The organism is Chromatiales bacterium 21-64-14, from assembly GCA_002255365.1.
Classification (GTDB): domain Bacteria; phylum Pseudomonadota; class Gammaproteobacteria; order 21-64-14; family 21-64-14; genus 21-64-14.
The window spans coordinates 1-46,713 of sequence record NCBI01000021.1 but is presented as its reverse complement, the minus strand read 5'-3'; the positions used below and the strand labels follow the sequence as shown (position 1 = coordinate 46,713).

43 protein-coding genes are annotated in these 46,713 nt (G+C 65.2%); 18 read left to right on the top strand and 25 right to left on the bottom strand.

Features of this window, described 5'->3' with window-relative positions; translation table 11 throughout:
• Positions 1-100: 100 nt before the first annotated feature.
• Positions 101-775, bottom strand: coding sequence for a hypothetical protein (locus B7Z66_10585; protein OYV76040.1), 675 nt, complete (start codon positions 773-775; stop codon positions 101-103).
• 116 nt (positions 776-891) lie between these two features.
• Here B7Z66_10585 and B7Z66_10580 point away from each other — a divergent pair, with 116 nt between their 5' ends.
• The 5 genes from B7Z66_10580 (at position 892) to B7Z66_10560 (ending at position 5,834) form a co-directional block, all read left to right on the top strand.
• Positions 892-2,130, top strand: coding sequence for a bifunctional 4'-phosphopantothenoylcysteine decarboxylase/phosphopantothenoylcysteine synthetase (locus tag B7Z66_10580; GenBank protein OYV76039.1), 1,239 nt, complete (start codon positions 892-894; stop codon positions 2,128-2,130).
• Positions 2,081-2,539 (top strand): deoxyuridine 5'-triphosphate nucleotidohydrolase, encoded by a 459-nt coding sequence (locus B7Z66_10575; GenBank protein ID OYV76038.1) that lies wholly within the window; start codon positions 2,081-2,083, stop codon positions 2,537-2,539. The genes B7Z66_10580 and B7Z66_10575 overlap by 50 nt, the downstream gene beginning before the upstream one ends.
• Positions 2,481-4,007, top strand: coding sequence for a phosphomannomutase/phosphoglucomutase (locus tag B7Z66_10570; protein OYV76037.1), 1,527 nt, complete (start codon positions 2,481-2,483; stop codon positions 4,005-4,007). The genes B7Z66_10575 and B7Z66_10570 overlap by 59 nt, the downstream gene beginning before the upstream one ends.
• Positions 4,008-4,124: 117 nt before the next feature.
• Positions 4,125-5,021, top strand: coding sequence for an acetylglutamate kinase (locus B7Z66_10565; protein ID OYV76036.1), 897 nt, complete (start codon positions 4,125-4,127; stop codon positions 5,019-5,021).
• 57 nt (positions 5,022-5,078) lie between these two features.
• Complete coding sequence (locus B7Z66_10560) at positions 5,079-5,834, top strand: permease (GenBank protein ID OYV76035.1); 756 nt, start codon at positions 5,079-5,081, stop codon at positions 5,832-5,834.
• A gap of 25 nt (positions 5,835-5,859) precedes the next feature.
• Here B7Z66_10560 and B7Z66_10555 read toward each other — a convergent pair whose 3' ends face one another.
• Complete coding sequence (locus B7Z66_10555) at positions 5,860-6,519, bottom strand: orotate phosphoribosyltransferase (GenBank protein ID OYV76034.1); 660 nt, start codon at positions 6,517-6,519, stop codon at positions 5,860-5,862.
• A gap of 195 nt (positions 6,520-6,714) precedes the next feature.
• Between B7Z66_10555 and B7Z66_10550 the strand changes: the two genes are divergently transcribed.
• Complete coding sequence (locus B7Z66_10550; GenBank protein ID OYV76033.1) at positions 6,715-7,488, top strand: exodeoxyribonuclease III; 774 nt, start codon at positions 6,715-6,717, stop codon at positions 7,486-7,488.
• An 85-nt stretch (positions 7,489-7,573) separates the two neighbouring features.
• Here B7Z66_10550 and B7Z66_10545 read toward each other — a convergent pair whose 3' ends face one another.
• From B7Z66_10545 to B7Z66_10525, 5 genes are all read right to left on the bottom strand, one after another.
• On the bottom strand, positions 7,574-9,571 hold the full coding sequence (locus B7Z66_10545) for a hypothetical protein (protein OYV76032.1): 1,998 nt from the start codon (positions 9,569-9,571) through the stop codon (positions 7,574-7,576).
• Between the two features lie 150 nt (positions 9,572-9,721).
• Positions 9,722-10,027, bottom strand: a complete 306-nt coding sequence (locus B7Z66_10540) for a YggU family protein (GenBank protein OYV76031.1) — start codon at positions 10,025-10,027, stop codon at positions 9,722-9,724.
• A gap of 266 nt (positions 10,028-10,293) precedes the next feature.
• The gene (locus B7Z66_10535) at positions 10,294-10,878 is read right to left on the bottom strand and encodes a hypothetical protein (GenBank protein ID OYV76030.1); all 585 of its coding nucleotides are present in this window, start codon (positions 10,876-10,878) and stop codon (positions 10,294-10,296) included.
• Positions 10,878-11,708, bottom strand: coding sequence for a pyrroline-5-carboxylate reductase (locus B7Z66_10530; protein ID OYV76029.1), 831 nt, complete (start codon positions 11,706-11,708; stop codon positions 10,878-10,880). The genes B7Z66_10535 and B7Z66_10530 overlap by 1 nt, the downstream gene beginning before the upstream one ends.
• Positions 11,709-11,806: 98 nt before the next feature.
• On the bottom strand, positions 11,807-12,499 hold the full coding sequence (locus B7Z66_10525; GenBank protein ID OYV76043.1) for a YggS family pyridoxal phosphate enzyme: 693 nt from the start codon (positions 12,497-12,499) through the stop codon (positions 11,807-11,809).
• A gap of 110 nt (positions 12,500-12,609) precedes the next feature.
• Between B7Z66_10525 and B7Z66_10520 the strand changes: the two genes are divergently transcribed.
• Both B7Z66_10520 and B7Z66_10515 read left to right on the top strand, forming a co-directional pair.
• Positions 12,610-13,647 carry a twitching motility protein PilT gene (locus B7Z66_10520; GenBank protein OYV76028.1) on the top strand — a complete coding sequence of 346 codons (1,038 nt, stop codon included), beginning with the start codon at positions 12,610-12,612 and terminating at the stop codon, positions 13,645-13,647.
• A 103-nt stretch (positions 13,648-13,750) separates the two neighbouring features.
• Positions 13,751-14,869, top strand: a complete 1,119-nt coding sequence (locus B7Z66_10515; GenBank protein OYV76027.1) for a type IV pili twitching motility protein PilT — start codon at positions 13,751-13,753, stop codon at positions 14,867-14,869.
• A 27-nt stretch (positions 14,870-14,896) separates the two neighbouring features.
• On the opposite strand, the gene B7Z66_10510 is transcribed toward B7Z66_10515, so the two are convergent.
• The 10 genes from B7Z66_10510 to B7Z66_10465 all read right to left on the bottom strand — a co-directional run bounded on the left by B7Z66_10510 (position 14,897) and on the right by B7Z66_10465 (position 22,672).
• The gene (locus B7Z66_10510) at positions 14,897-15,784 is read right to left on the bottom strand and encodes a dihydroorotate dehydrogenase electron transfer subunit (GenBank protein ID OYV76026.1); all 888 of its coding nucleotides are present in this window, start codon (positions 15,782-15,784) and stop codon (positions 14,897-14,899) included.
• Positions 15,781-17,118: a dihydroorotase gene (locus B7Z66_10505; GenBank protein ID OYV76025.1), complete on the bottom strand. Its 1,338-nt coding sequence runs from the start codon at positions 17,116-17,118 to the stop codon at positions 15,781-15,783. Before B7Z66_10505 ends, B7Z66_10510 begins: the two co-directional genes overlap by 4 nt.
• A gap of 80 nt (positions 17,119-17,198) precedes the next feature.
• A complete protein-coding gene (locus B7Z66_10500) occupies positions 17,199-18,191 on the bottom strand; it encodes an aspartate carbamoyltransferase (protein ID OYV76024.1) in 993 nt (330 codons plus the stop codon).
• Positions 18,188-18,706, bottom strand: coding sequence for a bifunctional pyr operon transcriptional regulator/uracil phosphoribosyltransferase (locus tag B7Z66_10495; GenBank protein ID OYV76023.1), 519 nt, complete (start codon positions 18,704-18,706; stop codon positions 18,188-18,190). The genes B7Z66_10500 and B7Z66_10495 overlap by 4 nt, the downstream gene beginning before the upstream one ends.
• Positions 18,684-19,172 (bottom strand): Holliday junction resolvase RuvX, encoded by a 489-nt coding sequence (locus tag B7Z66_10490; GenBank protein ID OYV76022.1) that lies wholly within the window; start codon positions 19,170-19,172, stop codon positions 18,684-18,686. The genes B7Z66_10495 and B7Z66_10490 overlap by 23 nt, the downstream gene beginning before the upstream one ends.
• A complete protein-coding gene (locus B7Z66_10485; protein OYV76021.1) occupies positions 19,169-19,732 on the bottom strand; it encodes a hypothetical protein in 564 nt (187 codons plus the stop codon). Before B7Z66_10485 ends, B7Z66_10490 begins: the two co-directional genes overlap by 4 nt.
• 55 nt (positions 19,733-19,787) lie before the next feature.
• Positions 19,788-20,669, bottom strand: coding sequence for a hypothetical protein (locus tag B7Z66_10480; GenBank protein ID OYV76020.1), 882 nt, complete (start codon positions 20,667-20,669; stop codon positions 19,788-19,790).
• Between the two features lie 196 nt (positions 20,670-20,865).
• Positions 20,866-21,165, bottom strand: coding sequence for a hypothetical protein (locus B7Z66_10475; protein ID OYV76019.1), 300 nt, complete (start codon positions 21,163-21,165; stop codon positions 20,866-20,868).
• Entirely contained in the window at positions 21,101-21,706 is a 606-nt protein-coding gene (locus B7Z66_10470; protein OYV76018.1) for a hypothetical protein, read from the bottom strand. The genes B7Z66_10475 and B7Z66_10470 overlap by 65 nt, the downstream gene beginning before the upstream one ends.
• 18 nt (positions 21,707-21,724) lie before the next feature.
• Complete coding sequence (locus B7Z66_10465; protein ID OYV76017.1) at positions 21,725-22,672, bottom strand: glutathione synthase; 948 nt, start codon at positions 22,670-22,672, stop codon at positions 21,725-21,727.
• Between the two features lie 474 nt (positions 22,673-23,146).
• On the opposite strand from B7Z66_10465, the gene B7Z66_10460 reads away from it, so the two are divergent.
• The 8 genes from B7Z66_10460 (at position 23,147) to B7Z66_10425 (ending at position 35,347) form a co-directional block, all read left to right on the top strand.
• Positions 23,147-23,584, top strand: a complete 438-nt coding sequence (locus tag B7Z66_10460; GenBank protein OYV76016.1) for a pilus assembly protein PilG — start codon at positions 23,147-23,149, stop codon at positions 23,582-23,584.
• Between the two features lie 131 nt (positions 23,585-23,715).
• Positions 23,716-24,081: a two-component system response regulator gene (locus B7Z66_10455; protein ID OYV76015.1), complete on the top strand. Its 366-nt coding sequence runs from the start codon at positions 23,716-23,718 to the stop codon at positions 24,079-24,081.
• Between the two features lie 22 nt (positions 24,082-24,103).
• Complete coding sequence (locus B7Z66_10450; protein ID OYV76014.1) at positions 24,104-24,649, top strand: hypothetical protein; 546 nt, start codon at positions 24,104-24,106, stop codon at positions 24,647-24,649.
• Between the two features lie 115 nt (positions 24,650-24,764).
• Positions 24,765-26,795, top strand: a complete 2,031-nt coding sequence (locus B7Z66_10445) for a hypothetical protein (protein OYV76013.1) — start codon at positions 24,765-24,767, stop codon at positions 26,793-26,795.
• Between the two features lie 79 nt (positions 26,796-26,874).
• Positions 26,875-27,708 carry a hypothetical protein gene (locus B7Z66_10440; protein ID OYV76012.1) on the top strand — a complete coding sequence of 278 codons (834 nt, stop codon included), beginning with the start codon at positions 26,875-26,877 and terminating at the stop codon, positions 27,706-27,708.
• A gap of 2 nt (positions 27,709-27,710) precedes the next feature.
• Positions 27,711-33,362, top strand: coding sequence for a hypothetical protein (locus B7Z66_10435; GenBank protein ID OYV76011.1), 5,652 nt, complete (start codon positions 27,711-27,713; stop codon positions 33,360-33,362).
• Entirely contained in the window at positions 33,343-34,818 is a 1,476-nt protein-coding gene (locus B7Z66_10430; protein ID OYV76010.1) for a hypothetical protein, read from the top strand. Before B7Z66_10435 ends, B7Z66_10430 begins: the two co-directional genes overlap by 20 nt.
• 55 nt (positions 34,819-34,873) lie before the next feature.
• Positions 34,874-35,347, top strand: a complete 474-nt coding sequence (locus B7Z66_10425; GenBank protein OYV76009.1) for a hypothetical protein — start codon at positions 34,874-34,876, stop codon at positions 35,345-35,347.
• Between the two features lie 99 nt (positions 35,348-35,446).
• Here the strand turns inward: B7Z66_10425 and B7Z66_10420 are convergent, their stop codons facing one another.
• From B7Z66_10420 to B7Z66_10385, 8 genes are all read right to left on the bottom strand, one after another.
• Positions 35,447-36,178: a 16S rRNA (uracil(1498)-N(3))-methyltransferase gene (locus B7Z66_10420; protein OYV76008.1), complete on the bottom strand. Its 732-nt coding sequence runs from the start codon at positions 36,176-36,178 to the stop codon at positions 35,447-35,449.
• A gap of 60 nt (positions 36,179-36,238) precedes the next feature.
• Positions 36,239-36,739, bottom strand: coding sequence for a lipid hydroperoxide peroxidase (locus tag B7Z66_10415; GenBank protein OYV76042.1), 501 nt, complete (start codon positions 36,737-36,739; stop codon positions 36,239-36,241).
• Positions 36,740-36,813: 74 nt separating this feature from the next.
• Positions 36,814-38,211, bottom strand: a complete 1,398-nt coding sequence (locus B7Z66_10410) for a glycine dehydrogenase (aminomethyl-transferring) (protein ID OYV76007.1) — start codon at positions 38,209-38,211, stop codon at positions 36,814-36,816.
• Between the two features lie 91 nt (positions 38,212-38,302).
• Positions 38,303-38,698, bottom strand: coding sequence for a glycine cleavage system protein H (locus B7Z66_10405; protein ID OYV76006.1), 396 nt, complete (start codon positions 38,696-38,698; stop codon positions 38,303-38,305).
• 48 nt (positions 38,699-38,746) lie between these two features.
• Positions 38,747-39,844 (bottom strand): glycine cleavage system protein T, encoded by a 1,098-nt coding sequence (locus tag B7Z66_10400; protein ID OYV76005.1) that lies wholly within the window; start codon positions 39,842-39,844, stop codon positions 38,747-38,749.
• Positions 39,845-40,021: 177 nt separating this feature from the next.
• Entirely contained in the window at positions 40,022-40,630 is a 609-nt protein-coding gene (locus B7Z66_10395) for an SAM-dependent methyltransferase (GenBank protein ID OYV76004.1), read from the bottom strand.
• Positions 40,631-40,773: 143 nt separating this feature from the next.
• The gene (locus B7Z66_10390) at positions 40,774-41,223 is read right to left on the bottom strand and encodes a ligand-binding protein SH3 (GenBank protein OYV76003.1); all 450 of its coding nucleotides are present in this window, start codon (positions 41,221-41,223) and stop codon (positions 40,774-40,776) included.
• A gap of 194 nt (positions 41,224-41,417) precedes the next feature.
• Positions 41,418-42,764: a serine endoprotease DegQ gene (locus B7Z66_10385; GenBank protein OYV76041.1), complete on the bottom strand. Its 1,347-nt coding sequence runs from the start codon at positions 42,762-42,764 to the stop codon at positions 41,418-41,420.
• Between the two features lie 607 nt (positions 42,765-43,371).
• Between B7Z66_10385 and B7Z66_10380 the strand changes: the two genes are divergently transcribed.
• Positions 43,372-45,525 (top strand): ribonucleoside-diphosphate reductase, adenosylcobalamin-dependent, encoded by a 2,154-nt coding sequence (locus tag B7Z66_10380; GenBank protein ID OYV76002.1) that lies wholly within the window; start codon positions 43,372-43,374, stop codon positions 45,523-45,525.
• Positions 45,526-45,631: 106 nt separating this feature from the next.
• Positions 45,632-46,336, top strand: a complete 705-nt coding sequence (locus tag B7Z66_10375) for an NrdJb (GenBank protein OYV76001.1) — start codon at positions 45,632-45,634, stop codon at positions 46,334-46,336.
• Positions 46,337-46,713: the final 377 nt, after the last annotated feature.

Here is a 46,713-nt window from a genome sequence, read left to right as displayed (position 1 = left end):
CTTTATAGCAGAGCCGCCGGCGGGATTCAAGGTGGTGATGCTGGATTGTTTGTGGCCAGGGTTCTTCATATGAGTATTAAGTTGTTGTTTTTAAAAAATATCAAATCAATCCCCGCTCGGCGAAGGATACCGCCTCCCGGTCCCCGATCACCAGGTGGTCCAGCACCTGGATGTCTACCAGGGCGAGGGCGTCCCGGAGCCGGCGGGTGAGGGCCTCGTCGGCGCGGCTGGGTTCGGCCACCCCGGAGGGGTGGTTGTGGGCCAGGATCAAGGCCGCGGCGTTGACCTCCAAGGCGCGGCGCACCACCTCACGGGGATGGACGCTGGCGGCGTCCAGGGTCCCAAAGAACAGCTCTTCGTAGCGGATCACCCGGTGTCGGGTATCCAAAAACAGGCACGCAAACACCTCCCGGCGGTGGCTACGCATCCGTGCCTGCAAGTAGCGGCGCGCATCCTGGGGGTTGCCGAGGGCCCCATCCCGGATCAATCCCGCCTCCAGATACCGGCGTCCGAGTTCCAAGGCGGCCTGGAGTTGAACGTATTTGGCGTTGCCCAGACCGAGGGGACGGCAGAAATCCTCCCGCGGGGCGTCCAGCAGGGTGCGCAGTCCCTCGAAATCCGCGAGCAGTTCCCGGGCTACATCCACAGCGGTGGAGCCCGGACGGCCGGTACGCAGGAAAATCGCCAGCAGTTCCGCGTCGGAGAGGGCCTCGGCCCCCCTCTGCAGCAATTTTTCCCGGGGCCGTTCCAGTTCCGGCCAGTCCCGTATCGACATCGGCGTGACCTCCCTGTCCGCCCGTGGTGCGCAGACAGTGTAATGCAGTTCGCACCAGGGAGGCGATAAGCCGTACGCCCGGGCTCAGGCGGGGGTTTCTGGTAGACTCTGGCGTTATGACAGCGGTGCTATCGAATCGGCGGATCGTGCTGGGTGTGAGTGGTGGTATCGCGGCCTACAAGAGCTGCGAGCTGGTGCGGCGTCTGCGGCTGGCGGGTGCCCAGGTGCGGGTGGTGATGACCGCCGCGGCGAGTGCCTTCGTGACCCCCCTTACGTTCCAGGCCCTGTCCGGCCAGCCGGTGCATCAGGATCTGCTGGATCCGGGGGCCGAGGCGGCCATGGGCCATATCGAGCTGGCGCGCTGGGCGGACGCGGTGCTGGTGGCGCCGGCCACGGCCGACACCCTGGCGCGGTTCGCGCAGGGGCGCGCCGACGACCTGCTGGCGACGCTGTGTCTGGCCACGACCGCGCCCTTGGCGTTGGCTCCGGCCATGAATCACCGGATGTGGGCCCACCCCGCGACGCAGGCCAACCGGGCGGTCCTGGAGTCCCGTGGGGTCCGGCTCTGGGGCCCGGCGGCGGGGGATCTGGCCTGTGGCGAGGTGGGCGACGGGCGCATGCTGGAGCCCGACTTGCTTGTCGAGCGGCTGGTGGGCCTGTTCGCGCCCGGGACCCTGCAGGGTCTCACGGTCCTGGTGACGGCGGGTCCGACCCGCGAGCCGCTGGACCCGGTGCGGTTCCTCAGCAACCGCAGCTCCGGCAAGATGGGGTACGCGGTGGCGCGTGCCGCCGCGGAGGCCGGGGCGCGGGTGATCCTGGTAAGTGGGCCGGTGGCCTGCGCGACCCCGGACCGGGTGGAACGTATCGATGTGGAGAGCGCCGCCGAGATGCAGGCGGCGGTCCTGGAGCGCGTGGCCGCGGCGCATCTATATATCAGTGCTGCGGCGGTGGCGGACTATACGCCGGTAGCGCCGGCGTCCGGGAAGCTCAAAAAGGGCCGTGGCACCGTGACGTTGCCATTGGCACCGGCGCCGGACATCCTGCGCCAAGTGGCGGCTTTGGCCGGGGCGCCATTTACCGTAGGATTCGCCGCCGAGACCGAACGGTTGGTCGAGAATGCCCGCGCCAAGCGCATGTCCAAGGGACTGGACATGGTGGCTGCCAACTGGGTGGGTGGTGGGCGTGGTTTCGACGCCGAAGACAACGCCCTGGAAGTGGTCTGGGAAGGGGGTGGCGCGTCTCTGCCCGCCGCGCCCAAGGAACGTCTGGCCCGTCAGCTCATTGCCCTGATCGCGGAACGGTATCATGCAAAAAAAAGTACAACTGAAGGTGCTCGATCCCAGGATCGGGCGTGACATCCCGGCGCCGGACTATGCCACGCCCGGTGCCGCTGGCCTGGATCTGCGCGCCTGTCTGTCAGAGCCCGTTACGCTGGAGCCCGGCGCGACCTGTTTGATCCCCACCGGGTTCGCTATTCACATGGGGGATCCGACCCTGGCCGCGGTGCTGTTGCCGCGCTCCGGCCTCGGCCACAAGCACGGCATCGTGCTCGGCAACCTGGTGGGGCTGATCGATTCCGACTACCAGGGCCAGGTATTCGTCTCGTGCTGGAACCGGGGCACCACGGCCTTCACCATCGAGGTGGGCGAGCGCATCGCCCAGATGGTGTTCGTGCCGGTGGTCCAGGCCGCCTTCGAGCGGGTGGATGAATTCGCCGCCAGCGTTCGGGGTGAGGGCGGCTTCGGCCACTCCGGCAGGATTTGATGCGTGCGCCGGATACCGATGCGCCGCCGCCGTGCGGTCCGCACAGCCTAATGACAATCGCCACTCTGGGGAATCGCCCGTGATCCGCAATGCCGCCGTTCCACCCGCCTCGATCTTCCGTGCCTATGACATCCGCGGCATCGTCGGTCAGACCCTGACCCCGGAGGGCGTGTACGCCATCGGCCAAGCCATCGGTAGCGTGGCGCACGCGCGCGGTCAGACGCGGGTCATGGTGGGCCGCGACGGCCGGCTCTCGGGCCCTGAACTGGCGGCGGCCCTGGGAGCTGGGTTGGCAGCGGCGGGCCTGGAGGTGGTCGACGTGGGCATGGTCCCCACGCCGGTGCTCTATTTCGCCACCCACCACCTCGGTACCGGCACCGGCGTGATGCTGACCGGCAGTCACAATCCGCCGGACTACAACGGGCTCAAGATCATGGTGGCCGGGGACACCCTGTCCGAGGACGGCATCCAGGAACTGCGCCGGCGCATCGAGACCGGTGCCCTGCGCAGCGCCGCCGGCAGCCGCCGCAGCGCGGACGTGCTGCCGGCCTATCTTCAGCGCATCGTCGGTGACGTGACGCTCGCGCGCCCCCTGCGGGTGGTGGTGGACTGCGGCAACGGGGTCGCGGGCGTCGCGGCGCCGCAATTGCTGCGCGCCCTCGGGTGCGAGGTGACCGAGTTGTTCTGCGAGGTGGACGGGCATTTCCCCAATCACCACCCCGACCCCAGCGTGCCCGAGAATCTCAAGGATCTGGCCGCGGCCTTGGCCGGTGACGGTGCGGATCTGGGCCTCGCCTTCGACGGCGACGGGGACCGGCTCGGGGTGCTGTCGCCGGACGGGCGGGTGGTGTGGCCGGACCGGCTCCTCATGTTGCTGGCCGCCGACGTGCTGGCGCGCAACCCGGGCGGGCGCATCATCTACGACGTGAAGTGCACGCGCTATCTGACGCCCATGATCGAGGGCGCCGGCGGCGTCGCCGAGATGTGGAAGACCGGCCACTCGCTGATCAAGGCGCGCATGCGGGAGAGCGGGGCGCTGCTGGCGGGGGAGATGAGCGGGCACATCTTTTTCAAGGAACGTTGGTACGGTTTCGACGACGCCTTGTACGCGGCGGCCCGGTTGCTGGAGATCCTGGCGGCGGATCCGCGCAGCCCCGCCGAGGTGTTCGACGCGCTTCCCGACAGCGTGAACACGCCCGAACTTCGGGTGGAGATGGAGGAGGGGGCGCACTTCGCTTTCATGGAGCGCTTGGCCCGGGAGGGCCATTTCGTGGGGGCGACCCTGCACACCATCGACGGGGTGCGGGCGGACTTTACCGACGGATGGGGTCTGGTGCGCGCCTCCAACACGACGCCGTGTCTGGTGCTGCGTTTCGAGGCCGACGATGTGCCCGCGCTGCGGCGTATCCAGGAGACGTTCCGTCGTCAGATGCTGGCGGTGGAGCCGGGCTTGACGCTTCCGTTCTGATACCCGGGCGGCATCACGGTCTCGGCCCGAGGCTCCCGGTGCCCGCCGGTGCTGGTTGATTTTTGGCGCTGGACGGCATGAAATGAGGGCCCGATCGTGCCAGGACCGACCCCTCCAATGACCCTCAGCTCTGAATCCGCAATGAACGTCGCCCGGGTGCTCACCGAGGCGCTGCCTTACATCCAGCGGTTCACTGGCCGGACCGTGGTGATCAAGTACGGTGGCAACGCCATGGTGGACGACACCCTGAAAAATGGTTTCGCACGCGATATCGTGCTGATGAAGCTGGTGGGGGTGAATCCGGTGGTGGTGCACGGAGGCGGGCCGCAGATCGGCGCGCTGCTCACCCGGCTTGGCAAGGAGAGCCGCTTCGTGGAGGGCATGCGGGTCACTGACCGCGAGACCATGGACGTGGTGGAGATGGTGCTGGGCGGTCTAGTGAATAAGGAGATCGTGAACCTGATCAACCGCCACGGTGGCGGTGCGGTGGGCCTGTCCGGAAAGGACGGCGGTATGATCCGCGCGCGCAAACTCACCGTTACCCGGAACCACCCGGAGCTGGAGGCCCCCGAGATCATCGACCTCGGTCACGTGGGCGACGTGGAGCAGATCCATCCTGAAGTGGTGCAGATGCTGGTGCGCGGCAACTTCATCCCGGTGATCGCGCCGATCGGCGTCGGCGCGGACGGGTGCTCCTACAATATCAACGCCGATTTGGTCGCGGGCCGGGTTGCGGCGGTGTTGGGCGCCGAGAAACTGATCCTGCTCACCAATACCCAGGGCGTATTGGACCGGGACGGGGCGCTGCTCACTGGCCTGCGGGCGGAGCAGGTGGCTGCGCTGATCGCCGACGGTACGATTCACGGCGGGATGTTGCCCAAGATCCGCTGTGCGCTGGAGGCGGTGGCAGCGGGCGTGAGTGCCGCCCACATCATCGATGGGCGCATGGAGCATGCGGTGTTGCTGGAGTTGTTTACCGATCAGGGCGTGGGGACCCTGATCCGGCACGGCTGAGCGGGCGCGGGCCGCCTCCCCACGGCGGGTCGCCCATTACACGGGACCGCAACCCCCTTGAGCCTGCCCGATCAACTCCTGTTGTTCGTTATTGCGCTGCTGGCGAACACGTTCTCCGCATTCTCTGGCGGGGGTGCCGGGCTGATTCAGTTTCCGGCATTGATTTTTCTTGGGCTGCCGTTCGCGGTGGCGCTGGCGACCCATAAGGCGGCAAGCGTCGCCTTGGGCGTCGGCGCGACCCTGCGTCACGCCCGTGAACATGCCCTGGAACGGGCCTTTACCATCTTCATCCTTGCCGTGGGCCTGCCCGGCGTGGTGCTCGGGGCGAGCGTGGTGCTCCAGGTGCCGGGGCGTGCGGGGGAGATTGCCCTCGGGTTCATGAACATCGGCCTGGGGCTGTACTCCTGGTGGAATCCCGGCCTGGGTCAGTTCCATGCGCCGGCCCACCGTGACCGGCGTGGCTTCCTCGCCGGTGGCGTCGTGCTGTTCCTGATCGGATTCCTGAACGGTTCGCTGAGTTCGGGCACCGGACTGTTCGTGACCCTGTGGCTGGTGCGCTGGTTCGGTCTGGATTACCGCCGCGCGGTAGCCTATACCCTGGTGCTGGTGGGCCTGTTCTGGAATGGCGCGGGGGCCCTGACCCTCGGCATCCTGGGGCAGATCCGCTGGTCGTGGTTGCCAGCCTTGTTGCTGGGGTCCTTGATCGGCGGTTATCTCGGTGCGCACCTGGCGATCGCCAAGGGCAATCGCTGGATCAAGCGCGGCTTTGAACTGGTCACGATAGTGATCGGCATGAAGTTGGTGCTGGGTTGACGGGCACCCGCATGACCCGGGGCGTCTATTGTGGGTGACGCGCCGCGCTGCCGTACTCTTTCTGATACGCACGGATCGCATTCAGTGCGCCAGCGTCGCCGCCTTCTACTTCCAGATATGCCACCAAGTCCTGCAGGGTGACGATACTGGTGACCGGGATTGCGTAGCCGCGCGCGACTTCCTGGGTGGCGGATACCGCACCCCGGCCACGCTCCTGGCGGTCCAGTGCGATGACCACCCCGGCGGGTGCGGCGCCGGCGGCGCGGATGAGGGCCACCGACTCGTCCACCGAGAGTCCGGAAGTGATCACGTCGTCCACGATCAGCACCCGGCCGGCGAGCGCCGCGCCCACCACATGACCGCCTTCCCCGTGGTCCTTGGCCTCCTTGCGGTTGAATGCGTAGGGCAGGTCGCGCTGGTGATGGTCTGCCAGCGCGACGGCAGCGGCGGTGACCAGCGGGATGCCTTTATAGGCCGGACCGAACAGCATGTCGGCGTGAATCCCGGAGTGTACGATCGCCGCGGCGTAGCAGCGGCCCAGCCGGGCGATGCCCTGGCCCGTGTTGAAGAGTCCGGCGTTGAAGAAATAGGGGCTGGTCCGGCCTGATTTCAGCGTGAACTGCCCGAAACGCAGGGCATCGGTGTCCAGGGCGAAGCGGATGAATTCCTGCTGATAAGGTTCCATGATTCCCGGTCACGTCGTGTCAGTGGGTGGTGCTTTGGAGCGCTGGAGCTGAAACGCGGGAGCGCATCCAGCTCGGGCCCCACTCCCGCGGCTCGCATCGCCGCGGGCGCCTCCCGTATCATACCGTTTTGGGGCACCGGGCGGGAATGCAAAGGCCGCGCCGGCGCGTGTTGTCGTCACGGCCGGGGATCGGGTATGCGCGTGGTTACAGTCAACGTCAACGGAATCCGCTCGGCGGCCCGCAAGGGGTTTTTCGGCTGGCTGGCGCGCCAACGCGCCGATGTGATCTGTCTACAGGAAACCAAGGCCCAGGAGCATCAGTTGGAGGACGCGGTGTTCCGGCCCCGCGGCTATCACGTCTATTTTCACGACGCCCGTAAGAAGGGTTACAGCGGCGTGGCGGTGTACTGCCGGCGTGCGCCGGACCAGGTGATCACCGGCCTGGGTTGGCCGGATATCGACGCGGAAGGGCGTTACCTGCAGGTGGACTTCGGCCAGCTCAGCGTTGCCTCGGTGTATGTGCCCTCCGGGTCCTCGGGGCCGGAGCGCCAGGCAATCAAGTTCGACTTTATGGAGCGTTTCGCGGGGTTTCTCCGCGACCTGCGCCGCAAGCGCCGCCAGTACATCCTGTGCGGGGACTGGAACATTGCCCACCGCCAGATCGATCTCAAGAACTGGCGCGGCAATCAGAAAAACTCCGGATTTCTGCCTGAGGAGCGCGCCTGGATGGACGAGTTGTTCGGCGCGCGCGGGTTCGTGGATGCGTTCCGGGTCGTAGATCAACGGGAGGAGCAGTACACCTGGTGGTCGAACCGCGGCCGTGCGTGGGAGAAGAACGTGGGGTGGCGCATCGATTACCAAGTGGTCACCCCAGGCTTGCAGGGAGCGGTAACGGCGGCGCGGATCCATACTGCGCAGCGCTACTCGGATCACGCGCCCCTGATCATCGACTACGACGTTGATTTCTGACGTTGGGTCCCGCGCGTTGTTCTCGGCCTCCGCCGTGCGCGGAAGACCTCCGAGCGCGCCCGGCTCCTGGACCGCGATCCGTGGCTCAGCCGGCCAGCGCGCCGCGCGCGGTCTCCTTCGTAGGGATGCCGGCCGGTGGCGCAGCGGCGGCGGGCAGGGGTCGATGCAGGGAGTTCTGAATCCAATCGAGCTCGCTGAGCTGTTCCTCCAGGCCCAAGATCTGCGCCTCCTGCCCGGCGATGCGTTCATCGAGCGATTGCCGCGAGCGTTGGATTTTCTGCAGATTGGCGCGGCGCTGGTCGAGCATGGTCTTGTGGTCGTGCAGGCGCCGGACCAGCGGCCCCAGCACATCCTTGAGCCACCGGTCCGCCTCGTCATGGACTTCGATGAACAAGCCACGGGCACGGCTTGCGAGCGTGTCGAAGAACTTCCGGATAACAAAGCTCTGCTCGGTCATGCTGGTGATGACACTGTTCCGGAATTCCTCCGCCTCATGATGCAGGGCGGTGAATTCCGCGACGCGCTGCTCCATAGGTAGCGGCTGCGGCCGCGCGAGCTCGGCATCCAGCCGTTGCTGGAAGTCGGCGTACACGCGTTTTACCAACCGCTCGGCGGTGTAGACCTCGGGTGCAACCTGGCCCATGATCCGTGCGATCCCCTCGAAGAAAACCTTCATTCCGCGTTTCAGCCCCGGGGTGGTCCAACTCCCTTCCATATCTATGCGCGCTTGGTCGATCAGCGTATCGATCAGGCTCAGGTCCAGGATTTCCATCACGCTACGGGCGCGGTTTCCAAGCTCGCGGCGCGCTTCGTTGAAGGATTGTACATGCTTGAGATAAAGCGCCTGTGCCTGGCGGTTTTTGCGCATCAGGTGGAGTACCACGTCGCTGCTCTTGCCACGCAGGCCGCGCAGTTCCCGTGTCTCGTTCCGCACATCGTTCATGCGTGCGCGCAGCACACTGCGGCTCTCCTCGAGCAGCTCATCCATCCGGCGTGCGAGGGACTCCTGTAGTATCTCGTGCCGGATCGGAAGGATCTGGGTGCACACATGGGCCTCCAGTTCGGCCAGTTGAGCGTTGCGCAACAGCCGCGGATCGTGCCGGATCTTGGCCACCAGCGCCTTCTGGGCAGAGACCGGAAAGACGCTGCGGCTGCCCAGTCCTAACTCGCGGGCGACCGTACGGCGCTGGTTCTCGATGGCAGCGGTGACTTCGGTGGGGTCCCGCAGCTCGTCCCATAGCGTGTCGATCTTGTTCAGCGCCACCACCAGACAGCCATCCTTGCGGTAACGGTAACCTCGAACATGATGATTCCAAAGCTCCAGGTCGCTCCGGGTCACGCCGGTATCGGCGGCCAGAACGAACACCATGGCATGGGCCTTGGGCAGCAGGTTGAGGGTAAGCTCGGGTTCGTTGCCGAGGGCGTTGAGGCCGGGGGTGTCGAGCACCACCAGTCCTTGTTTCAGCAACGGGTGCGGAAAGCTGACGCGGGCATGACGCCAGACGGGGATTTCCACGTGGGTCACCGGGACACCCTGGGCCTGGAGGTCGGTATGCAGGCTAGCGTCATACAGCCCGAGCCGTTTCGCCTCTGGCACCGGCACCCGCCGTACGCGGCGGATCTCACGCAGCGCGTTGACCATCTGGTCCGGCGAGTCCATATCCAGGGGGGTGGTATTCCAGGCGAGGGGATCCTGGATGTATTCACTGATGGTGGTGTCGCGCAGGCGCGTCTCGATGGGCAGCAGCTTGAGATACGGGGCCACTGCCTCCGCGTCATGAAACAGCTCGGTGGGGCACATGGTGGTGCGGCCCGCCTCGGTGGGCAAGAGCCGGCGCCGGTAGTCGGAAAAGAACAGCGCGTTGATCAGCTCGGTCTTGCCCCTGGAGAATTCGCCGACGAAGGCGATCACGAGCCGGTCGGAATCCAGCGCTTCCAGGCATTCTATTATGCGCAGGTCCGCGTCCGGTGGGCTCAGGCGGCAGCCGTCGAGCCACTGCTGATATTGTCCCAGCGCCTTTCCCAGAACCTGTTTCCAGCGGTTGTAGGCGCCGAGTTGCGTCTGCAGGAGGTCTGCCGTCATCGTGGTGGTCCCCGCCCCAGATCCGGCGCCCGTGCGGGCGCGCTGACACACCGACACCCACCGCGGCGCGGATTACGGCCGCGCGCAGCGGGTGCCGACCCCTTTCCATACCGAGTATAGGGAAGCGCTGGCCGGGTACCGTGCGCCCGTTCACATACGGCGCGGGAGCGGGAGCGGTGCGGGGAGGTGGTGCGGAGACCGGATCCGGACCCGTTTGCGGCGGCCTTTGGTCCCACCGATCAGGATCACTTGGCTCCGGGCCACTTGGAACAGGTCGGCCAGATACCGCAGCAGCGTCTCGTTGGCGCGCCCGTCCACCGGCGGCGCGGTGAGCCGGATGCGCAGATGGCCGGCGTGGACGCCGACGATTTTATCCCGGGACGCGCGGGGCTGGATCTGGAGTTGGAGGATCAGGTCCTCTCCGTCCCAGCGGTACCATGGAAGTTCGGATGTCATTGGTGACGGGTCGTCCGGTGCGCGGCACGAAAATCCGTCTTCGGGATCGCAAGCTTGGTTGATTCGATCAAGACGAACACCAGCGCGGGCACGGTCCGCGATCGATTGGCGGGGTTACCCATAGACCTGCACGGTGCCCGCGCTGAGCATGGCGATCCGGCGATGTGGATCGGGCGCGCGTTCCGCAGCCAGACCCGCACCAGGCGCTGAGTCGGTACCTGCGTGGAGCCCCATGGTGTGCGCCCACGACGATCCGGGGACCGCCGCTATGCGTGGCCCGCCAGTCCCCAGCCCAGGTCGCGTAACGGTGCGACCAGCAGGATAGAAATCAGCTGCAGGCCGACCAGGATCACCAATGGCGAGAGGTCCAGCCCGCCGATGGGGGGTAGCAGGCGTCGTGCCGGGCCCAGCAACGGTTTGTTCAAGCTGTATAACAGTGCGGCCAGCGGATGATAGGTGCCCGGGTTTACCCAGCTGAGCACTACCTGGACCAGAATGGAGATCAAGTACACGTGGAGGGTGAGGTCCAGAATACTCGCGAGACTGAGCACCGGCAGTGCCACTGGGTTCATGCGCACACCCTGCACGAGGCCCACCAGCAGAAACTCCAGGGCGCCCAAGGCCAGCAGCAAGACCACCGAGGCCAGATCCACACGGCCCAGGGGCGGGATCACCCGGCGCAGCGGGACCACGATCGGGCTGGTGACGCGGACCAGAAACTGGGATACCGGGTTGTAGAAATCGGCCCGCGCCCAGGCCAGCAGGAAGCGTAACAGGACTGCCAGGAGGCCGAAGCCGAACAGGGTCCTAATGAGGAATACGGCGGCGTTGGCCGCGTAGGGGCCGCCCATCACGGCTCGTCCCCGAACTGCTGCGCCAATGCGCGGGAACGGTCTCGGGCGGCCCGCAAGGCGTGCCGGAAGTGTTCCCGCAGGCCGGCCTGGTCCAGCACCGCCAGGGCCGCTTCGGTGGTGCCGCCGGGGGAGGTGACCCGCTGGCGCAGGGTTGCCACGTCGTCGCCGGATCCGAGCGCGACCTTTGCCGCGCCGAAGGCGGTTTCCAGGGTCAGCATCCGCGCGGTCTCCGGGCTCAGTCCCAATTCCACCCCAGCGGCTTCCATCGCCTCCATCACCATAAAGAAGTAGGCGGGTCCGCTCCCCGAAAGGGCGGTCACCGCGTCCATCAGCGACTCGTCGTCCACCCACAGGGTGATCCCGACGGCGCGCAGAATCGACTCGGCAAGGTCCCGCCGCGGCGCAGAGACCGCGGCGTTGGCGTACAGGACGGTGGCACCACTCTGGACCAGGGCGGGGGTGTTGGGCATGGCGCGTACCACGGCGGTGCCACCGCCCAGCCAGCGATCCAGGTCCGCGCTGCGGATTCCGGCGGCGATGGAGAGCGCCAGGGGTTGGTGCTTCTGCATCAGGCCCGCCAAGTCGGCGGCAGCCGTTCGCAGCGCCTGGGGCTTGACCGCGAACACCAGCACGTCGGTGCCCTCCGCGGCCTCGGCGTTGTCCTCATAGGCGCGCACCCCGTAGCGCGCGGACAGTCGTTCCCGCTGCGCGGGGTCGGGATCCGCCACCCGGATCCGGCCCGAGTCCAGGCTGTCGCCGATCAGGCCGCCGATCAAGCTGGCGGCCATGTTGCCGCCGCCAATGAAGGTGATGTGAGGGTTTTGCATGGTCCGTGGGTCTTCCTGGCGCTGGGCAAGTCTAGCGCAAACCGCCAACCCAACCCAATTAATAGACACGCTGGTGAGCCCGCCACCCCCCGGGCCGGTCAGCGCCGCGGGCCGAACAGCCCGGTGCCGACCCGCACCACGGTGGCGCCTTCCGCCACGGCCGCCTCCAGGTCATCGGTCATCCCCATGGACAGGGTATCCAGTCCCATGCCGGCCCGGTTGAGGGACTCGAACGCGCGGCGTAACGCGCGGAATGCCCGGCGCTGCTGCGCGGGGTCGGGATCCGGAGCGGGGATAGCCATCAGGCCGCGCAGCCGCAGTCGCGGCAGCCCGTAGACCTCGGCGGCCACCGCCTCCAGCGCGTCCAGGTCCAGGCCGGATTTGGTGGGTTCGCGGCTCACGTTCACCTGGAGACAGATCGCCAGCGGCGGCCCTGCCGCGGGGCGCTGCTCGTTCAGGCGCCGGGCGATCTTGAGCCGGTCCACGCTATGCACCCATTGGAAGTGGGTGGCGATGTCGCGCGTCTTGTTGGACTGGATGGGACCGATGAATGCCCATTCCAGTGGGAGGTCGGTAAGCGCGGCGCATTTTCCCAGGGCCTCCTGGACGTAGCTCTCGCCGAAACGGGTCAGCCCCGCCGCAAAGGCCGCCCGGATCGCCTCCGGGCCATGCCCCTTGCTGACCGCCAGCAGGGCCACGGAGCCGGGCGGACGCCCGTAGCGTATCTCAGCGCGCCGGATGCGCGCTTGGACATTTCCTACACGGCTGCTTATGGTATCGGCGTCAGGGATGGCCACGGCGCCCTCCGCTGCGGCTCAAGGTGAGTGCCCGGGCGGACGATAACCCGGGCTGCAGACTAAGATCGTAGTGGCACCGCCGAGATGCCCGCCAGGGGAGACCCATGGATATCGCCGAACTACTTGCCTTTTCCGTCAAGAACAACGCCTCCGACCTGCATCTGTCCGCCGGGCTCCCGCCCATGATCCGCGTGGATGGGGACATCCGGCGGATCAATGTCCCGGCTGTGGACCACAAGACCGTCCACAGTTTGGTCTACGACATCATGAACGACAAGCAGCGCAAGGACTACGAGGAATTTCTAGAGACAGATTTCTCGTTTGAGCTTCCCGGCCTAGCCCGTTTCCGCGTGAACGCCTTCAATCACAACCGCGGGGCCGGTTCCGTATTTCGTACCATTCCGACGAAGATCCTGACCCTGGAGGACCTGGGTTGTCCGCCGGTGTTCAAGGAACTCACCGAACAGCCGCGTGGCTTGATCCTGGTCACCGGCCCCACCGGGTCCGGCAAGTCCACGACGCTGGCAGCGATGATCAACCATATCAACGACAATCACTTTGCCCATATCCTGACTATCGAGGATCCCATCGAGTTCGTGCATGAGAGCAAGAAGTGTCTGGTGAACCAACGTGAGGTGCACCGTGACACACTGGGCTTCAGTGAGGCGCTGCGTTCCGCCCTGCGCGAGGATCCTGACATCATCCTGGTGGGTGAGATGCGGGATTTGGAGACTATCCGGATGGCGCTCACCGCGGCGGAGACCGGGCACTTGGTGTTCGGCACCTTGCATACCAGTTCCGCCGCTAAGACCATCGACCGTATCATTGACGTGTTTCCGGCTGGCGAGAAGTCCATGGTGCGATCCATGCTCTCGGAGTCACTGCGCTCGGTGATTTCTCAAACCCTGCTCAAGAAGAACGGTGGGGGGCGCACCGCGGCCTGGGAGATCATGGTCGGCACGCCCGCGATACGCAACCTGATCCGCGAGGACAAGGTCGCGCAGATGTACTCGGCGATTCAGACCGGTCAGGCTCAGGGCATGCAGACCCTGGATCAGCATCTCCAGGATCTGGTCCGCCGGGGCATGATCAGCCGGCTGGACGCACGTACCCGCGCGGTGAACAAGGACTTCTTCCGCTGAGGGCGTTGCATGGCATGACGCGGGTCGATTCCACTGGCGCGGGCGATTGGCGATCCACGCTGCCGGTGGGCGAGGTCCGCCATCCGATCACGGGAGGCCGAACATGGATTTCACATCGCTGCTAAAAATGATGGTCCACAAAAAGGCGTCGGACCTGTTCATCACGGCCGGTATGCCGCCGAGCCTTAAGATAAACGGACGAATCGCCCCGGTGTCCCAGACCACGCTCACCGCCGATCAGGCGCTGGAGGTGGTGCTGAGCGTCATGAGCGCGCGCCAGCGCGAGGAGTTCGAGCAGAGTCGTGAGTGTAACTTCGCGATCAGTGCTTCAGGGGTGGGACGCTTCCGGGTGAGCGCGTTCCAGCAGCGCAATCACGCGGGCATGGTGTTGCGCCGGATCGAGACCCAGATCCCGACCTTGGAGCAGTTGAAGTTGCCGCCGATCATCAAGAACCTCGCGATGACCAAGCGCGGCCTGGTGATGTTCGTGGGCGCGACGGGCACTGGAAAATCCACGTCCCTGGCCTCCATGATCGGCTACCGGAACCAGAACAGCAGCGGACACATCATTACCATCGAAGACCCGATCGAGTTTGTCCACAGTCATTCCGGTTGCATCGTGACCCAGCGCGAGGTTGGGATCGACACGGAATCATTCGAGGTGGCGCTCAGGAATACCTTGCGTCAGGCGCCGGATGTGATCCTGATCGGAGAGGTCCGGACTCGGGATACCATGGACTATGCGATCGCATTCGCGGAAACCGGGCATCTGTGTCTCGCCACTTTGCATGCCAACAACGCGAACCAGGCACTGGATCGGATCATCAACTTCTTCCCCGAAGACCGGCGCAACCAGTTGCTGATGGATCTTTCGTTGAACCTGAAGTCGATCATCGCCCAGCAACTGATCCCGTCGCCGGATGGCAAGGGGCGTCGTGTGGCGGTGGAAATCCTGATCAACACGCCGCTCGCCGCGGATATGATCCGTAAGGGCGAGGTCCACAAACTCAAGGATCTGATGAAGAAGTCTAATCAACAGGGCATGAAGACCTTCGATCAGGCGCTGTTCGAACTGCATTCAGCCGGCGAGATCACCTACGAGGACGCGGTACAGCATGCGGATTCGGCCAACGAGGTGCGCCTGATGATCAAGCTCGGCAAGGTCAGCCCCGACAAATACGGGGCCGCCATGGATGGAATCTCACTGGTAGAGGACGAGTAAGGCGGGATTGCGCTGGGCCGCCGCGGGCTACTGAGGAAATACGGCGCGCGCGTCAAACACCGGGCCGTCCACACATACCCGCTTCATGGCGGGGCCCGTCTCGGTCTGTACGCGGACCACGCAGCCCGCGCAGCCGCCCACCGCGCACGCCATGTATTCCTCCAGCGAAACCTGACAGGGCACATCGAAGGCCGCGCCGAGCCGCGCCGCTTCTTCCAGCATCCCGTGGGGTCCACAGGCGAACAGTTCCACTTCGCGGAGTTCCGCGGGTGTCCGGTCCTGGAGCCAGACCCGGGCCAGCTCCGTGACGTACCCATCGAAGCAACCGGGGTAGCCCTGGCGGCTGGCGAGTCGGCTGGGGACGCCCCAGTCCTCCAGCAGCGGTAGGGCGGCGATCACGCCGTCCGGTATGGAAGGTACCAGGATCCGTGACGGGCGCGTGGTGAACGGGAACGGGACCTCGGAGCCCATCAATACCAGGGGGTAATAGGGTTCGGGGTCGCGGTGCAGGCATTCGGCGAGAAACACCATGGGAGGGATCCCCACGCCGCCACCCAGCAGTAGGGCGCGGGGCCGATCGCGGTGCGCCTGGAAGCACTGGCCGATTGGCCCCAGCAGGCTGATACGTTCGCCGGGCCGGCGCTCGGCCAGCAGTCCCGTGCCGGTGCCCACTACCTTGTAGAGGAATTCGACCCAGCCGGCCTGCGGGTCCGCGCGCAGGAGCGACAGCGGGCGGCGCATGGGCAGGCGCGGATCGCAACGCAGGTGGGCGAAGCTGCCGGGGCCGGCGTGGGCTGCGCACTTGGGCGCTTTCAGACGCAGGATATATTGCTGTGCGGCGAACGCCTCGTGGGCAAGGACCTCCGCATCCTCCAGGAAGATCGTCGCGCGCCGGGTGCGCACGGAACCGGTCATGGACGCCGGGCCTCGGCCACCGCCTCGAGCTCCGCCTCGGCTTCGAACACCACACGTCCGGCTACCAGTGTGTGCGTGACTTGTCCTGTAAATTCCCAGCCCAGGAACGGCGTATTGAGGCCGTGGCTCGCCATGGCGCGCGGACCCAGCCGCCATGGCCGCTCCGGATCCAGGATGCACAGGTCGGCGGCGCGCCCGGTGCCCAGCGTGCCGTAGGGCAGGCCGAGGATCTGCGCGGGGCCCACCGTGACCCGCGCGATAGCGGTCGGGAGATCGAGCCCCCCTTCGTGTACCTGCCGCAGGGTAAGGGGCAGGAGGGTCTCCAGCGCGGAGATGCCCGGCGCGGTGGCGGGAAACGGGGCGAGCTTGGCATCCGGTTCGTGGGGCTGGTGATCGGAACAGATCGCGGCGATGGTCCCGCGTGCCACACCTGCCCGCAGGCCGTCGCGATCGCGCACCGTGCGCAACGGGGGGCGCACGTGGTACTGGCTGTTGAATTCCGCCAGATCAGTCTCGGTCAGAAACAACTGGTGGGCGCAGACGTCGGCGCTGATCGGCAGGCCGTCGTGGCGGGCACGGGCGACCATCTGCACGGCCCGAGCGGTGGAGAGCCGGCAGAAGTGGGCCCGTACCCCGGTTTGTTCGATCAACGCGAGTGCGGAGGCTACAGCGGCGGTTTCCGCCGCCTCCGGGATTCCGGGTAGGCCGAGCCGCGTGGCCACCGCCCCCTCGTGCGCGCAACCCCCATCGTGCAGATATGGGTCCTCCGGGTGCAGGAAGACGGTGAGGTCGAAGGTCGCGGCATATTCAAGGGCGCGGCGCAGGACCAGGGTGGAGGCCAGCGGTTGCCAGCCATTGCTGACCCCGACGCAGCCCGCCGCCTTCAGGGCCGCCATCTCGCTGAGCTGATTCCCCTCCAGACCGCGGGTCAAGGCCCCCAGGGTGAAGACCCGGGCGCGACCGGGCAGCTCCGCGCGCTGGCGGATCAGCTCCACCACGGCGGGGGTATCGATGACCGGTTGGGTATCCGGCGGGCAGCACAGGGTGGTGATCCCAGCGCGTACCGCGGCGGCGGTCTCACTGGCGATGGTGGCCTTGTGTTCCTGCCCCGGCTCCCGGAGCCGGGCGCACAAATCCACCAATCCAGGGAAGACCCAGCTGCCATTGGCGTCGATCTCCCGGTCGGCGTGGAAACCGGCGGGTGGATGATCGAGCGCCGCAATGCGCCCGTCCCGCAGGTAGAGGTCATGTACGCCATCGACGCCGCTGGCGGGATCGATGACTCGCCCGCCACGCACCACGATCGCGGGCACGACCCGTCCCGTGTTGCTCATCGCTGCCCCCCAGCATCGCGTCGGCGGATCACGGGGTGCCGGCGGGATTCGCGCGTTCCCATCGTCGTTGCCTCGTCCTGTCACTCGACCTCGGATTCCCGGACCTCGGCGGGCGGGACCTTCTGGCTCATGGTGAGCGACATCACCGCCATGCGCACCGCGATGCCGTAGTGGACCTGCTCGAGGATGACCGACTGGGCCCCGTCGGCGACCTTGGAATCCATCTCCACGCCGCGGTTGATCGGTCCCGGGTGCATCACGATGGCGTCCGGGGCGGCCAGTTCCAACCTCTCCTCGGTCAGGCCGTAGAGCCTGAAGTACTCGTGTTCGCTGGGCAGTAGCGCGCCGCGCATGCGTTCGCGTTGCAGCCGCAGCATGATGATGACGTCCACGTCACGGATGGCGGCGGCCATGTCGTGAAACACATGTACGCCCAGGGTCTCGGCCCGCGCCGGCAACAGGGTGCGCGGCGCCACCACCCGTACCTCGCCGACACCCAGCAGGTTCAGGGCGCGGATCTGGGAACGCGCCACCCGGGAGTGCAGGATATCGCCCACGATGGCGACCCGCAGTCTCCCGAACTCGCCTTTGTGCCGGCGGATGGTGAGCATGTCGAGCAGCGCCTGGGTCGGGTGTGCATGCCATCCGTCGCCGGCGTTGATCACGCTCACATGGGGCGCAGCGTGGCGTGCGAAGAAATGCGCGGTGCCACTGTCGGTGTGACGCACCACGAACATGTCGCAGTTCATCGCCTCCAGGTTGCGCAGGGTGTCCAGCAGGGTCTCGCCCTTTACCGTGGAGGAGGCGTTCACGTTGATATTGAGCACGTCCGCGGACAGGCGCTTGGCGGCCAGTTCGAACGTGGTCCGGGTCCGGGTGCTGGCTTCGAAGAACAGGTTGACGATGGTCTTGCCGCGCAGTAGGGGAACCTTCTTTACGCTCTGTTCCACAACCCCTAGGAAGGACTCCGCAGTATCCAGAATCTCTACCAGTAGGCCGCGGTGCAAGCCGTCCACGGTGAGAAAATGGCGCAGCCGTCCGTGTTCGTCCACCTGCAGATCGACGTGGTTCATGGGGCCTTGCTGACCACGCTGAGGGTAAGGGGTACAGGGCCGTTCAGCTTGACGTGTTCGCGCCGTTGCAGGTCCAGGTGACGCCCGACCACCTGGGCCTCGATGGGTAGCTCGCGGCCGCTGCGCTCCACCAGCGCCGTCAGCAGGATCGACGCGGGCCGCCCGTAGTCGAAGATCTCGTTCAGCGCGGCGCGTATCGTGCGCCCCGTGTGCAATACATCGTCCACCAGGATGATATGGCGGTCGTCCACGTTGAAAGGTAGCTCCGATGGGCGTACCTGCGGATTCATCCCGATACGGGTGAAATCGTCCCGATAGAAGGAGATGTCCAGGACCCCGAGCGGCTCCTGCAGCGCCAGCAGCCGGTGCAGCCGTTGCGCCACCCATACCCCGCCGGTGTGGATGCCGATCATGGCGGGGTCCGTGATGTGCCGTTTTTCAAGCCGGGCACCGAGTTCATCGGCCATGGTCTGGACTACGAATTCCAGCTGCTCAGCTGTTGGGAGCTCGGTCATCGGATAGGCCCCGTTGGTTGAACCAGGTCTCGAGAATCAGACACGCCGCTACCGGGTCGATGTATTCCTTGACGCCGCGCCCGCGTATCCCGCGGGCCGCGAGCCGCCGCTGCGCCTCGTCGCTGCTCAGGCGCTCGTCCACTTGGTGCACCGCAAGCCGGTAGCGTCCCTCCAGGCGCCGGGCGAACCGGCGCGCGCCGGCGGTGATCGGCTGTTCGGCGCCGTCCATGTGCAGGGGGACGCCCACCACCAGGGCGTCTGGCTCCCATGTGTGGATCAGTTGTGTGATGATCGCCCAGTCCGGCTCCCCGTCCCGCGCGGTGACGTTGCGCAGGGGCTGAGTGCCGGCGGTGATCTCCTGTCCCACCGCTACCCCGATCCGGGTGAGGCCGTAATCGAAACCGAGGAGGGTGCGCTGGGTCGTCGCGGGGCGTTGGGTCCGCTGCCGCGGTGGACCGGAGTTCATCCGTGCCCCGCCTGGCCGGAGATCAGGGTGAGGTCTACCCCGAGACGGGCGGCGGCGGCCGACCAGCGCGCGCCGTGGGGCAGTTCGAACAGAATTTCCGGATCGGCCGGGCCGCTGAGCCATGCGTTCTCCGCGATTTCACGCTCGAGCTGTCCGGATGCCCAGCCTGCGTAGCCGAGGGCTACCAACATCCGTTGCGGGCCCCTCCCGCGGGCAATGGCCCCCAGAATGTCCCGCGACGAGGTCACCGAGATTCCGTCGGTGACCTCCATGGTGGACTCCCAGCGTTCGGTGCCGGGATGCACGATAAATCCGCGATCGGTCTGGACCGGACCTCCCAGGTACACCGGCAGTTCCGCCACCGCCGCGTCGTCGGCCTCCAGATCCATATGGGCAAGGATCTCCCGCAGCCGCAAGTCCAGCGGTCGGTTGATCACGATACCTAGCGCGCCTTCCCGGCTGTGCTCGCAGATATAGGTGACGGTCTGCGAGAAGTTCGGGTCCGTGAGCTGCGGCATGGCGATCAAGAAGTGGTTTGTGAGATCCGCAGTCTCGACCATGGGCATAGTATCCGGCAGCCGCCCTACCCCCGCAAGGCCCCGATGGCTGGTGACCTCAACGGGTGGAGAACTGATTCCCGGCCCGGAATTCCCAGGTGCGGGTGATGTGCAGGATGTCAGTATCCTTGCGGATATCGGGGGGGAACGGGGCGAAGGGCGCGCACAGCTTTACGATGCGGATGGCCGCTTGGTCCAGGATCGGGTGTCCGGAGGAGCGCAGCAGCGTGATCTTCTCGACACTGCCGTCGGGGCGCAGGGCCACGTCCAGCAAGAGGTTGCCGGTCAGCGCTTGGCGTGCCGCCTGGTCCGGGAAGTTCAGGTTACCCATGCGCTCGACCTTGGCAACCCAACCCTCCATGTAGCTGGCATACTTGTATTCCTGGGTGCGGGCGGAAATGAATTTCTGGCGCGGGCGCCGCGCATAGGCCTCCAGCGACTGGTCGACCTGTGCCGTCAGGCTGGCGATCTGGAGGCTGCGGCTGACCAATTCGTGTGCGTCCACCGCTTCCGCAGTAGGCTGTGGGCGCCGGCGTGGCGCGCTATCGACCTGGCGTTCGGATTCGGGGGCGGTCAGGACCTGCCGTTGGCGGGGTGCCGGGGGTGCGCCGGGTGATGGCGCAGCATTTGCCGGTGCCAGCCCCGGCAGGGGAACGGGCGAGGTGCCTGCCAGGGGGTTTTGCGGGCGCACGCGGGCGGTCACATTACCGCCGCCGTCCTGGTTCGCCTGGGCGAGGTAGTCCGGGTGGTCCGGTGCCTTGGGCGAGCGGCTCTGGACCAGGGTGATGTCCAACCGTGGGAGCGGTTCATGCGCCTGGGACAGGATCCCATGGAAGCCGATTCCGAGGATCACCAGGGCGTGCACGGTAACCGACACGAACAGGGTAAGGCCCAGGCGGTCGCCTGAGGTAACCTGGGGCGGCAGGGTCATATTCTGCATACACGTGTCCGTGTCGATGCCTCAGCGCCCGCAGTATAACCGTCGGGCGGGTGCCGGTCCGTGTGCGGCGTCGGGTTTTCCATCGCTACACTGGCCTCCGGAGCTAGCGGCGGTCTGCCGGCGCGCTGCAGCCGTCCCGGTGGGTTTCGCGCGGTGGTCCACGGCATGCGTCGGGTGGACCCAGCCTGGGTGGGAATCACCACGGTGCGCTCAGCATCACCTTCCCGGGTGGGAGGGTGAAATGTACCTTATGGGCCATCGCAGGGGTCATATGTACGGTTCCGTCCGCCGCTACCAGCAGCACGTCACGGATGCCCAGTCGTTTCAGGTGCTGCATCGCCTGTTCGAGGCCGTGCCCCTTGGCAATTGCGCCGAAGTCCAACGCGACCGCTGGGTTGCGGCTTCGTACCCGGTTGCCGGGTACTTCGATGTCATCCATCCCGGGATGTTCCGCCACCAGGGCGTGGATCGCCTGGGGCCGGGGGCGGTTGGCCATGGGCCCACTGGTCGCTGTGGAAGCCCCAGAGCGCGATCAGGTGCCCAATGGCCGGGTTGAACCGGCCGTCGCTCTCCCGATAGATCTGCTGCAAGCGGGTGATCAGCGCGAGGATGCCGGGTGGCGGGGTGGCCCACCGGCCCGCGGTCAGAGCCTGGTTGATTTGTACCAGTGGCCCCGGGTTCCATGCGTGCCAAGCCCGGTACATGGCCTGGAACTGGGCGCGGAGCGCCGCCAGTGCCGGTTGTCCCCGCGCCTGCGAGACCCCGTCCAGGGTGACGTCGACCCGAGTGCTGAACACCAGGATGGTGTCCCGGATGGGCGCTGGCGGGCCCGCGGCGGAGGTGGGCAGGCCCAAGTCCAAGCCCAAACCCACGCCTAGGCTTGCTCCCCAGGGGATGGATGGAAACCAGCGTTTGCGCCGTGGGGTGATACCGCGGTCGCCCGGATCCTGCTGGCGGGGGATGGGGGTCCGCGCGGCGTTCAGCGGTTCAACTTCCCGCGGATCCGGCCCGCCGGTGGTCCGTAGGCCAGGACGGATGCCACGAACCCGGCCGGGTCATGGGAGCCGTTCCTGGATCCGGTCCAGCAGCTGGCCGGCGATGTCCAGCCCATAGAGCGCATCCAATTCCCGAATGCAGGTGGGACTGGTGACGTTGATCTCGGTGAGGTAATCCCCAATCACGTCCAGGCCGACGAACATCAGCCCTTTCTCCCGCAGGGCCGGACCGACTTCCGCGCAGATCCAACGGTCGCGCTGGGTCAGCGCGACCCCTTCCCCGTGTCCACCGGCGGCCAGATTCCCGCGGAATTCGCCGGGTGCCGGGATCCGGGCCAGGGCGTAGGGTACCGGTTCGCCATCTACCAGGAGGATGCGTTTGTCGCCCTGCTTGATCTCCGGGACGTAGCGTTGCGCCACCACGGAGCGCCGGCCCGAGTCCACCATGGTTTCCAGAATCACCCCGGTATTGGGGTCTCCGCGTTGTACCCGGAACACGGATGTGCCCCCCATGGCGTTCAACGGCTTGAGGACGATCTCCCCCATCTGTTCCAGGAATTCCCGCACCCGCCCTGGATCGCGGGTCACCAGCGTGGGGGGGCAGCACTGGGGAAACCACGCAGTGTAGAGTTTTTCATTGACGTCGCGCAGGCCTTGGGGGCGGTTGACCACCAGACACCCTTCGCTTTGGGCCCGCTCCAAAACGTAGGTGGTATAGAGGTATTCCATGTCCAGAGGGGGATCCTTGCGCATCAGGATCACCTGCAATTCCCCCAGCGGCACCGTGCGTTCCGCACCCAGCGCGTGCCAGTGACGGGGGTCATCGAACACCTGGAGCGCGCGGGTCCGACCGTAACTGCGTCCGTCACGCACGAAGAGATCGGGCGGTTCCAGGTAATGAAGCGCCCAGCCGCGGGCCTGGGCGGCGAGCAGCATGGCGAAGGTACTGTCCTTGTGGACCTTGATGGACCCGATGGGGTCCATCACTACCCCCAACTGGATACTCATGGGCCGCACGGACCCCTGGGGATGGGGTCGTGCCGGTCTTCTGACGCTAGATCGTGGTGTGGGTGTCCCGGAGTTTTAATGGAAGACCGCGAGCCGCGGCCGCAGGCCGGTTCAAGGCCCCCCCGGTTGGCGCCGATACGCAACAGGTACGGCCCGCCGTCCGTGGGTCGGGCGCGGGGATGGGGAGTTGCGCGGGGCCGGATGAGGGCGGTGGTGCCCCGGGCGGCGGCGATCAAGTTTCGTGATTCCATGCCGATAGGGACGGGTGGCTGCACAGGTTTATGGTACCGCACTTCTGAGGGCGAGGCGACTGGCGCCGGGAGCGCACGGGTAGGCCGGGGTGGAGTTCGGTCGTAACCGTACGAGTGTTCCCGACCACCGGCCCGCGGCGGATGCCACCAACGGTGCCGTTCCGACTTACGGGACGGAGATGCCGACGGACACGTCAACCGGAACTGGAGATAGATCGGAAGCATGGGCACGCTCACACAGGAGAACGGTGTGGTGGAAGGCGAATTGACGTCCGACGCTCTGGCAGGATTTAAGGTCATGGTGATTGACGACAGTAAGACAATCCGCCGGACCGCGGAGACCCTGCTCAAGAAGGAAGGATGCGACGTGGTGACGGCCACCGACGGTTTCGAGGCGCTTGCCAAGATTGCCGATCAGCGGCCGGACATCATTTTCGTGGATATCATGATGCCCAGGCTGGACGGCTACCAGACTTGCGCACTGATCAAGCACAACCAGATCTTCAGGAAAACGCCGGTCATCATGCTGTCGAGCAAGGACGGACTGTTCGATCGCGCCCGGGGCCGTATTGTCGGTTCTGAGCAATATCTGACCAAGCCGTTTACCAGGGACGAACTGTTGCAGGCGATCCGCAACTACGTAACTCGGGAATTGGTATGACGGATTGCAGCGGACACAACAACAGGGCGTTCCGGCGGTGACAGTGATCGCTACCAGGAATCGCATGTCGGATGGAGGCGGGTTCGGTATTCGGACGACGGTTCGTTAGGACTTCAACAGGAGATTCTTCGATGGCACACGTTCTGATTGTGGATGACTCGCCGACCGAGGTGCATGTACTCAAGACCATGCTCGAGAAGAACGGCTTTCAGGCCTCCTTCGCGACCGACGGCGAGGACGGGGTTGCGAAGGCGCAGGCTGAGAAGCCGGACGTCATTCTGATGGATATCGTCATGCCGGGCTTAAACGGTTTTCAGGCCACCCGGCAGCTCAGCAAGGACCCCGGCACTGCCGCGATCCCGGTGATCATCGTGAGCACCAAGGATCAGGAGACTGACAAGATGTGGGGTCTGCGCCAGGGCGCCAAGGAATACATCACCAAACCGGTAACCGAGCAGGAACTGTTGAGCAAGATCAAGACCGTATTGGGTGCCTAGATAAATGCAGCAGGGAACGCTCATGCAAGACCAGTGCAAAGGGGATCCGTTCGCCCTGCTGGTGGATATTGAACGGCGCAGCCGCGCCAACGCCGCAGGGCTTCCGCGTCAGACCGAAGTCAAGGGCGTTTGGGTGGGGATCGGTTTCCGGCTGGGTGCCATCCATCTGTTGGCGCCCCTGGGCGAGGTCTCGGAGATCCTGACCTATCCGGATCTCGCGCGCGTGCCTATGGCCAAGCCATGGGTTCGGGGAATTGCCAACGTACGCGGCAACCTTCTGCCGATCATGGATCTGCAGGGTTACCTGGGTGGCCCACTCATGCCTTTGGGGCGCAGCAGCCGGGTGCTGGTGGTGCAGTACCAGGGGGTATTCGCGGGCCTCCTGGTGGATGAGGTGTTAGGGCTCAAACATTTTCTGAAGGAAGAGCAGAGTAGCGCGCTTCCCGAGGTGGAGGCCGCGTTGCGGCCGTATCTGAGTTACGCGTTCCGCAAAGAAGAAGAGCATTGGGTGGTGTTCAGTATGTACAGCCTGGCCGAGACGCCCCAGTTCCTGCAGGTGGCGGTCTGAGTCCGCCCGCGATCGGGGCTGGACCGGCGGTACGGCTTTGGATCTGCTACGGGAATTGCATTTCGTGGAGCCCGGCCGTCGGTACCGGGGGAGCGGGAGCTAAAGGAGAGCGATGATGAAGGCACGAAACAGCGACTATCTCGCGCGACTGGGCGGGAACAGGTCCCTGGTATATCTGATCGCCATGGTGGTCATTCTGTTCGTCGCCATGGTGGCGTCTATCTTGTATACGAGCCGCGAAGGCACCTTCGACAAGATGGCGACGGATCTGATCGACCAGCAGCGGATGTTGGCCCAGAGCGTCGCGGTCGACTCCTTGGAAGCGGCCAGCGGCAAGGCCACTGCCATGCAGCAGCTGGAGACCGACCGGGCTCGGTTCGAGCGCAACCTCCGTCATCTACAGAATGGGGACCCGGCCACTGGCATGCCAAGTGCGCCCGCCAGCGTGTCTGCGGCCCTGAGCGGTATGGATACCAACTGGACAGTGATCCGCGGTCGTGTGAGCGAGATCCTGAAAGGTGGACCCACGGTAACCTCTGTCAATCGGTCTCTGGGGGACGTGAACACGGTCATCCCCAAGATCTACGCCGTTTATCAGCAGGTGCTCGACCGGCTGATGCAGCACGCATCGGCCTCCGATCTGCTGGTGACCGTCACGCGCCAGGGCACTCTGCTTGAGCGCATCCAGAACAATCTCGGCAAGATGTTTCAGGGTGGCGAGCTGGCGGCGCTGTCGGCGGACCAGTTCGGACGTGATATCACCCGGTTCGCCCGTGTGCAGCAGGCGCTGATTCACGGTGACCGCACCCTCAATATCCGCGCGGTCAGCGATCCGGTCGTACAGGGCGAACTGGCCGAGGCCAGCAAGCTCTTCGGCGCTCTCAGCGACAGCCTGAACGGTGTGCTGGCGCGGACCTCCGAGCTGTTCCGGATCCGGGAAGCTGCGTCCGATGTCGCACACCAGTCCACACGTCTGGCCGACGCTAGTGACAAGCTCGCCGCTGCCTACGCGGAGGCGCCGAAGAAGCGACTGATCTCCAGCGAGCTCCCGTTTACCCTCGGCGGCGTCGCCCTGATCATGTTGGGTATTCTCGGTTGGGAACTGAAGAAGGCCGCAACCCGTCAGTACGAAGCGGCAGCGGACCAGAACGAGCGCAACCAGCAGGCGATCCTGCGGCTCCTGGACGAGCTCAGTACCCTTGCTGATGGTGATCTCACGGTCCATGCGACGGTCACCGAGGATATGACGGGCGCGATCGCGGATTCGATCAACTACGCTGTAGACGCGATGCGCACCCTGGTCAGCACCATCAACGAGACTACTGTGCAGGTTTCCTCCGCAGCCCAGGAGACCCAGGCCACCGCCATGCATCTGGCCGAGGCCAGCGACCGGCAGGCCCAGCAGATCACTGCGGCAAGCTCGGCGGTCAACGAGATGACTGCGTCCATTGAGCATGTATCGCGTAACGCGACCGAGTCAGCGGAGGTTGCAAAGCAGTCCGTGCGCATTGCTCACAACGGCGCGGACGCCGTACGACGCACCATTCAGGGTATGGATACCATCCGTGAGCAGATCCAGGAGACCTCCAAGCGTATCAAGCGTCTGGGTGAGAGCTCCCAGGAGATTGGCGACATCGTCGAGCTGATCAACGACATCGCCGATCAGACTAACATCCTTGCGTTGAACGCCGCGATCCAGGCGGCCATGGCTGGAGAAGCGGGCCGAGGTTTCGCGGTGGTGGCTGACGAAGTCCAGCGGCTCGCGGAACGCTCGAGCAACGCGACGAAACAGATCGAGGCACTCGTAAAGACGATTCAGACCGATACCAACGAGGCGGTGATCTCCATGGAGGAAAGTACCGCGGGGGTGGTTGGCGGTGCAAAACTCGCTGAGGAGGCAGGTGAGGCCTTGGCGGAGATCGAGAACGTGTCGGACCAGCTTGCGGATCTTATTCAGAATATCTCGGACGCGTCACGCCAGCAGGCTCAGGCGTCGGCCAATATCTCGGACACGATGAACTCGATTCTGGATATCACGACCCAGACTGCGACCGGGACGAACGAGACCGCAACGTCCATTGGCAACCTCGCAGATTTGGCCAACGAGCTGCGCAAGTCGGTTGCTGGATTCAATCTCCCGGATTGAACACAGGTGCCGGTCTGTGATAGCTGCGAGCGAAAACGTGCAGTATAACGGGAAGTCCTGGGGCAGCCTGCTGCCTCCGATGAGCGACCCGCAGTTCCAGCAGTGGGCCGGACTGCTGGAACAAAGGACCGGCATCGTCGTTCCGCGGGAGCGGAAATCGTTCCTGACGACCAGCATTGCATTGCGCATGCGGGAGGTCGGATACGCGGATTTCGAGGAATATTTCGCGTTTCTGCAGTCCGGCCAGCACGGTGCGGTCGAGTGGGCCGTGCTTCTGGATCGGCTGACGGTACACGAAACGCGATTTTTCCGGCATCCGCCGAGCTTCAACTTGATACGAACCGGCTTTTTGCCTCAGATGCCGCAAACTGGAACGCTACCACTTTCCTACAGTGCCTGGAGTATCGGATGCGCCACCGGTGAGGAGCCCTACAGCCTCGCGATGCTCATCGACGATCATCTCCAGTCGTTCGGGCGCGAATATTACTTTGGTGTGACAGCCACCGATATCAGCTACCCGGCACTCGCTGCCGGGCGGCATGGCGTTTATGGCCGCGCGCGGCTCAAGGACCTGCCGTCGACACTGCGCACACGCTATTTCATCCGGCTGGACGACGAGCTGTCCCAGGTTTGCGAGGCGTTGCGGCGCCGGGTCTGCTTCGCCCATATCAACGTTCTGGATGTCGGGCGGACACCCTTGCAGAAGATGGATCTGATCGTGTGCCAGAATGTGCTGATCTACCTGGAGCGGACGCGGCGGATGGAGCTCGTGGAAAGACTGGTCCATCAACTCCGACCCGGAGGTGGGCTGGTACTCGCACCCGGAGATCTGTTGGCGTGGCGCCACCCACTGATGGAACGAGTGAGCTACCCGGATACGCTGGCGTATCGCCGGCGCGCGGATATTGAATAAGGATGACGGGCATGATCCTGGGGAGTGAAGGAACCGACCACAGCGCCCTGAACTGGGTCAAGAAGGAACTCGACGAGACGCTCAAGCAGGCGCGCCTCGCGCTGGAAGCGTTCGTAGAAAATGCCAGCGACTCCTCGCAACTCCAGTTTTGTGCCACCTATCTCCACCAGGCGCGCGGAACCCTGCAGATGGTGGAACTCGACGGCGCGGCCTTGCTCGCCGAGGAACTGGAATATCTATCCCGCGCCCTTATTGACGGCGGTGTAGAACGCAAGCAGGATGCCTATGAGGTCCTGATGCGTGGCATTGTCCAGCTTCCGGATTACCTGGGCCATGTGCAGTCCGGGCATCGTGACATTCCAATCGTTCTCCTGCCGTTGCTCAATGATCTCCGCGCGCTGCGCGGTGAGCCGCTCCTATCGGAGAACGCGCTGTTCGCGCCCGACTTGTCGGTGCCCGTTCCCGCGGCGTTGGAACGGGAGAGCTTTGCCCGCGAGTCGGGAGAGCTGCGCGGATTGTTGCGCAAATTGCGTCACAACCTTCAGGTTGGGCTGTTGGGCTGGTATCGGGACCGCGATGTGACGGCGAGTCTCGACCAGATTGCCACAGTCATCGAGCGCCTGGATCAGCTTACGCAACTGGAACCGGTCAGGCGCCTGTGGTGGGTCGCCTCGGGCTTGGTGGAGGCGTTGCGGGCGCAGGCGGTCGAACCCAGTGTCTCCGTGAAGCTGCTGCTGGGTCAGATGGACCGGCAACTGAAGCGCTTGATCGATACGGGCGAAGCTGGGTTGGCGCAGGATCTTCCGCTGGATTTGTTGCAGAACCTGCTTTACTACGTGGGGCGGGCGGAAGGCGGCAGCGCGCGGGTTGACCAGTTGAAACAGGCGTTCCAGCTGGACAAGTTGTTGCCGCAGATGGTGGACGCCGGGGTTTCCGGGTTCATGGGCCCAGGGGTTGATTCTCTGCGCGCGGTGGCGGACGCGGTGCGAGAAGATCTCATCGCGGTGAAGGATATCCTGGACCTGTTCGTGCGCGGCGAACAACGCAATGTGGATGGGCTGGAACGTCTCCCCGAAATGCTGCGCCGTATCGCGGACACCTTCGGGATGCTGGGCATGGGCGAACCGCGCCACCTCGTTCAGCGGCAGGTGGAGAAGATCAAGGCGATTATGAATGGGGAGGTCGAACCCACCGACGAGACGCTTACCGATATTGCCGGCGGCATCCTCTCCGTGGAATCGATTCTCGATCAGGTGGCGGCGGGCGCCACCGGGACGGGAGCGGCGCTGGAGGACGAACCGACGGGGTCCGCCGAGCCCGACGGAGCGGACCACGGGCAGGCGGTGGTCAACGATGGGGAGTTCCATCTGCTGTTGCTGGCGTTGGCCCGGGAGGCCGCCGAGGATGTCGCCCAGATCAAGGAACGGGTGGTGGCGTACCTCCAGTCTCCCGACGATCAGCAGCGGCTCGCGGAGTTGCCACGGCTGCTGACGGAGCTCAAGGGCAGTTTCCAGATCCTCAATCTGGAGCGAGCCGCGTCGGTGGTGGAGGCATTCACCGTCTATGTCACCGGCAGCCTTGCGGGACGGACCACACCGCTGGAGGAGTCTCACCAGGATGCCCTGGCGGACGTCATCGCCAGCGTCGAGTACTACCTCGAGGCGGTGGTGGAGCGACGGGCGGATCGGGAAATGATCCTGGACCGGGCGGAACAGGCCCTGCGGGATCTGAGTACATCCGTCGATCCCACGCCGGGGAACGGCGGTGACCACCCGCCGCATCTGGCAGACGGTAGCACGCCGGATGCGGGTGATCGGGAGGCCGACAGGCAGGATGACGCTCCCGACGGGCCGGTGTCGCTGGCGCATTCCGAGATCACGCTGCAGATGGAGTCACCGGAGGTCTTAGACGCGCCAGCACCGGGGCGTGTTGCGGATGAGGGCGGTGCGGATACTCCGGAGGCCAGCTGGGGCTTCTCCGAGGGGGGGCACGACACTCCAGTGCTGGGCGCCGACGATGCGCAGGACGAGGCCCCGGTGCCCGTGCATGGCGTCGACTGGTCCGGGCCCGGGGCCGAGATCCCGGTGGAGGATCCTGCGGACGATGCTGAAGCGCTGCGGGCGGAGCTTGGGGAAGCAGCGCCCGAAGACGCGGAGGATGTCGGCGCGGGTTCGCAGGACGAGGTTGAAGGGTTATTGCCGCCGGTGTTGTCGGAGGAGGCAGATGAAGAGATTCTGGAGATTTTCCTAGAGGAGGCGGAGGAGGAGCTGGCGTCGTTGCGCGAGCATTTTCCGCGTTGGCGGGATGACCTGGAGGATCGGGATGCGCTGAACACGATGCGCCGTTCGTTTCACACGCTGAAGGGGAGTGGGCGGCTGAGTGGGGCGTTGCGGGTTGGGGAGTTGGCGTGGTCGCTGGAACAGCTGCTGAACCGGGTGTTGGAAGGCTCGGTGGCCAGGGGCGCCGCTCTGATGGCGGTGATCGGGGATGCGATCGAACTGTTGCCGGGGATGATCGGACAGCTGCGCGGGGCGTCCGGGCCGCAGGGCGAGGTGCTGGCGGTGATGGGGCGTGCCGAGGCCCTGATGCGCGGCGATGCGTCTGATGATGCACTGCCCACGGACCCTGACGGTGCTCCGGGGGGCACGGAGGACGATGACCAGTCCGTGTCCGACAGCGGTCCATGGAACCCGGTCAGCGAACCGCCACGGATCGCCGATCCGATTCTATACGACACCTTCTGTCAGGAGGCGAACGAGCATCTGATCGCGGTGGAGGCCTTCGGGGCGCGGTGCCGGGAGCAGGGGCCGGCGTGCCGGATATCGGAGGCCCTGGTGCGCGCATTCCACACCCTGCACGGCAGCGCCGACATGGCCGGGGTTCCAGAGATCGCCGCGGTGGCGGAGGCTCTGGAAAAGCTGGTGCAGCTACCCGCGGCGGACAAGTCCGCCCACGAGTTGGCGCTGGGAGACCTATTGGAGGAAAGCGTCGCGTTGATTCGCACTATGGTTCAGCTGCTGGTCCTGCCAGGCGCCCGCCTGCCGGATCATCACCCGTTGTTGGACCGAATCGCGCGTACCGCGGGGGAGCACTTGGCCCGTATTGGACCGCGACCGGGATCAGGTCCCGCAGCGGATCCCGATCCGATGCCGGAGGCGTATCCGGCCTCGCAGTCCGGCGACGACCATGTGGAACCGGTAGGCGTGACGGTGGTCCAGCTGGACCGAATTCCGCAGCATCCCGACCCGGTTCCCGAGTCCGCTGTCGACGAGTTGGCTAATGAGTTGGCGGAGATCTTTTTGGAGGAATCCGAGGAACTGCTGGAAGCGGCCGACGAGACCATTCAACGGTGGGAACAGCAACCCGAGGATGTGCGCCGGGTGACGGAGCTGCAGCGCCAGTTACATACGCTGAAGGGCGGCGCTCGGATGGCGGATATCGCCCCGGTGTCGGATCTCAGCCACGCCATGGAGTCGCTGTTGAGCACTGTGGTGGATGGACATGTGGAGGTCTCGCAGCCGTTGTTCCAGACCCTGCACCTCACCTTGGACCGGCTCCACGCCATGCAGGAACAGCTGCGCGCCGGCGGCGCACCGGCGCCGGCACCGGAACTGGTGGCGGAATTGGAGACCGCGCGCACCGGCAAGCCGACCGCCGCGCCGCAGGATCCGGATGTGTCCGAGGTGGCCACCACGACGCCACCGGGGCGTGCGGAGATTCCCGACCCTGAGCCGCTGGAGATCGACGACGAGGAACCGCCCGGCGGCAGCGTCGGGGTATCCACCGGGCCCTCCTTGCGCATGGAGCGCAGGGCCGGTCCGCGGGTCCAGTCAGAGAGCGTCCGGGTGCGGGCGGACCTGTTGGACAACCTGGTGAACTACGCCGGAGAGGTCAGCATCTATCGTTCGCGGATGGAACAGCAGACCGCCGCGATGCGTTTCAATCTGGTGGAATTCGCCCAGACCGTAGCGCGCCTGCGTGAACAGTTGCGGCGTATGGAAATCGAGACCGAGGCGCAGATCCTCTATCGCCACGAAGCGGAAGTCGAGGCGCGGCAGGACTTCGACCCCCTGGAGTTGGACCGCTATTCCCACGTACAGCAGCTCTCGCGCGGACTGGCCGAGAGCGTCAACGATTTGGTGAGCATTCAGGGCCTGTTGGATCATCTCGCGCGCGAATCCGAAACCCTTCTGCTGCAACAATCGCGGGTCAATACCGATCTGCAGGAAGGCCTCATGCGTACACGCATGGTGCCGTTTGCCGGATTGGTGCCGCGGCTGCGGCGTATCGTACGCCAGACCTGTACCACCTTGTCCAAGCGCGCTGATCTAAAGGTGCAGGGCGCCGAGGGTGAGATGGACCGTACCGTGTTGGATCGGTTGGTGGCGCCGCTGGAGCATATGCTGCGCAATGCCGTTTCCCATGGTATCGAACTCCCGGCCGAACGCCGCGCGGCCGGCAAGCATGAAACCGGCACGATCACGGTCAGCCTCGCCCGCGAGGGGTCGGAAGTGGTGATCCGGGTCTCCGATGACGGTGCCGGGATCGACCTGGGCGCGATCCGGAGCAAGGCGGTGGAGCGCGGCATGCTGACTGAAGACGCCGACGTCAGCGACCATGACGTCATGCAATTCATCCTCGAGTCCGGCTTCAGTACCGCGCGCAAACTGACCCAGATCTCGGGTCGCGGTGTCGGGATGGATGTGGTCAACAGTGAGATCAAGCAGCTCGGCGGCCAACTCGACATTAATTCCCGTGCCGGGGAGGGCATGGCCTTTACCGTGCGTCTGCCATTCACTCTCGCCGTATCCCAGGCGCTGCTGGTATATGTGGGCGACGAGATCTACGCGATCCCGCTGTCCAGCGTGGAAGGTATCGTGCGGATGAGCTACGAGGAAATCTCGGCGCGTTTGGGTGACGCCGAGCCGGAGCTGGAATACGCGGGACAGCGCTACGGCTTACTGCACATGGGCGCCTTGCTGGGTATTTCGGCGCCGCCTGCGCAGACCGACAAGAAGATACCGGTGCTGTTGATGCGCAGCGCGGAACATCAGACCGCGTTGCTGGTAGACGGCCTGATGGGAAACCGCGAGATCGTAGTGAAGTCCGTAGGGCCACAGATCAGCACCGTGCGTGGTATTTCCGGTGCGACCATCCTCGGCGACGGGCGTGTCGTGCTGATTATCGACGGAAACGCCCTGGTCCGGCTGAGCGCAGTACTGCAGAGCGTGCCGGCCCCCGAGCCGGAGCAGCGCCACCGGCGCGAACGGGCCATCGTCATGGTGGTGGACGATTCCATCACGGTGCGCAAGGTGACCACGCGCCTTCTGGAACGCAACGACATGGATGTGCTCACCGCGAAGGACGGCGTCGATGCGGTGGCATTATTGCAGGAACACATTCCCGATGTCATGCTGCTGGACATCGAGATGCCACGGATGGACGGGTTCGAGCTGGCGACGCATATGCGCAACGATGAGCGGCTCAAGGAAGTACCGATCATCATGATCACTTCGCGTACCGGGGAAAAACACCGCGACCACGCCATGAAGATCGGGGTCAATCGATATCTCGGCAAGCCCTTCCAGGAAACGGAGCTGCTGGAGAATATTCATGCCCTGCTGAGTGAGCGTGATGGGCATGATAGCCGGTGAGCGGGGCCCGCTGCGGGTCGCGGTGCTGGCCGATTCGAAATCGCGTCGCGCGGTTCTGGAGCGGCTGCTGGAACAGCAGGGATTCCGGATCGTGCTCATGGCCGGTTTGGGCGAATCGACGCTGGTGGCCGGGCTTGACCGCAACCAGGCGGACATGCTCCTGGTGGACCTGGATGAGCGCACGGTCCAGAAAGCGGATTTCCTGCTCGCGTTGATCGAGCAGAGTCCGCTGCCGGTGCTGTTCAACGACGGCAGCACGGCCGGTGGTCAGGCGGACCTGGGCCCGCGCCTGGCACGTAAATTCCGCGCGCTGGGATCGCGCCGCACGTTCGCTCCGGTGACCTCCGCGCCACCCATGTCCGCCTCGGCTGTGGATGTGGAGAGACCCGCCCCCGAAGGGGCGTCGGTGGAGGCAAATCGGCCGCTACCGGTGACGCCGCCCTCGGTTTTCACCAACGCCCCATCGGACCACGGGCCTGCCCCTGAGAGCAGTCTGCCGCCGCTGGCTGGCGCGGCGCCCGCCCAGCCGGGCGCCGCGGAGTTGAAGACCCCGGTTTCGGAAACTGCCGCGCCGGAATCCGCCACGTCGGCGGTCGGAGATACGGCCGAAGGCGCGCCGGCCGAGGGGCTCCACCAGACGCCAGAACTGGATCTGGAGCCAGAATCAGAACCAGAACCAGCAACGGAACCGGAACCGGAACTGGAACTGGAACTGGAACTGGAACCAGAACCAGAACCGGGGTCGGGACTGGCGTCGAAACCGCCACTGAGATCGGAACCGGAGCAAGCTGCGGAGGTGGTGCGGGCGCCGGTACCTGGGGAACGCCCGACGGACGCGGGCATCGATCTGCAGCCCGCGGATCCGGAGCGCGCGCGGCGGGTGTGGGTGCTCGGGGCATCCCTGGGCGGACCGCAGGCGGTGCGGCTGTTTCTCAGCGGCCTGGTGGGGGACCTGCCCATCGCATTTATTCTGGCGCAGCACATCGGTGAGGGATTCGACGCGCTGCTGGCCAGTCAACTGGATCGGGAGACGCGGTTCCGGGTCGGATGTGCCAATGCCGGGCATTGCCTGCGTCACGGGGACGTGCTGCTAGCGCCGTTGAACAGCGTCATGCGGATCAACCGCCAGGGGCTGGTAGAGCTACAACCGTTGGTGGAACGGGGTATCTACAGTCCGTCCATCGACGCGGTTATGAGCGAAGTGGCGCGGCGCTACGGTGCCAACAGCGGCGCGATCGTGTTCAGCGGAATGGGGGACGACGGGATCGAGGGGGCGCAGGCCATCGCCGAGCAGGGTGGCGTGGTATGGGCCCAGGACGCTGATAGCGCCGTGATCAGCAGTATGCCTGATCACGCACGGCGCAGCGGTGTGGTCAGTTTGAGTGGGCCGCCGGACAGTCTGGCGGGGCAATTGGTGAAATATCTCGCAACACCCAGTGCATCGGTGGCCCGATAGGGGGCCAGTACCGGGTCTTGCCTCGAGCGAAAGCAGGCCTATAAGGAGCGCAGCCATGACCTTGACCGCAACCGCCGCCGTGCGCGCCGTGCGCAGTCTACTGTTGCCGATCACGGATCATTTGTTGCTGTTGCCGAACGCAGCGGTGGCCGAGATCATTCCCTACGAGGAGCCCGACCCGGTGGCCAAGGCACCGGACTGGATGTTGGGCATGCTACTTTGGCGTGATCGCAAGATCCCGATGATCTCGTTCGAGGCGATATGCGGCGCGCCGCGCCCGGTCCCCGGTCCCCGGGCACGGCTCGCGGTCATTAACGTTCTGGAAGGATCGCAGGATCCGCCGTTCTACGCCCTGGCCATTCAGGACTTGCCGCACTTGGTGCAGGTGGAGCCGGACGGAGTGCGCGTGGTGGAAGTGCCGAAAACCACTCATCCGGCAGTTCGCCAGATGGTAGAGGTCTATGGAGAGTTCGCCCAGATCCCGTCTCTGGAAACGCTGGAAGCGATGGTACGCAACGTCTTTTTTTAGCTGAGTCCTCAGCAGGACTCCGGCGGCGGCGCGCTCGCGACGAACGCCGCTGAGGAATCCGGGCCAGGAACCCGCGGGACAATTCCCCCACGCAGCCGCTTATCCCGCATCGCCCCACAGGGTTTGAAGGGCGGCGAGGGCGGCGAGCGTCGCGGTCTCGGTGCGCAGGATCCGCGGGCCCATGCGGGTGCCCCGGAACCCGGCCTTACGTACGGTGTCTTTCTCGTCTGGGCTGAATCCGCCTTCGGGGCCGATGACCAGCACCACGCCGTCGACTGGACGCGGTAGCTGGGCGAAGCCCGCCGGGGCGTCTGGATCCAGATACCAGCGGTTTCCCGCTGGCACCTCTGGGATCCACTGGTCCAGCGGCATCGGATCCAGGAGTTGTGGAAGCCGCGTGCGTCCGCACTGTTCGCAGGCGCTCTCGACGATCCGTTGCCAATGGCTGCGCCGCTGCTCACGCCGCGCGCCCTCCAGCCGCACCACGGTGCGCTCGGTAATGAGGGGAACGATGCACGCCACCCCCAGTTCGACTGCCTTCTGAACGATGTAGTCCATGCGTTCGCCACGCGCAATGCCCTGCCCGAGGGTGATGGCGAGCGGGGACTCGTTGTGCCGTTCAACGGCGGCGATGATCCGTGCGCAGCCGCCGCGTTTGGGGTCGCCGGTCAATTCTGCGTGATATTCGCTGCCGTCTCCATTGAACAGGATCAGCTCTGCCCCCGGCCGCAGACGCAGCACCCGAGTGGTGTGACGCGCTGCACTGGGGTCCAGCTCGACACTCAGGCCCGGCGCCAGGGGCTGGGGTACGTACAGCCGGGGCACGCGCATGCTCGGATCGCTCTTGATGGGCGGCGTTCACAGGCCGCTGAAAAGGCCGTTCCCGGCGTTTCAGCGGAGCGCGGCGAGGGCCTTGTCATAGTCGGGCTCCTCGGCGATTTCCGGGACCATCTGGGTATAGACGACCTTGTCGTTCTTATCCAGCACCACTACCGCCCGGGCGGTGACGCCGGCGAGGGGGCCATCGGTGATTAGCACGCCGTAGTCCTTGGCAAAGGTCCGGCCGCGCATCAGCGACAAGGCCACCACGTTGCCCAGCTTCTCTGCGGTGCAGAAGCGCTTCTGGGCGAACGGCAGGTCGGCGGAGACGGTGAGCATCACCACGTCCTTCCGGTCCTTGGCGAATTCGTCGAATTTACGCGTGGAGATCGCGCATACCGGCGTGTCCAGGCTGGGGACGATGTTCAGCAATTTCTTTTTGCCCTTGAAGTCCGCGAGGCCGCGGTCGTTGAGCTCCGCGTCCGTGAGGCGAAAGTCCGGGGCCTGCTTCCCGACCTGCGGCAGGTCGCCGCTGGTGTGGATGGGGTTGCCCTTGAGTGTAATGGTCGCCATGATCATCCTCCTGATTCGACACGGTGGGCGGTCGCGATCCATGGGCAGGGGTGCCGCGGATCCGCGGTCGCGGTTTAGATCTTCGGCTGCACCGGGCAAGGGAGCACGGTGTGTTTGGACAGGATCCGGCCGAGGTGCCGGGCATAGGTATCCAGGTCCTCATCGGTACGTGCTTCGGTGGCGCACACCAGCAGCGCATTGCCCAACTCCGGGTAGTCTCCACCCAGGTCGTAGCCGCCCACCAGGTCTTGGGCGGCCAGGGCCCGCAGCACCTCGCCGGTGGGTGCGTCGAGGCGTAGCACCGACTCGTGGAAATAAGGGCCCGGGAACACGCGGCTCACACCGGGTATCGCGCACAGCCGCTCCACCAGTGCCTGAGTGTTGGCGTGGCAGGCGGCGGCGACGCGCTCCAGGCCTTCGGCGCCCAGCAATGCCATATGGATGGTGGCGGCGGTGACCGCCAGACCCTGGTTGGTGCAGATGTTCGAGGTCGCCTTGGAGCGGCGGATGTGCTGCTCGCGGGCCTGCAACGTCAGCGTGTAGCCGGTCCGGCCATCCAGGTCCACCGTGCGTCCCACCAGGCGCCCCGGCATCTGGCGCACGAAGTTCTGTTTGCAGCACAGGAAACCGAAATAGGGGCCGCCGGAGGACAGCGGAATGCCGAGCGGCTGGCCCTCACCGCAGACGATGTCCGCGCCGCTGCCACCCCATTCCCCCGGCGGTTTCAACATCGCCACCGCTACTGGGTTTACCACGCCGATCACCAGGATGCCCCGGGCGTGGGCCCAGTCGGTGAGGGTGTCGACCTCTTCCAGCATGCCGAAGAAATTGGGATAGGGAATGACCAGCGCCGCGTACGGCGCGCCATCGTGCTGGTCCAGGGCCTGCTGCGGGATCCGCCCCTGGTCCGGCGCGTAGGGCAGTTCCACCAGTTCGATCTGCTGATTGCGCACGATGGTATGCACCACCTTGCGGTACGCCGGGTGTACGGCGGACGGCATCAGGATACGCCGGGACGAATGGTTGCGGTTTCCACGCACCGCCATCAGCACCGCCTCGGCGAGGGCCGAGGCCCCGTCGTAGAGGGAGGCGTTAGAGACCTCCATCGCGGTGAGCTGGGCCATCATGGTCTGATACTCGTAGAGTACCTGTAGCGTGCCCTGGGACGCTTCCGCCTGGTAGGGGGTGTAGGCGCTGTAGAACTCGCCCCGGGTAGTGAGTTCCCATACCGCGGCGGGCACGTGGTGATCATAGGCGCCGGCGCCGGCGAAGCACAGCGGACAGCCGTCCTGGTTGGCGCGGTCACGCATGATGCGCGTGACCTGCGCCTCGTTCAGACCCTCCGGGATGCGGTCCAGCCGCCCGCTGCGCAACGCCGTGGGGATCTCGTCGAACAGGTCGTCGATGCGCTGTGCCCCGATGACTTGCAGCATTGCGCGGATATCGTCTTCGGTGTGGGGAATGAATGGCATACGGATGCAGGCTTCACAGGATCGGTTGTACGGGGGCGGATGGGTTCACAAGCCCGCGGGTAGCCAGCCTGCCGGCCGGCATCGCGGGGCGTCAGTGCTCTTCCGTGGCGAGGAAATCCCGGTAGCCGTCGACGTCCATCAGGTGTTTCAGTTCGGCGGGATCGCTGGGGCGGATGCGCAGCAGCCAGCCAGCCTCGTAGGGGGCTTGGTTCACCTGCTCCGGGTGATCGGAGAGGGCCGCGTTGGATTCCACGACCTCTCCGGAGACCGGCGCATACACGTCGGACGCGGATTTGACCGATTCCACCACCGCGCAGGCCTCGCCCGCCTGCACCGCGCGCCCGGTGTCCGGGACTTCTACATAAACCATGTCGCCCATCTGGTCCTGGGCATGGTCAGAGATTCCGACCGTCACGGTGCCATCGTCCTGGACCCGCACCCACTCGTGGGTCTTGGCGTATTTCAGATCGCTGGGAAGTTCGCTCATATTTAATCTCGTCATGCCCCGGGCGGCTATGGGCCCGGATGTCGGGGGTTATCCAAATTCCGTGGCCACGCACGGCTTGCCGTTGCGCACGAAGGGCGGCTTCACGATTCGCGCGGGCACCAGTTTGCCACGAATCTCCACCCTGCACGAGCCACCGGCGCCGGCTGGTACCCGGGCGTAGGCAATGGCCCTGGACAGGGTGGGCGAATAGCCGCCACTGGTCACCTCGCCCGCGCCGCCGCCTTCCACCAGGACCCTCTGGTGATTACGCAGCACGCCCTTGTCCTGTAGCACCAGTCCCACGAGTCGGGGGTGCGGCGCGCTCTGCTGGGCGGTCAGGGCCGCGCGCCCGATGAACGCCCGTTCCGGTGGATCCCAGGCCACCGTCCAGCCGAGGCCCGATTCCAGCGGCGTGGTGGCGGCGTCCATGTCCGCGCCGTAGAGATTCAGCCCCGCTTCCAGGCGCAGGGTGTCGCGGGCCCCCAGTCCGCACGGGGCCACCCCTGAGGAGCGTAGACGTCCCCAGAAGTCGCTCGCCTGTTCCGTGGGCAGGATGACCTCGAAGCCGTCTTCGCCCGTGTAGCCGGTGCGCGCTACGAACCAGCCGTCCGCCTCGACACCGTGAAAGGGCGCGAGCTCCCGGGCCGGGTCGGCCACGGCGGCGGGCAGCAGCGCGTGCGTCTTTGCGCGCGCGCCGGGCCCCTGGATGGCGATCATGGCCACGTCCCCGCGTTCTTGGATGCGGACGCCGAAGGCCTCGCCCTGGGCCTCGATCCATGCGCGGTCGGTGTCCCGGGTGGCGGCGTTGACCACGATGCGGAAGTGGTGCTCAGTCAGGAAATAAACGATCAGGTCGTCGATGACCCCGCCTTTCTCGTTGAGCATGCACGCGTAGAGCGCCTTGCCGGGTTGCTTGAGCCGGTTGACGTCGTTGGCCAGCAGATGGCGCAGGAACGGGCGGGTCTGCGCCCCCTCGAGATCCAGGACCGCCATGTGGGAGACGTCGAACATGCCGGCATCGCGCCGGACCTGGTGGTGTTCATCGATCTGAGAGCCGTAATGGAGCGGCATGTCCCAGCCGCCGAAGTCCACCATCCTGGCGCCAGCATCCAGGTGCTGGGGATAGAGTGCGGTGCGTCTGCCCATCGTCCTACCTGTGTTTGCGGCGCCGGGTCCTATCCTAGGACCCGATACCCGGTGAGAAAGCGGCAGAGTGTCCGTACCCGGCGTCATGTGCGCCCATATTTCCGGCCCGGTCCGCGCAATATACCGACCGCCGTGGGTCATGCCAAGGTAACGGGTCGGTTCGGGGGTCCAGGGTGGTCAGCGGGTGGCGCGACGGGCGAGCAGTTGCACCACTGCGGCGGGTCCGCGGTGGCCGGTGCCCTCCGCCAGTTCGCGGCGGGTCTCGATCAGGCGGAGGTCTCCGGCACGCGTGAAGTCCGCCGCGAGCAGTGCCTGGGTATACAGCAGTTCGGCCGCCGGCGGCCCGCCGGAAGACAGCTGGAGTTGCGCCGGGTGGAACGCCTCCAGGATCAGGAGTCCGCCGGGTTTCAGGGCGGCGAGCATGGCGTGGTGTACCCGTGCGCGCACCGCGGGCGGCAGATGCACGAATAACGCCGCCACCACGTCGAAGGCCGATTCGGGCCAGTTCCAGGAAGCCAGATCGGCGTGTTCGGTAGTGAGTCTGACGCCGCGGGCCGCGGCCAGCGCGCGGGTCTTGCGCAGGCCCTGAGCCGAATAGTCCACGGCGAGCACGTCCAGACCCTGCTGGGCGAGCCAGACACCATTGCGCCCCTCCCCGTCGCCCACTGCCAGCGCCCGCATACCGGTGCGCAACTGCCCGGCCTGGGCTACGAGGAAGTCGTTGGGCTCGGTCCCGTAGCAATAACCGGGGCCTTCGTAGCGTCCATCCCAGAACGTGGAATCCACTGCGGCCTCCCGCGGCCCGACACCGGCCCGACCGCGATTACTTAACAACGAACACCCCTCCAAAAGCAACGACAGGCCAGGGCGGCCTGCCGTCGGGTTGCGACCTGTCCCGGAGCGTCTCCTACCCCGGGGCGAGGGTGGGTTCAGGCGGCGTGGCTCTCCTTGGCGCGCCGCGCCGCGGCGGCCTCCGTCGGGCTGTACCCTTTGCCCTGCCACAGCAGGGTATAGGCGATCTCCTCGTTTCCGTTTTCACAGAGGTCCAGTACCTGCTGGAACAGGGGTTGGAACTCGGCACTGCGGTGGGACGCCTCGTGTTCCTGGAAGGAGCGCCAGAAGGTTACCACCAGGGCCTCACGGCCCTTCATGGGGTTCTCCACTGCCTGCCCGATGCTCGACCCCTCATTGGAGATCTGCCCGCTGTTCAGGGCCACGAATCCGCCGACGAAGCCGGTATCGGAGTGATAGGTCTTGACGTTCTCGCACAGCAGCGCCACCCGTTCCTGAAGGTCCTCTACCGTGTATTCGGGCTTCAGAATCACCCGGTTCACGGTCACGACGCCGTCATAGGGAAAGCTGGGAATCAGGCTGGACATGGTACACCTCCTAAAAATACTGGTGATCGGATAAGATTCACTTATGATTTAAGTATATCACCGTATTCTTATATATCAAGCCGGACCCAACGCCCCGTGCCACAGGGCGTCTCCGTTGGCCTGCTGCCCGGGTTTGTGCCTGGAGGGGGGCCGGGTACCGACCGGCGGACTGCGACCCCGTGCGTACCGTTATCCTATTGAATAAGCAGGAAAAGTGCCTCGTTTCCTCGTTGCAGATTGAACAGCAGGGCCCCGTGGCCCCGGCGCGCGGCATTTTTCAGTTCGCCGACCCCATGCAGGGGTTGGTGGTTCAGGGAGACCACCTGATCATTGCGGCGCAGCCCGGCCTGCCAGGCGGGGCTGCCGGGTTGTACCGAGACCAAGACGACCCGTGCCCCAGAGTCGTTCCCGGTCAGGTCCTGCTGGGTATCCCCGAATACCGCTCCGGCGAGGCGCGGATCCACCCGGCTGCCGTCCAGGGTCTCCAGTTTGGGAGCGGTGATGACGGCCTGCAGGGTCCGGGGCTGTCCGTTGCGCAGCACCTGCAGCGTTACGGTTTCGCCCACCTGAAGCAACCCGATGGCGTTGCGCAGTTCCGCGGAGCGGTTTACTGGGTGGCCGTTGACTGCAACCACCACGTCCCCGACCTGCAGGCCCCCGCGGGCCGCCGGGGAGTCCGGTGTCACGCGGGTGATTACCACGCCGCGCTGGCGTTGGACATTGAATGCCTGGGCCAGACGTGGGGTCAGGTCCTGGGCGCTGATCCCCAGTTGTCCGCGGCGCACCTGACCGTAGCGGATGAGCTGATCCATGACCTGGCGGGCCATGTTGATGGGAATGGCGAAGCCGATCCCGATGTTGCCTCCGGCAGGGCTGAGGATCGCGGTGTTGATCCCTACCAGCTGCCCGCGCAGGTTGACCAGCGCACCGCCGGAGTTGCCCGGGTTGATGGACGCGTCGGTCTGGATGAAGTCCTCGTAACCTTCGATCCCGAGTCCGCTGCGTCCCAAAGCGCTCACGATCCCGGAGGTCACGGTCTGGCCGAGGCCGAAGGGGTTGCCGATGGCCACTACGAAATCGCCCACCCGCAGGGCGTCGGAGTTCCCCAGGCGGATCGCCTTGAGTCCGGCCGCATGCACCTGGATCACCGCCACGTCGGATGCCGGATCGGTGCCGATCAGCTTGGCAGGCAAACGGCGCCCGTCGCGCAGGGTCACCATGATCTTGTCGGCGTTGGCGATCACGTGGTTATTGGTCAAGATGTAGCCGTGCTGGGCGTCGATGATTACCCCGGAACCGATATCCTGGCGCTGTTCCTCCTGAGGTGCGTTGGGGAGGTTGAAGAACCGGCGGAAGAAGGGATCCTGTAGCAACGGGTTCTGGACTTGGACATGGCCGAGCGCCGTGACGTTGACCACCGAGGGCGTGACCTGTTCCAGCATGGGGGCCAGTGAGGGCAGTGGCTTTCCGTCCACTATCGGCGGCATTGCGGCAGCGGCGGGCAGCGCCCAGACCACCAGGGCCAGGAGCAGCACAGCCATGGAACCCCGCGTGGCGGGATGCTTCGTTGAATTGGACATGACGGTCTTCCCTTGTTTTTGATGGGGCTGGCAGCGCCGGCCGCTAAGCGGACGCTACGCCGAAGGCCCCGGAAACGGGTCGCGTCCCCTTGTAGTGACCCGCGGGACCGGCATGGGTTCCCGGTGAATCCGTTGCGGGACGCGGTCACGCACCGGATGCCCACGCGGGTCGGGAGTCTGGCACGGCCCGCGCGCGGCGGCAGTGGCGGCCGGAACCCCGCATCGAAGGCGGGAATCCGGACGTCGTGGCCACTACATCTTGTGGCCCGACCGTTTTGTGCCCTTTCCCTGGGGGCCAATAAAAAATTCGAATGATTCCAACGGCGTATTTATAAATACGTTTAAAAACAGATAATTATACTTGTATCCTCAGGGTCCTCCGGGGCTTGACAGGCCGGGCGCACAAAGAATAACTTTCTGAAAGGCACAAGATCTAGTGTCGTTGGGCCAGGGGACCTTCCCGCCCCCCTGGTAACGCCGCAACCGGAGCCCGGCCCCGCCGGACGTGTTCCTCCGGTCGAGGGAAGCAGCAGCCGCGTCATCAAAACCAGAGGGGGATCCATCTAAGATGAAAACCGCACAGCTGAGTGTGGTGCCGAGCACCGTCGGCGAAATCCCGTACCAGGAGGCTTCCCGGGACATCTGGGACAAAAAATACCGTCTCAAGGCCAAGGATGGGACAGTGGTCGATGCGACCATGGATGACACCTACCAGCGGGTGGCGCGGGCTCTGGCGGAGGTGGAGGCTACCCCGGAGGGCGTCGAGTCCTGGTACGAGCATTTCCTGTGGGCCCTGCGCCGGGGCGCGATTCCCGCCGGGCGCATCACGTCCAATGCCGGTGCCCTGGCCTACAAACCCTCCACGTCCACCATCAACTGCACGGTGTCCGGCAACGTGCGCGACTCGATGGACGATATCCTGGGCAAGGTGCACGAGGCGGGGCTTACCCTGAAGGCGGGCTGTGGGATCGGCTATGAATTCTCCACGCTGCGCCCGCGCGGCGCCTACGTCTGCGGCGCCGGTGCCTATACCTCCGGGCCGCTGTCCTTCATGGACATCTACGACAAGATGTGTTTCACCGTCTCCTCCGCCGGAGGCCGGCGCGGCGCCCAGATGGCGACCTTCAGCGTCGGGCACCCGGACGTGGTGGAGTTCGTGCGCGCCAAGCGTGAGAACGGGCGCTTGCGCCAGTTCAACTGCTCGCTGCTGGTCACCGAGGAGTTCATGGAGGCGGTGAAGCAGGACGCCCCCTGGAAACTGGCGTTTCCGCTCTGCCGCCAGGAGGTGGAGACCGACGGCGTCGACCTGGACGACGCGGAGCATGTGATCTGGCGCGACTGGCCCATCAAGGAGGGCTACATCGCCAACGCCCGCGGCCAGGTCGCCTGCCGCGTATATCGTACGATCCGCGCGCGGCGCCTGTGGGACGTCATCATGTCGTCCACCTACGATTACGCCGAGCCCGGGTTCATCCTGATCGACAAGGTCAACGAGATGAACAACAATTGGTGGTGCGAGGACATCCGCGCAACCAACCCCTGCGGCGAACAGCCGCTGCCGCCTTACGGCTCCTGCCTGCTCGGCTCCGTGAACCTCACCAAGTTCGTACGCGAGCCCTTTACCGAGCGCGCGCGGTTCGACTGGGAGGAATACCGCCAAGTGGTGGCGATCTTCGCCCGCATGCTGGACAACGTGGTGGAGATCAACGGACTGCCCTTGGAGGCCCAGCGCGGCGAGATCTACCGCAAGCGGCGCCATGGGATGGGCTACCTGGGCCTCGGTTCCGCGCTGACCATGCTGCGTATGCGTTACGGCGCCCCCGAGTCCCTGCAGTTCACCGATCGCGTTACCCGCGAGATGGCGGTCACCGGTTGGGAAGCGGCCCTGGAGTTGGCCCGCGAGAAGGGTCCGGCCCCGATCATGGAGGAGATGTTCGCCGTGACCGAGGAGATGCTTGCCAAGCGGCCCGAGATGCGTGCCGACGGCTACCGGGTGGGGGACCAGGTGCCGGGCAAGGTGCTCCATGCCCGCTACAGCCGCTACATGCAGCGCATCGCCGAGGTGGCGCCGGAACTGGTGGAGGAGCTTGCCTCGGTCGGGGCGCGCTACACCCATCACACGTCCATCGCGCCCACCGGCACCATTTCGTTGTCGCTGGGCAACAACGCCAGCAACGGCATCGAGCCGAGCTTCGCCCACCACTATTTCCGCAACGTGATCCGTCAGGGGCGCAAGACCAAAGAGAAGGTCGACGTGTGCTCATTCGAGCTGCTGGCCTACCGGAGCCTGGTGAACCCCAAGGCCATGCCCACCGCGGAATCCGACGAAGAGCGGCTGCCGGATTATTTCGTCACCTCCGAGGACATTACGCCCACGCAGCACGTGGATATCCAGGCCGCCGCCCAGAAATGGATCGATTCGTCGATCTCCAAGACCGCCAACGTGCCGACGGACTATGCCTACGAGGACTTCAAGGACACCTATCTCTACGCCTACGAGCAGGGCCTCAAGGGCTGTACCACTTTTCGCTTCAATCCGCAGGCGTTCCAGGGGGTATTGGTCAAGGAGAAGGACCTGGCCGCCACTACCTATCGCTTTACGCTTGAAGACGGCTCGGTGGTAGAGGCGAAAGGGAACGAGGAGGTGGAGTATGACGGGGAGATGCACACGGCGGCGAATCTCTTCGACGCGCTGAAAGAAGGGTATTACGGGAAGTTCTAGCACGCATTTCGCGCCGGTGTCCGCCGCAAGGGCGCCGGCGCGACGGGATAGGAACTGGATTTGAAGGGCGTCCGCCGGGAGCGGGCGCCGCATCGGAGAGCAGGTCATGACGATCAAGATCGACACAAAGATTGCCAAGTACGAAGTGGTGACCGAGGAGCCGGAGACGGATTCCGGGGCGGCTGGGCCGGCTGACGATGTGTCCAACATCATCCACATGCACGAGAAGGTGGAGCGCCCCGAGGCCCTGATTGGATCCACCTACAAGGTGAAAACCCCGCTCTCCGAACATGCCTTGTATGTCACCATCAACGACATCACTCTGAACCCTGGCACCGAGCATGAACTGCGCCGCCCCTTCGAGATCTTCATCAACTCGAAGAACATGGACCACTTCCAGTGGATAGTGGCCCTCACCCGGATCATCTCGGCGGTGTTCCGCAAGGGCGGCGACGTCACCTTCCTGGTGGAGGAGATGCGCTCGGTGTTTGATCCCCGCGGCGGCTATTTCAAGAAGGGCGGGGGGTTCATGCCATCCCTGGTGGCGGAGATCGGCGACGTTATCGAGCGCCACCTGCGCATGATCGGGCTGCTCAAGGATGACGGGCTCGACGATCACCAGCGCCGTTTTGTGGAAGAGAAGCGCGCCGAATACGAGGCGTCCCGCAGCGCGGGCGGGGCGGTGGACGGCGAAGTGGGCGCTACCTTCCCCGACGGTGCGCAGCTCTGTGCCAAGTGCCAGACCAAGGCCGTAATCCTCATGGACGGCTGCCTGACCTGCTTGAGCTGTGGGGATTCCAAGTGTTCCTGACGGGTTGGTGTTCGTTACCTCATGAAATGTTGTGGGTGTGACCATAAGCTGCAAATCTGCGGGCATAAGCTGCAAATGGTGCGACCATAAGTTGCAAATTCGGGGGGCGTTGCTTAGACGCCCCCAATTTTGATCCTTGTGAGGAAGGTGTTAGAGCCAAGTCATTCTTGATGCATGACCCGGATACGGGCCGCGGTAGGGAACATAGGAATCAGCATTGCAGACCGGTATCCGGAAGCCCAACTGGACGGCGGGTAAAATTGGGAGGCGGGTAAAATTGGGACACCCACAATTTATCGCCCTCAAACTGACGCCCGACCCGAAACCAGAAGACGTATTCCGCTACACGGTCACGCGGGCCTCCCGAAACATCTGCG

Excerpts from the sequence above, each read along its gene's own strand:
- B7Z66_10450 (OYV76014.1), top strand. The coding sequence starts at position 24,104 with ATGCAAGACCAGTGCAAAGGGGATCCGTTCGCCCTGCTGGTGGATATT.
- B7Z66_10500 (OYV76024.1), bottom strand. The coding sequence starts at position 18,191 with ATGAACCACGTCGATCTGCAGGTGGACGAACACGGACGGCTGCGCCAT.
- B7Z66_10460 (OYV76016.1), top strand. The coding sequence starts at position 23,147 with ATGGGCACGCTCACACAGGAGAACGGTGTGGTGGAAGGCGAATTGACG.
- B7Z66_10420 (OYV76008.1), bottom strand. The coding sequence starts at position 36,178 with ATGCGCGTGCCCCGGCTGTACGTACCCCAGCCCCTGGCGCCGGGCCTG.
- B7Z66_10570 (OYV76037.1), top strand. The coding sequence starts at position 2,481 with ATGAATTCGCCGCCAGCGTTCGGGGTGAGGGCGGCTTCGGCCACTCCG.
- B7Z66_10440 (OYV76012.1), top strand. The coding sequence starts at position 26,875 with ATGAGCGACCCGCAGTTCCAGCAGTGGGCCGGACTGCTGGAACAAAGG.
- B7Z66_10455 (OYV76015.1), top strand. The coding sequence starts at position 23,716 with ATGGCACACGTTCTGATTGTGGATGACTCGCCGACCGAGGTGCATGTA.
- B7Z66_10485 (OYV76021.1), bottom strand. The coding sequence starts at position 19,732 with ATGGTCGAGACTGCGGATCTCACAAACCACTTCTTGATCGCCATGCCG.
- B7Z66_10480 (OYV76020.1), bottom strand. The coding sequence starts at position 20,669 with ATGCAGAATATGACCCTGCCGCCCCAGGTTACCTCAGGCGACCGCCTG.
- B7Z66_10520 (OYV76028.1), top strand. The coding sequence starts at position 12,610 with ATGGATATCGCCGAACTACTTGCCTTTTCCGTCAAGAACAACGCCTCC.
- B7Z66_10445 (OYV76013.1), top strand. The coding sequence starts at position 24,765 with ATGAAGGCACGAAACAGCGACTATCTCGCGCGACTGGGCGGGAACAGG.
- B7Z66_10515 (OYV76027.1), top strand. The coding sequence starts at position 13,751 with ATGGATTTCACATCGCTGCTAAAAATGATGGTCCACAAAAAGGCGTCG.
- B7Z66_10435 (OYV76011.1), top strand. The coding sequence starts at position 27,711 with ATGACGGGCATGATCCTGGGGAGTGAAGGAACCGACCACAGCGCCCTG.
- B7Z66_10425 (OYV76009.1), top strand. The coding sequence starts at position 34,874 with ATGACCTTGACCGCAACCGCCGCCGTGCGCGCCGTGCGCAGTCTACTG.
- B7Z66_10580 (OYV76039.1), top strand. The coding sequence starts at position 892 with ATGACAGCGGTGCTATCGAATCGGCGGATCGTGCTGGGTGTGAGTGGT.
- B7Z66_10465 (OYV76017.1), bottom strand. The coding sequence starts at position 22,672 with ATGAGTATCCAGTTGGGGGTAGTGATGGACCCCATCGGGTCCATCAAG.
- B7Z66_10375 (OYV76001.1), top strand. The coding sequence starts at position 45,632 with ATGACGATCAAGATCGACACAAAGATTGCCAAGTACGAAGTGGTGACC.
- B7Z66_10490 (OYV76022.1), bottom strand. The coding sequence starts at position 19,172 with ATGAACTCCGGTCCACCGCGGCAGCGGACCCAACGCCCCGCGACGACC.
- B7Z66_10390 (OYV76003.1), bottom strand. The coding sequence starts at position 41,223 with ATGTCCAGCCTGATTCCCAGCTTTCCCTATGACGGCGTCGTGACCGTG.
- B7Z66_10380 (OYV76002.1), top strand. The coding sequence starts at position 43,372 with ATGAAAACCGCACAGCTGAGTGTGGTGCCGAGCACCGTCGGCGAAATC.
- B7Z66_10475 (OYV76019.1), bottom strand. The coding sequence starts at position 21,165 with ATGGCCAACCGCCCCCGGCCCCAGGCGATCCACGCCCTGGTGGCGGAA.
- B7Z66_10575 (OYV76038.1), top strand. The coding sequence starts at position 2,081 with ATGCAAAAAAAAGTACAACTGAAGGTGCTCGATCCCAGGATCGGGCGT.
- B7Z66_10505 (OYV76025.1), bottom strand. The coding sequence starts at position 17,118 with ATGAGCAACACGGGACGGGTCGTGCCCGCGATCGTGGTGCGTGGCGGG.
- B7Z66_10495 (OYV76023.1), bottom strand. The coding sequence starts at position 18,706 with ATGACCGAGCTCCCAACAGCTGAGCAGCTGGAATTCGTAGTCCAGACC.
- B7Z66_10510 (OYV76026.1), bottom strand. The coding sequence starts at position 15,784 with ATGACCGGTTCCGTGCGCACCCGGCGCGCGACGATCTTCCTGGAGGAT.
- B7Z66_10565 (OYV76036.1), top strand. The coding sequence starts at position 4,125 with ATGACCCTCAGCTCTGAATCCGCAATGAACGTCGCCCGGGTGCTCACC.
- B7Z66_10410 (OYV76007.1), bottom strand. The coding sequence starts at position 38,211 with ATGCCATTCATTCCCCACACCGAAGACGATATCCGCGCAATGCTGCAA.
- B7Z66_10385 (OYV76041.1), bottom strand. The coding sequence starts at position 42,764 with ATGGCTGTGCTGCTCCTGGCCCTGGTGGTCTGGGCGCTGCCCGCCGCT.
- B7Z66_10530 (OYV76029.1), bottom strand. The coding sequence starts at position 11,708 with ATGCAAAACCCTCACATCACCTTCATTGGCGGCGGCAACATGGCCGCC.
- B7Z66_10545 (OYV76032.1), bottom strand. The coding sequence starts at position 9,571 with ATGACGGCAGACCTCCTGCAGACGCAACTCGGCGCCTACAACCGCTGG.
- B7Z66_10400 (OYV76005.1), bottom strand. The coding sequence starts at position 39,844 with ATGGGCAGACGCACCGCACTCTATCCCCAGCACCTGGATGCTGGCGCC.
- B7Z66_10535 (OYV76030.1), bottom strand. The coding sequence starts at position 10,878 with ATGGGCGGCCCCTACGCGGCCAACGCCGCCGTATTCCTCATTAGGACC.
- B7Z66_10555 (OYV76034.1), bottom strand. The coding sequence starts at position 6,519 with ATGGAACCTTATCAGCAGGAATTCATCCGCTTCGCCCTGGACACCGAT.
- B7Z66_10430 (OYV76010.1), top strand. The coding sequence starts at position 33,343 with ATGGGCATGATAGCCGGTGAGCGGGGCCCGCTGCGGGTCGCGGTGCTG.
- B7Z66_10585 (OYV76040.1), bottom strand. The coding sequence starts at position 775 with ATGTCGATACGGGACTGGCCGGAACTGGAACGGCCCCGGGAAAAATTG.
- B7Z66_10550 (OYV76033.1), top strand. The coding sequence starts at position 6,715 with ATGCGCGTGGTTACAGTCAACGTCAACGGAATCCGCTCGGCGGCCCGC.
- B7Z66_10405 (OYV76006.1), bottom strand. The coding sequence starts at position 38,698 with ATGAGCGAACTTCCCAGCGATCTGAAATACGCCAAGACCCACGAGTGG.
- B7Z66_10415 (OYV76042.1), bottom strand. The coding sequence starts at position 36,739 with ATGGCGACCATTACACTCAAGGGCAACCCCATCCACACCAGCGGCGAC.
- B7Z66_10540 (OYV76031.1), bottom strand. The coding sequence starts at position 10,027 with ATGACATCCGAACTTCCATGGTACCGCTGGGACGGAGAGGACCTGATC.